Source organism: Citrobacter sp. Igbk 17, from assembly GCF_028069775.1.
Taxonomy (GTDB): domain Bacteria; phylum Pseudomonadota; class Gammaproteobacteria; order Enterobacterales; family Enterobacteriaceae; genus Citrobacter.
On record NZ_JANEWI010000035.1, the window covers coordinates 1 to 56130 of the forward strand.

Annotated in this window: 51 protein-coding genes and 2 pseudogenes; 28 read left to right on the top strand and 25 right to left on the bottom strand. The window is 49.9% G+C overall.

Translation table 11 applies throughout. The annotated features are described in order from the left end of the window. Nucleotides 1-253: 253 nt before the first annotated feature. Entirely contained in the window at nucleotides 254-760 is a 507-nt protein-coding gene (tpx, locus tag NNO08_RS18245) for a thiol peroxidase (RefSeq protein ID WP_271457262.1), read from the bottom strand. 115 nt (nucleotides 761-875) lie between these two features. On the opposite strand from tpx, the gene ycjG reads away from it, so the two are divergent. Continuing rightward, the gene (ycjG, locus tag NNO08_RS18250) at nucleotides 876-1862 is read left to right on the top strand and encodes an L-Ala-D/L-Glu epimerase (protein WP_271455338.1); all 987 of its coding nucleotides are present in this window, start codon (nucleotides 876-878) and stop codon (nucleotides 1860-1862) included. Here the strand turns inward: ycjG and mpaA are convergent. Next, the gene (mpaA, locus tag NNO08_RS18255; RefSeq protein ID WP_271441962.1) at nucleotides 1837-2544 is read right to left on the bottom strand and encodes a murein tripeptide amidase MpaA; all 708 of its coding nucleotides are present in this window, start codon (nucleotides 2542-2544) and stop codon (nucleotides 1837-1839) included. The genes ycjG and mpaA overlap by 26 nt on opposite strands. Before the next feature lie 184 nt (nucleotides 2545-2728). On the opposite strand from mpaA, the gene mppA reads away from it, so the two are divergent. Continuing rightward, a complete protein-coding gene (gene mppA, locus NNO08_RS18260) occupies nucleotides 2729-4342 on the top strand; it encodes a murein tripeptide ABC transporter substrate-binding protein MppA (protein WP_271450189.1) in 1614 nt (537 codons plus the stop codon). Between the two features lie 196 nt (nucleotides 4343-4538). Here mppA and NNO08_RS18265 read toward each other — a convergent pair whose 3' ends face one another. Next, nucleotides 4539-5102 (bottom strand): MarR family winged helix-turn-helix transcriptional regulator, encoded by a 564-nt coding sequence (locus NNO08_RS18265; protein WP_271457263.1) that lies wholly within the window; start codon nucleotides 5100-5102, stop codon nucleotides 4539-4541. 115 nt (nucleotides 5103-5217) lie between these two features. Here NNO08_RS18265 and NNO08_RS18270 point away from each other — a divergent pair, with 115 nt between their 5' ends. Both NNO08_RS18270 and NNO08_RS18275 read left to right on the top strand, forming a co-directional pair. Then, on the top strand, nucleotides 5218-5448 hold the full coding sequence (locus NNO08_RS18270; RefSeq protein ID WP_271441966.1) for a glutaredoxin family protein: 231 nt from the start codon (nucleotides 5218-5220) through the stop codon (nucleotides 5446-5448). Between the two features lie 68 nt (nucleotides 5449-5516). Further along, complete coding sequence (locus NNO08_RS18275; protein ID WP_271457264.1) at nucleotides 5517-5786, top strand: Rho-binding antiterminator; 270 nt, start codon at nucleotides 5517-5519, stop codon at nucleotides 5784-5786. A gap of 28 nt (nucleotides 5787-5814) precedes the next feature. Here NNO08_RS18275 and NNO08_RS18280 read toward each other — a convergent pair whose 3' ends face one another. Continuing rightward, a complete protein-coding gene (locus NNO08_RS18280; RefSeq protein WP_271441968.1) occupies nucleotides 5815-6585 on the bottom strand; it encodes a DeoR/GlpR family DNA-binding transcription regulator in 771 nt (256 codons plus the stop codon). Between the two features lie 119 nt (nucleotides 6586-6704). Between NNO08_RS18280 and NNO08_RS18285 the strand changes: the two genes are divergently transcribed. Further along, nucleotides 6705-7088: a VOC family protein gene (locus NNO08_RS18285; RefSeq protein ID WP_271457265.1), complete on the top strand. Its 384-nt coding sequence runs from the start codon at nucleotides 6705-6707 to the stop codon at nucleotides 7086-7088. Nucleotides 7089-7096: 8 nt separating this feature from the next. On the opposite strand, the gene NNO08_RS18290 is transcribed toward NNO08_RS18285, so the two are convergent. Next, nucleotides 7097-8008 carry a LysR family transcriptional regulator gene (locus NNO08_RS18290; RefSeq protein ID WP_271457266.1) on the bottom strand — a complete coding sequence of 304 codons (912 nt, stop codon included), beginning with the start codon at nucleotides 8006-8008 and terminating at the stop codon, nucleotides 7097-7099. Between the two features lie 175 nt (nucleotides 8009-8183). Between NNO08_RS18290 and NNO08_RS18295 the strand changes: the two genes are divergently transcribed. From NNO08_RS18295 to NNO08_RS18310, 4 genes and pseudogenes are all read left to right on the top strand, one after another. Continuing rightward, entirely contained in the window at nucleotides 8184-9026 is an 843-nt protein-coding gene (locus NNO08_RS18295) for an SDR family oxidoreductase (RefSeq protein ID WP_271457267.1), read from the top strand. Between the two features lie 142 nt (nucleotides 9027-9168). Continuing rightward, nucleotides 9169-9792 (top strand): annotated as a pseudogene (locus tag NNO08_RS18300) (carboxymuconolactone decarboxylase family protein); the annotation flags it as partial. A gap of 39 nt (nucleotides 9793-9831) precedes the next feature. Further along, on the top strand, nucleotides 9832-10239 hold the full coding sequence (locus NNO08_RS18305; RefSeq protein WP_249357525.1) for a cupin domain-containing protein: 408 nt from the start codon (nucleotides 9832-9834) through the stop codon (nucleotides 10237-10239). 42 nt (nucleotides 10240-10281) lie between these two features. Beyond that, on the top strand, nucleotides 10282-11334 hold the full coding sequence (locus NNO08_RS18310; protein WP_137381758.1) for an NAD(P)-dependent alcohol dehydrogenase: 1053 nt from the start codon (nucleotides 10282-10284) through the stop codon (nucleotides 11332-11334). Between the two features lie 38 nt (nucleotides 11335-11372). On the opposite strand, the gene NNO08_RS18315 is transcribed toward NNO08_RS18310, so the two are convergent. Beyond that, nucleotides 11373-12404 (bottom strand): mechanosensitive ion channel family protein, encoded by a 1032-nt coding sequence (locus NNO08_RS18315; protein WP_202038549.1) that lies wholly within the window; start codon nucleotides 12402-12404, stop codon nucleotides 11373-11375. A gap of 245 nt (nucleotides 12405-12649) precedes the next feature. Between NNO08_RS18315 and NNO08_RS18320 the strand changes: the two genes are divergently transcribed. Next, nucleotides 12650-12910, top strand: coding sequence for a DUF2534 family protein (locus NNO08_RS18320; RefSeq protein ID WP_048211538.1), 261 nt, complete (start codon nucleotides 12650-12652; stop codon nucleotides 12908-12910). Between the two features lie 48 nt (nucleotides 12911-12958). Here the strand turns inward: NNO08_RS18320 and uspE are convergent, their stop codons facing one another. Then, nucleotides 12959-13909, bottom strand: a complete 951-nt coding sequence (gene uspE / locus NNO08_RS18325; RefSeq protein ID WP_271441974.1) for a universal stress protein UspE — start codon at nucleotides 13907-13909, stop codon at nucleotides 12959-12961. A gap of 312 nt (nucleotides 13910-14221) precedes the next feature. Between uspE and NNO08_RS18330 the strand changes: the two genes are divergently transcribed. Beyond that, nucleotides 14222-15034: a class I SAM-dependent methyltransferase gene (locus NNO08_RS18330; protein ID WP_271457268.1), complete on the top strand. Its 813-nt coding sequence runs from the start codon at nucleotides 14222-14224 to the stop codon at nucleotides 15032-15034. A 136-nt stretch (nucleotides 15035-15170) separates the two neighbouring features. Here NNO08_RS18330 and fnr read toward each other — a convergent pair whose 3' ends face one another. Both fnr and ogt read right to left on the bottom strand, forming a co-directional pair. Continuing rightward, a complete protein-coding gene (gene fnr / locus NNO08_RS18335; protein WP_003020397.1) occupies nucleotides 15171-15923 on the bottom strand; it encodes a fumarate/nitrate reduction transcriptional regulator Fnr in 753 nt (250 codons plus the stop codon). Nucleotides 15924-16117: 194 nt separating this feature from the next. After that, nucleotides 16118-16633, bottom strand: a complete 516-nt coding sequence (gene ogt, locus NNO08_RS18340) for a methylated-DNA--[protein]-cysteine S-methyltransferase (RefSeq protein ID WP_121584698.1) — start codon at nucleotides 16631-16633, stop codon at nucleotides 16118-16120. A gap of 197 nt (nucleotides 16634-16830) precedes the next feature. Here ogt and smrA point away from each other — a divergent pair, with 197 nt between their 5' ends. Beyond that, the gene (gene smrA / locus NNO08_RS18345) at nucleotides 16831-17394 is read left to right on the top strand and encodes a DNA endonuclease SmrA (RefSeq protein WP_271457269.1); all 564 of its coding nucleotides are present in this window, start codon (nucleotides 16831-16833) and stop codon (nucleotides 17392-17394) included. Nucleotides 17395-17406: 12 nt separating this feature from the next. On the opposite strand, the gene NNO08_RS18350 is transcribed toward smrA, so the two are convergent. Beyond that, complete coding sequence (locus tag NNO08_RS18350) at nucleotides 17407-18639, bottom strand: GGDEF domain-containing protein (RefSeq protein ID WP_271455568.1); 1233 nt, start codon at nucleotides 18637-18639, stop codon at nucleotides 17407-17409. A 67-nt stretch (nucleotides 18640-18706) separates the two neighbouring features. Continuing rightward, the gene (locus NNO08_RS18355) at nucleotides 18707-20821 is read right to left on the bottom strand and encodes a putative bifunctional diguanylate cyclase/phosphodiesterase (protein ID WP_271457270.1); all 2115 of its coding nucleotides are present in this window, start codon (nucleotides 20819-20821) and stop codon (nucleotides 18707-18709) included. 411 nt (nucleotides 20822-21232) lie between these two features. Between NNO08_RS18355 and NNO08_RS18360 the strand changes: the two genes are divergently transcribed. The 4 genes from NNO08_RS18360 to dbpA all read left to right on the top strand — a co-directional run bounded on the left by NNO08_RS18360 (nucleotide 21233) and on the right by dbpA (nucleotide 25400). Further along, nucleotides 21233-22399, top strand: a complete 1167-nt coding sequence (locus NNO08_RS18360) for a methyl-accepting chemotaxis protein (protein WP_271457284.1) — start codon at nucleotides 21233-21235, stop codon at nucleotides 22397-22399. 157 nt (nucleotides 22400-22556) lie between these two features. Then, on the top strand, nucleotides 22557-23540 hold the full coding sequence (gene zntB / locus NNO08_RS18365) for a zinc transporter ZntB (protein WP_005126644.1): 984 nt from the start codon (nucleotides 22557-22559) through the stop codon (nucleotides 23538-23540). A gap of 275 nt (nucleotides 23541-23815) precedes the next feature. Beyond that, nucleotides 23816-23998: a proline-rich small protein YnaL gene (ynaL, locus tag NNO08_RS23230; RefSeq protein ID WP_071887346.1), complete on the top strand. Its 183-nt coding sequence runs from the start codon at nucleotides 23816-23818 to the stop codon at nucleotides 23996-23998. A 28-nt stretch (nucleotides 23999-24026) separates the two neighbouring features. Next, entirely contained in the window at nucleotides 24027-25400 is a 1374-nt protein-coding gene (gene dbpA / locus NNO08_RS18370) for an ATP-dependent RNA helicase DbpA (RefSeq protein WP_271457271.1), read from the top strand. 77 nt (nucleotides 25401-25477) lie between these two features. On the opposite strand, the gene ttcA is transcribed toward dbpA, so the two are convergent. Both ttcA and NNO08_RS18380 read right to left on the bottom strand, forming a co-directional pair. Continuing rightward, nucleotides 25478-26413, bottom strand: a complete 936-nt coding sequence (gene ttcA / locus NNO08_RS18375; protein ID WP_061067980.1) for a tRNA 2-thiocytidine(32) synthetase TtcA — start codon at nucleotides 26411-26413, stop codon at nucleotides 25478-25480. 49 nt (nucleotides 26414-26462) lie between these two features. Then, nucleotides 26463-26729 (bottom strand): annotated as a pseudogene (locus NNO08_RS18380) (tyrosine-type recombinase/integrase); the annotation flags it as partial. Between the two features lie 758 nt (nucleotides 26730-27487). On the opposite strand from NNO08_RS18380, the gene NNO08_RS18385 reads away from it, so the two are divergent. Continuing rightward, nucleotides 27488-27850, top strand: a complete 363-nt coding sequence (locus NNO08_RS18385) for a hypothetical protein (protein ID WP_271441980.1) — start codon at nucleotides 27488-27490, stop codon at nucleotides 27848-27850. Nucleotides 27851-28031: 181 nt separating this feature from the next. Here the strand turns inward: NNO08_RS18385 and uspF are convergent, their stop codons facing one another. The 4 genes from uspF to nifJ all read right to left on the bottom strand — a co-directional run bounded on the left by uspF (nucleotide 28032) and on the right by nifJ (nucleotide 33953). Further along, nucleotides 28032-28466, bottom strand: coding sequence for a universal stress protein UspF (gene uspF / locus NNO08_RS18390; protein ID WP_003833207.1), 435 nt, complete (start codon nucleotides 28464-28466; stop codon nucleotides 28032-28034). 81 nt (nucleotides 28467-28547) lie between these two features. After that, nucleotides 28548-28760, bottom strand: coding sequence for a KTSC domain-containing protein (locus NNO08_RS18395; RefSeq protein ID WP_271441981.1), 213 nt, complete (start codon nucleotides 28758-28760; stop codon nucleotides 28548-28550). 152 nt (nucleotides 28761-28912) lie between these two features. Continuing rightward, nucleotides 28913-30058, bottom strand: coding sequence for a porin OmpC (gene ompC / locus NNO08_RS18400; protein ID WP_271457272.1), 1146 nt, complete (start codon nucleotides 30056-30058; stop codon nucleotides 28913-28915). Nucleotides 30059-30428: 370 nt separating this feature from the next. Then, a complete protein-coding gene (gene nifJ, locus NNO08_RS18405; protein ID WP_271457273.1) occupies nucleotides 30429-33953 on the bottom strand; it encodes a pyruvate:ferredoxin (flavodoxin) oxidoreductase in 3525 nt (1174 codons plus the stop codon). 274 nt (nucleotides 33954-34227) lie between these two features. Here nifJ and NNO08_RS18410 point away from each other — a divergent pair, with 274 nt between their 5' ends. Next, complete coding sequence (locus NNO08_RS18410) at nucleotides 34228-34494, top strand: putative hemolysin (protein ID WP_003020360.1); 267 nt, start codon at nucleotides 34228-34230, stop codon at nucleotides 34492-34494. A gap of 13 nt (nucleotides 34495-34507) precedes the next feature. Here the strand turns inward: NNO08_RS18410 and hslJ are convergent, their stop codons facing one another. The 3 genes from hslJ to NNO08_RS18425 form a co-directional block, all read right to left on the bottom strand. Beyond that, nucleotides 34508-34927 (bottom strand): heat shock protein HslJ, encoded by a 420-nt coding sequence (hslJ, locus tag NNO08_RS18415; RefSeq protein ID WP_048211553.1) that lies wholly within the window; start codon nucleotides 34925-34927, stop codon nucleotides 34508-34510. 112 nt (nucleotides 34928-35039) lie between these two features. Beyond that, complete coding sequence (locus tag NNO08_RS18420; protein ID WP_137381769.1) at nucleotides 35040-36029, bottom strand: 2-hydroxyacid dehydrogenase; 990 nt, start codon at nucleotides 36027-36029, stop codon at nucleotides 35040-35042. Nucleotides 36030-36283: 254 nt separating this feature from the next. Next, nucleotides 36284-37099 (bottom strand): APH(3')-I family aminoglycoside O-phosphotransferase, encoded by an 816-nt coding sequence (locus NNO08_RS18425; RefSeq protein WP_271448780.1) that lies wholly within the window; start codon nucleotides 37097-37099, stop codon nucleotides 36284-36286. A gap of 298 nt (nucleotides 37100-37397) precedes the next feature. On the opposite strand from NNO08_RS18425, the gene NNO08_RS18430 reads away from it, so the two are divergent. From NNO08_RS18430 to NNO08_RS18445, 4 genes are all read left to right on the top strand, one after another. Continuing rightward, the gene (locus NNO08_RS18430) at nucleotides 37398-40037 is read left to right on the top strand and encodes a YdbH family protein (protein WP_271448781.1); all 2640 of its coding nucleotides are present in this window, start codon (nucleotides 37398-37400) and stop codon (nucleotides 40035-40037) included. Beyond that, a complete protein-coding gene (locus NNO08_RS18435) occupies nucleotides 40034-40225 on the top strand; it encodes a YnbE family lipoprotein (RefSeq protein WP_271442536.1) in 192 nt (63 codons plus the stop codon). Before NNO08_RS18430 ends, NNO08_RS18435 begins: the two co-directional genes overlap by 4 nt. A 7-nt stretch (nucleotides 40226-40232) precedes the next feature. Next, entirely contained in the window at nucleotides 40233-40559 is a 327-nt protein-coding gene (locus NNO08_RS18440; RefSeq protein ID WP_271457274.1) for a YdbL family protein, read from the top strand. Nucleotides 40560-40688: 129 nt separating this feature from the next. After that, complete coding sequence (locus NNO08_RS18445; protein ID WP_121584690.1) at nucleotides 40689-40868, top strand: hypothetical protein; 180 nt, start codon at nucleotides 40689-40691, stop codon at nucleotides 40866-40868. A gap of 34 nt (nucleotides 40869-40902) precedes the next feature. On the opposite strand, the gene azoR is transcribed toward NNO08_RS18445, so the two are convergent. Next, complete coding sequence (azoR, locus tag NNO08_RS18450) at nucleotides 40903-41508, bottom strand: FMN-dependent NADH-azoreductase (RefSeq protein WP_202038565.1); 606 nt, start codon at nucleotides 41506-41508, stop codon at nucleotides 40903-40905. Nucleotides 41509-41709: 201 nt separating this feature from the next. Here azoR and hrpA point away from each other — a divergent pair, with 201 nt between their 5' ends. The 3 genes from hrpA to aldA all read left to right on the top strand — a co-directional run bounded on the left by hrpA (nucleotide 41710) and on the right by aldA (nucleotide 48169). Next, nucleotides 41710-45612 carry an ATP-dependent RNA helicase HrpA gene (gene hrpA, locus NNO08_RS18455; protein ID WP_271457275.1) on the top strand — a complete coding sequence of 1301 codons (3903 nt, stop codon included), beginning with the start codon at nucleotides 41710-41712 and terminating at the stop codon, nucleotides 45610-45612. Between the two features lie 126 nt (nucleotides 45613-45738). Beyond that, nucleotides 45739-46530: a YdcF family protein gene (locus tag NNO08_RS18460; RefSeq protein WP_271457276.1), complete on the top strand. Its 792-nt coding sequence runs from the start codon at nucleotides 45739-45741 to the stop codon at nucleotides 46528-46530. A 199-nt stretch (nucleotides 46531-46729) separates the two neighbouring features. Then, a complete protein-coding gene (aldA, locus tag NNO08_RS18465; protein WP_271457277.1) occupies nucleotides 46730-48169 on the top strand; it encodes an aldehyde dehydrogenase in 1440 nt (479 codons plus the stop codon). A 54-nt stretch (nucleotides 48170-48223) separates the two neighbouring features. Here aldA and NNO08_RS18470 read toward each other — a convergent pair whose 3' ends face one another. Both NNO08_RS18470 and gap read right to left on the bottom strand, forming a co-directional pair. Further along, on the bottom strand, nucleotides 48224-49150 hold the full coding sequence (locus NNO08_RS18470; RefSeq protein WP_271457278.1) for an alpha/beta hydrolase: 927 nt from the start codon (nucleotides 49148-49150) through the stop codon (nucleotides 48224-48226). 126 nt (nucleotides 49151-49276) lie between these two features. Beyond that, nucleotides 49277-50278: a type I glyceraldehyde-3-phosphate dehydrogenase gene (gene gap / locus NNO08_RS18475; RefSeq protein WP_271442531.1), complete on the bottom strand. Its 1002-nt coding sequence runs from the start codon at nucleotides 50276-50278 to the stop codon at nucleotides 49277-49279. Nucleotides 50279-50467: 189 nt separating this feature from the next. On the opposite strand from gap, the gene cybB reads away from it, so the two are divergent. Continuing rightward, nucleotides 50468-50998 (top strand): cytochrome b561, encoded by a 531-nt coding sequence (gene cybB, locus NNO08_RS18480; RefSeq protein ID WP_271457279.1) that lies wholly within the window; start codon nucleotides 50468-50470, stop codon nucleotides 50996-50998. Between the two features lie 42 nt (nucleotides 50999-51040). On the opposite strand, the gene NNO08_RS18485 is transcribed toward cybB, so the two are convergent. Beyond that, entirely contained in the window at nucleotides 51041-51967 is a 927-nt protein-coding gene (locus NNO08_RS18485) for a DMT family transporter (RefSeq protein WP_271457280.1), read from the bottom strand. Nucleotides 51968-52147: 180 nt separating this feature from the next. Here NNO08_RS18485 and NNO08_RS18490 point away from each other — a divergent pair, with 180 nt between their 5' ends. Together NNO08_RS18490 and NNO08_RS18495 are read left to right on the top strand one after the other, a co-directional pair. Beyond that, the gene (locus tag NNO08_RS18490) at nucleotides 52148-52567 is read left to right on the top strand and encodes a translesion error-prone DNA polymerase V autoproteolytic subunit (protein ID WP_271457281.1); all 420 of its coding nucleotides are present in this window, start codon (nucleotides 52148-52150) and stop codon (nucleotides 52565-52567) included. Continuing rightward, nucleotides 52567-53877 (top strand): Y-family DNA polymerase, encoded by a 1311-nt coding sequence (locus NNO08_RS18495; protein ID WP_271457282.1) that lies wholly within the window; start codon nucleotides 52567-52569, stop codon nucleotides 53875-53877. The genes NNO08_RS18490 and NNO08_RS18495 overlap by 1 nt, the downstream gene beginning before the upstream one ends. 146 nt (nucleotides 53878-54023) lie before the next feature. Here NNO08_RS18495 and NNO08_RS18500 read toward each other — a convergent pair whose 3' ends face one another. Further along, entirely contained in the window at nucleotides 54024-55115 is a 1092-nt protein-coding gene (locus tag NNO08_RS18500; protein ID WP_271457283.1) for a YadA C-terminal domain-containing protein, read from the bottom strand. Nucleotides 55116-56130 lie beyond the last annotated feature (1015 nt).

Genomic DNA, 56130 nt, shown 5'->3' on the forward strand with positions numbered 1-56130 from the left:
TATTGATATGGTTTTTTATTTTTAATTTAAAACTGTAATGGCAGAATGCACTATCTGGCTTGAAAGTAAAATAAAAAATTTACTTTCGGGAATAGGTTAAAATATTTTATATGATAATGAAGATAAGCAAGTCAAAGAATGGGTGATATATTGAGGTGAAGCATGAGAAAACCAGCCAAAAGGGAAAGCTGGCTGGTTTTCTGATATACGTCATAACATGAAGGAGTATATCGTAAAGGCTATTGGCCGTTGATTACGCTTTCAGCACGGCCAACGCTGCATTATAGTCAGGCTCGTTGGTAATTTCATTTACCAGTTGGCTGAACACGATGTTGTCATTTTCGTCAATAACGACAACGGCACGAGCAGCCAGACCTTTCAGCGGACCTTCGGCAATTTCAACACCGTAGTTTTTCAGGAATTCTGCGTTACGCAGGGTGGACAGCGTGATAACGTTGCTCAGACCTTCCGCGCCGCAAAAACGAGAGTGGGCGAATGGCAGGTCGGCTGAAATGCACAGTACGACGGTGTTGTCGATTTCTGTCGCCAGTTGGTTAAACTTACGTACTGATGCCGCGCACACGCCGGTATCGATGCTTGGGAAAATATTCAGCACTTTGCGCTTGCCTGCGAACTGGCCCAGCGTAACGTCAGACAGGTCTTTAGCCACAAGGGTAAAAGCCTGAGCTTTGCTTCCAGCCTGAGGAATGGAGCCGGCGACTGCAACCGGGTTGCCCTGGAAATGAACGGTTTGTGACATGGTTATCTTCCTGTTTACATATAGTTAACGTCAAGGCTAGTTTATGCCATCAGCAGTTAACACGGCAAACGCTATTTGCGGATATCCGCTTCAGGGACTGCATTAAGGAAAACAAATGAGATCAGTTAAGGTGTTTGAGGAAGCCTGGCCGTTACACACTCCCTTTGTGATTGCCCGCGGGAGCAGGACCGAAGCGCATGTGGTGGTGGTTGAACTGGAAGAGAATGGTGTAAAAGGTATTGGAGAATGTACGCCTTATCCTCGCTATGGCGAAAGCGATGCGTCGGTACTGGCTCAAATTATGAGTGTTGTGCCACAACTGGAACACGGTTTGACGCGTGAAGCGCTGCAGGCATTACTGCCTGCGGGGGCGGCGCGTAATGCCGTTGACTGTGCACTTTGGGATCTCAATGCACGTCAGCAACAACAGTCTCTGGCCGACTACGTTGGTACTGAACTGGATGCAACAGTAACGACCGCGCAAACCGTCGTGATTGGCTCGCCGGAGCAGATGGCGGCGAGCGCGACCGCGCTCTGGGATAACGGTGCCAGATTGCTGAAAGTCAAACTGGATGCACACTTAATCAGCGAAAGGATGGTTGCGATCCGGGCGGCTGTGCCTGAGGCGACAATCATTGTCGATGCTAATGAGTCCTGGCGTGCTGAAGGGCTGGCCGCACGCTGCCAGTTAATGGCGGATTTAGGCGTTGCGATGCTGGAGCAGCCTCTGCCGGCTAATGATGATGCCGCGCTGGAGAATTTCGTGCATCCGCTGCCTGTCTGTGCTGATGAAAGCTGCCATACCCGCAGCAGTCTGAAAGCGCTGCATGGCCGCTATGAAATGGTGAATATTAAACTGGATAAGACAGGCGGACTGACGGAGGCGCTGGCGCTGGCGGCCGAAGCTCGCGAGCAGGGATTTGCGTTGATGCTCGGCTGTATGTTGTGTACATCCAGGGCGATCGGCGCTGCATTGCCGCTTACACCACAGGTCAGCTTTGCCGATCTGGATGGCCCAACCTGGCTGGCCCGAGACGCCGAGCCTGCCTTGCATTTTACAACCGGACAGCTTCATCTCAAGGATGCCAGCGCAAAAGATTAGACATTGCCAGCAGGTATTTTTCGCTCGCTTCATCCGATGAAATGGGCGGAAATTCTGCAGTAATGCAATGTAGGTTTAGATCGGCGCACCAGCTACCAAAAGAACCTGGCGTTTCATAACCGACGCTGGTTACCAGCGGCAATTCGAACGACCGCGCCAGCCACGCGCCTAATTCGCTGTGTCTGGGATCTTCAATACAGGCCAGCGGATCGTGGAAAGAAACTACCCATGCAGGATGAATGTGGTGAATAAGTTGGCATAGTGCCTGGGTCTCAGGCTCTGATCCCGGATGATCGCCGGTTAATAACACCACATCACGCTCTTCTGCGCTGCTGTTCCAACGATATACCGTTTCACCGGATTTCCAGTTTGCCGCCGGAAAGTTACGGTTAAGATCTACGCCGTTTGCATTTGCACGCAGACCCAATTGGCAACCGTCAGGGTTAACGGCCAGCACGACATGATGACGACGCAGGGAAGGGTTCAGCGTACGTAAGGCACAGGACAGGGTGACGACTGATGAGTTTTCATCACCGTGAGTACCAGCCAGTATCAAACCGCTTTCACGATCGGCTGCCGGTGCCGGGAACCAGATTAGCGGTGCGCCCAATAGTGAACGTCCGTAATGTTCAGTTCCTGGCGGAAATGCGCCACGCTCGGCACGGGGACGGGTAACGGTCATAATCATCTCTGAATGCATGTATTGTTACTCGCAGTGTTGTGCAAAATTTATGGATAATCAAATCGTTTTCACACACTTATCTTTTCAGGTGTAATATCACTTTCCTGTCGGAAGTTAATTGCATTTCCTGCTGGCGATACAAATAATTACTCATTCACTTAGTGGCCAGATTTGAGGGTATTTTATGAGGCATTCTGTTTCAGTAACCTGTTGTGCGCTGTTGGTTAGCAGCATTTCTTTATCCTATGCTGCGGATGTTCCCAGCGGGACGGTACTGGCAGAAAAGCAAGAATTGGTGCGTCATATAAAAGATGAGCCAGCGTCACTCGATCCGGCAAAAGCCGTTGGGCTTCCAGAAATTCAGGTTATTCGCGATTTATTCGAAGGGCTGGTAAACCAGAATGACAAGGGTGAGATTATTCCCGGTGTTGCCACTCAGTGGAAGAGTAATGATAACCGCATCTGGACGTTTACGTTGCGCGATAATGCACAATGGGCCGATGGTACGCCGGTAACAGCACAGGATTTTGTCTACAGTTGGCAGCGTCTGGTGGACCCGAAAACACTATCGCCGTTTGCCTGGTTTGCCGCGCTTGCGGGGATCAACAATGCCCAAGCGATCATCGATGGCAAAGCCACGCCCGATAAGTTGGGTGTCAGCGCGGTGGATGCGCATACCTTCAAAGTGCAGTTGGACAAACCACTACCCTGGTTTGCCAACCTGACAGCGAGCTTTGCGTTTTATCCCGTCCAAAAAGCCAATGTCGAAAGCGGTAAAGAGTGGACGAAACCAGGCAACCTTATCGGTAATGGTGCCTATGTGCTGAAAGACCGTGTGGTTAATGAGAAACTGGAAGTTGTGCCAAACACACATTATTGGGACAACGCCAAAACAGTGCTGCAAAAAGTGACTTTCCTGCCGATTAACCAGGAGTCTGCTGCGACCAAACGCTATCTTGCTGGCGATATTGATATCACTGAGTCCTTCCCGAAAAACATGTATCAGAAGCTATTGAAGGATATTCCTGGGCAGGTTTATACGCCACCGCAGCTTGGTACTTATTACTATGCGTTTAACACGCAAAAAGGGCCGACTGCCGATTCACGCGTGCGTCTGGCGCTTAGTATGACTATCGATCGCCGTCTTATGGCGGAGAAAGTATTAGGGACTGGAGAAAAACCCGCATGGCATTTTACGCCGGATGTGACGGCAGGGTTTATCCCGGAACCTTCTCCGTTTGAACAAATGAGTCAGGAAGAGCTTAACGCTCAGGCGAAAACGCTGCTGCGTGCGGCCGGTTATGGTCCGCAGAAACCACTGAAATTGACGCTGTTGTATAACACCTCTGAAAATCATCAGAAGATTGCTATTGCTGTGGCTTCCATGTGGAAGAAAAATCTTGGTGTGGATGTGAAATTACAGAATCAGGAATGGAAAACGTACATTGATAGCCGTAATACCGGTAATTTTGATGTGATCCGCGCATCCTGGGTGGGAGATTACAACGAGCCATCCACATTCCTGTCGTTATTAACCTCGACCCATACGGGCAATATTTCCCGCTTTAACAATCCGGCATACGATAAAGTGTTGACTCAGGCCACGCTGGAAAATACAGAGAAAGCACGCAACGCCGATTATAACGCAGCAGAAAAAATCCTGATGGAACAGGCACCTATTGCGCCGATTTATCAGTACACCAACGGGCGTTTAATTAAACCGTGGCTGAAAGGGTATCCGATTACCAACCCGGAAGATGTGGCATACAGTCGTACTATGTATATTGTTAAACACTAGTTGCGTACGTTCTCCTGTTAACCTTCGTTAACCTCATTAAACCCAGAACTGGCGCTGACTTCAGCGCCAGCATCTCCAGATAACCAGTATTAACCTCATTAGAAATGACGGTAAACGACGCGCCAAATACCTGGAGCGAGAGGCTACCCTGGAAAGTGGCAATCCGACCACACTGAAGACACTAAACCAGAGAAGATCATACGTCCGGGGGCTGATGCTCCCGACAAATTAACGTCGAATCATCCTCACTCAACGGTTCTTTCGTTAAATTACAAAAACCTCGACCGTTTACTTTTTGGTGAAACCGGCAGCTCTGGCACAGACCAAATCCCGGCACATTACTGGTGCGCTGAATGCCTCTCAGCAGTTCGAAAAGTAGCTCCTTGAGTAAACCCGCGCGTTCACCCATCGCAGATTCACCCGTAACCAAAAATGAGGGGGGAAGCAGGGCATCCAGCAGATTTTTGGCCGACTCGGTGAGCAGCAGATGAACGCTACGCTTATCCCTGGCATCCTGCGTGCGTACCACCAGTCCTTTTGATTCCAACAACTTTAGCGATTGTGACACCGTTCCTTTGGTGAGGCCGAGGTAGTCCGTCACGGCGAGAGGCGTATTGGAATAGCGATTACAGCGTGCGAGATACATCAACGCACTGAGCTGTACTGGCTGAAGATCCGCCAGTAAAGGATGCTGGCGAAACCACATCCGCGTCAGACCAGACAGCCGGTCCAGTACGTCAAAAAGCGACATGTCATGCATAACAAAATCCTCCTCGACATATAGTATCGACTAAAAACTATATTGACAAAGTATAAAACTGGCGTAGCATAAATTATAGTATCGAATCGATACTATAATTTAAAGGAGAGGTATCATGACCAAAGCCCGTTTTTATCATGCTGGTTGCCCGGTTTGCGTTTCCGCAGAAGAAACACTGCTGCAGCATCTGTCCCCCGATGTGGAAATCGACGTTATTCATTTGGGAGAACAACCTGATCGAGTTGCAGAGGCGGAGCGAATCGGAGTGAAGTCTGTTCCTGCACTGGTGATCGACGGCAATGTGCTGCATATCAACTTTGGCGCACCGATTGAAGCGTTGAAATAGCGTCGCATGTTCGGGAAGTTGCGAGAGCAATTTCCCGAACCAGCGTGGACATGGGGAAGGGGGCATTTATGTGTGCTGCAGAAAAGTACCATCCTGTCGATTGCGATCTGCATGACTATCTGGAGATCGCCTGTCTTTATCACTATTTGCTGCACATTGAACTGACCACTGGGGAACACTTTGATGGCAGGGCCATGACGACATGTACCACAGCAGACAAAGAGGAATTCTTGCTTGTGGAGTGCCATGAACACCATCATAGAATTCGCCTGGATTATCTGTCAGCCATTACCCCATTGACGGCTGGCGCCACTTTTAGCACCGTGATATTCCGTTGAATCTGTACGTAAAAAGACTGCGCCACTGTTATACGGTGTAAATGCGGATGTCATGCGCCTGAAAAGCGGTGCCGTACTGTTTGCTGATGTTTTCCTCCACGACAATGACATCAATGTTACCGCTGGCGGTGACAACATAACGTGCGACGGCAGGGATCTTATCTGCCGTCAGTGCGACGATAGTTTCGTTACACTGCTTAATTACCGCTTTTTTAAACTCACAATCGGCGTAATCAAACCCGGTTAATCCGGACTCCGGTGCCATCGCACAACCACCAATAAAACCTTGATCAAATAAAATATCCTGTACCTGGGCAATGGCTGTCGGACCTACGCACCCTCCGGACGATCGCTGCACTGGCCCACCTAACATGATGACCTCGAATAGCGGTTTTTTCAGCAGTACGGCGGCAATATCAGGTGAATTTGTCACGACGGTTAATGCCAACTCAGCGGGAAGGGCTTCAGCCATTGCCAGATTGGTCGTTCCTGTGTCGATAAAAATACAGCTACCGGACTTCACTAGCCGGGCGCATCTTTGCGCGATGCTGCTCTTTTTCGCTGTATTAATATTCTTGCGTACTGCGATGTCAGCTGACTCTGGTAGTGAAATTACAGCCCCGCCGTAGACTTTCTTGCAAACACCTTCTTTGCACAACTCATGTAAATCACGGCGAATCGTATGTTCTGACACTCCCAAACGGGTGGCCAGTTCAGTACAGATCACTCTGCCGTTTTCCTGCAGGATCTGATAGATAAGCGCCTGGCGTTGATCCGGGAATGCAGCGTAATCGAGCATGATAACTCCATAAAAATAAACATCGAGCAATAACGTGCATGATCGTGCATTATATTGCAGGATGTCAATATCCCTTAGCGGGGGCGTACCGTTCAGAATAAAACGATAAGAGGATCGCGATGAAAATTGCACATATGGCTTTATGGACCCGGGATCTTGAGCGACAAGCCCGGTTCTGGGTGTCATTTTTTGATGGTGTGATAAACGAAAAATACTGCAGCAAAACCAATCCTGGGTTTGAATCTTATTTCGTCAGGATGGGTGAGGACATTGCGATTGAGCTAATGACAAAACCGGGACTGACCCACCCGGTACCTGACAATAACACTTCAGGGTGGGTGCATCTTGCTCTCTCTGTTGGTGGCGCGGGGCATGTTGATGCACTGGCGATACGCGCAAAAGAACAGGGCATCCTGGTCTCCGGACCACGAACCACCGGTGACGGATATTACGAGGCCGTCATTCAGGACCCCGACGGTAATTTAATCGAGATTGTAGCGTAATACATAAATCAGGCCGGATGACAAAATTGCCCGCGCAGGATCTGTGTTAGAAGTTCAAATACCAGCCTTACTCTGGCCGGTAGCAGCGGAAGATGTGGCCGAAAAATATAGAGTTGCCAGGGCTGATAGTTAAGTTCTGGCAGCAGGTTTACCAGTTCACCGTTTTGCAAATAAGGCCGAACAGAGATATCTGCCAGTTGCCCAACCGTTCTTCCCGCCAGAGCGGCGGCCAGTTCGCTCTCAATATCGGAAGCGATAAACACCGGGTTTGCCGGAAAGAAACTGTTGCCATCGGCAAACTGCCATGGCCAGACGCGCCCTGAATTACTGTTGGTCAGGGCACTGAGCGGGTAGTTATGTTGCAAATCCTGGCGGTTTTTTGGCTTGCCCATTTTTTCAACTAAGTAAGGAGACGCAACGATATTGACACCTACCGGGCAGATTGTTTTAACGATATAACGGTTATCCGGGACGGTGCCAATACGAATACCCATGTCGATCTGCTCGTCAATAATATTCAGATGTCTGCCGGTATTGTGCCACTCGATGCTGATTTCTGGATAACCGGCAAGGCCGTGCAGCAACTGGCGAATAATCTCACGGTTTTCGAATAGCGGGGGTAGTGTAATGCGTACTTTGCCTGCTATTTCCTGCGGGTTGTGACGTTTACCTTCTGAGAATAGCGCTTCGCTTTCAGCCAGCAGACGCTCTGCTTTTGGCCAGAACAGCTGACCGAAAGGCGTCAACTTCATCTGCCGTGTATTGCGCAGAAACAACATTTCGCCAAGGCTTTGTTCCAGTTCAGCAATACCTCGGGTGATTTGTTGGGGGGCCAGACCGAGTGTTGCGGCAGCCTCTCTGAACTTCAGCGTTTCGGCTGCCGTACAAAATATCTTTAATGCGTCGAGTTTATCCAGCATACCGGGTGCACTTTTACGGGAAGATTATTTCTTCATTATATCAATATCTGGAATTCTGAAAGCATAAACGATTCATATACGAGTGATAATTATGACGTAATAATCATGCTCATTGAGATTCGGGTGACGTAATACCCCGGATGCGTAACACTTAAAACAATGAACAGGAGGGAGTATGGTGCAACGTACATGGCTAATCACCGGTGTCAGCAGTGGGTTCGGTCGCGAAATGGCGCAGCAACTTCTTGAACGCGGTGAACGCGTGGTGGGGACCGTACGCGATCGCGCTAAAGTTAGCGATCTCCTGAGTCGATGGCCCGTGACATTTGATGCACCGCAAGTAGATGTGACGGATAGCGCTGCACTGCGTCATACAGTGGATAGTGCCTGGCAGCGCTATGGGCGAGTTGATGTGGTCACCAGTAATGCGGGATACGGCCTGTTTGGTGCTGCGGAAGAGTTGAGTGACGATCAGGTCCGCCAGATGCTTGAGACAAATTTGTTGGGGTCCATTCAGTTAATCCGCTGCGCGTTGCCGCATATGCGAAAACAAGGTGGTGGACGTATCATCCAGATCTCCTCTTATGGCGGACAGGTCGCATTTGCCGGAAACTCCCTGTATCACGCGACTAAATGGGGTATTGAAGGATTTGTCGAGTCGGTTGCCCAGGAAGTTGCTGCATTTGATATCGGAATGACGATTGTTGAACCCGGCGGTGCACGGACTGAATTCCGTTATGGTAGCGCCCAGGTAGCCACACTGATGCCGGAATATGACGCGACACCTGCGCACAGTTTTCTGAAAATGCTTGATCCTGTCAATGGGCTTGCGCCTGGCGATCCGGCGCGTATGGCCGCGCAAATCATTGCCAGCGCCGACCTTGTTCCTGCGCCATTGCGTATGGTTCTGGGTTCGCAGGCGCTGCAAAGTACGCTTTCGGTGCTGCGCCAACGTGTCGCTGACTTCGAGACCCAGCATGCGCTTGCGGCATCAACAGATTTCCCTGCCGGTGAGTAGCACCTGCCACAGCGCTATTCATGACTTGTCTTCATAAGTTTGTCCTGATTTAACCCTCTAATCGTCGATACGCTGAGCCTCTATAATTTTGTCGTTTTCAGCATTCGGCGGCAGAGACTGTCGCCTGCCCGGAGAATCGAACATGTCAAATCATTTGAATGCCAGACAGCTGGCAGTCGTCCCCATTGCAGCATTCACTGCCACAGGACAGCCAGATAAGCTGGAGGCAGCGCTTAATGCAGGGTTAGATGCAGGGCTAACCCTGAATGAAGTGAAAGAGATTTTACAGCAGCTTTACGCATACTGTGGTTTTCCCCGCAGTCTGAATGGCCTGTCGTGCCTGATGTCGGTAGTGAAAGACCGCAAAGAAAAAGGGATTGTGGACCCAGAAGGGAAATCCGCTTCGCCGCAACCTGCTGACTGGAACAGCCTGCTGGCGGGAAGCCAAACGCAAACCCAACTGGTTGGACAGCCGGTTAGCGGCCCGCTGTTTGATTTTGCCCCTGCCATTGATACCTGGCTTAAAGCACATCTGTTTGGCGATATTTTTCAGCGCGATGTGCTGGACTGGCCGACCCGGGAACTGGCAACCGTCTCTGCGTTAGCCGTACTGGGCGGCGTGAACGGCCAACTGAAAAGTCACTTTGCGATCAGCCTGAATGTTGGGCTTCGCCCTGAGCAACTTATCGCGTTTACTGCGCTTCTTAAGCAGCACTGTGGTGCTGAGATTGCGGAAAATGCCCGTGCAGTTCTTGATGAATGTATGTCAGGAATACCGTCAGCTACTACCCCTACGGGAGTCATGATGAACGAACAATTTGATGGTAACAGCGTCTTTCCCCGGGGAGAGAAAAATGAAGCCTATGCGAAGTACTTCACCGGGACCAGCTATCTGACCATGCTTTCAATGGAAGGTGTGGTGATTGGTAACGTGGCATTTGAACCTGGCTGCCGTAATTTTTGGCACATTCATCATCAGGGCGGTCAAATTCTGCTGGTGACTGGCGGCAGAGGCTGGTACCAGGCCTGGAATCAACCCGCGCGAGAACTGAAAACGGGTGATGTGGTTCACATTCCGGCGGGAATGAAACACTGGCACGGTGCTGCGCGTGATAGCTGGTTTGCCCATATTGCGGTGGAAATCCCGGCAGCAGGCGCATCGAATGAATGGCTGGAGCCGGTCGCTGACGCCGAGTACAACCTGTTGCCCTGAGCTATGCTGGTTGAGGTGCACTTTATCCCTGAGGAGATCTAAATGGTCATGAATGTGAAGGGTTATGCCGCGTTGGCGGTAAAAGAAGATCTGGTCCCGCACAGTTTTGTTCGTCGGGATCCGCGTGAAGATGATGTCGTTATTGAGATATTATTCAGTGGGGTGTGTCACTCTGACATCCACAGTGCCTACAATGACTGGGGCGGCGCTACGTATCCGATGGTTCCCGGCCACGAAATAATAGGCCGCGTAGTGCATGTTGGGAAATCGGTAACAAAATTTGCGGTCGGCGATCTTGCCGGCGTGGGGTGTATGGTTGATTCATGCCAGCACTGTAGCGCCTGCGAACAGGGGCTTGAGCAATATTGCGAAGAGGGGAACACCCTTACGTATAACGATACAGACCGTCATGACGGCCTGCCTACTTTCGGCGGCTATTCTGACAAGATTGTCGTGACCGAGAAGTTCGTCGTGAAGGTGCCGGAAGGAATCGACTTACGTGGTGCTGCACCGTTGTTGTGCGCCGGTATCACCACATGGTCGCCGTTGCGTCACTGGCAGGTTGGGCAGGGGAGTAAAGTCGCTGTTGTTGGGTTGGGTGGCCTGGGACACATGGCGATCAAGCTTGCTAAAGCATTGGGGGCTGATGTTACGTTGTTCACGCGGTCGCCAGGCAAAGAAGCTGATGCCAGACGCCTGGGAGCCAGTCATGTTGTGCTTTCAACAGACAGCGAACAGATGAAAGCCGCGGCGAATCAGTTTGACCTGATTATTGATACCGTTCCATACGTGCATGATCTGAACCCGTATATTCCAACGCTGGCGCTTAGCGGAACGTTGGTGCTGGTGGGATATCTGGGGCCGTTGGATCCGTTCCTGAATACGGTTCCGCTGATCCTCGGTAGAAGAGCCGTTGCGGGTTCGGTGATTGGGGGGATTGCGGAAACTCAGGAGATGATGGATTTCTGCGGTCAGCATGGCATTACGGCCGATGTTGAGGTTATCAATATTCAGGATATTAATACCGCGTGGCAACGGATGTTGAAAAGCGACGTGAAATACCGCTTTGTCATTGATATCGCGTCACTGAAATAAAGGCAAAAAAGACGCGGATATCCGCGTCTTGGTTTTGGTTAGTGGGCAGAAGGTTGTGCCTCGGCGTTATCCATATACAACGTCTGACTGGGGAACGCAAAGTCAGCTCCGTTTTCCTGAACTATTGTAATAATTTTCAAGTACACATCTTGTTGTACAGCAAGCCATTCCTGCCACACGGTGGTTTTCGTGAAGCAATACACCATGATATTCAGTGATGAATCGGCAAACTCATTAAAATAGACCAGCAGGGTTTGTTTTTGATCTATTCCGGGATGACTTTGCAGCATTTTTCTGACTGACTCGACAACTGCTCCAATTTTATCTGCATCTTCATAACGTAACCCGATCACCGTTTTGATTCGTCGATTACTCATCCGCCCCGGGTTTTCTACACTGATGGAAGAGAAAATTGAGTTCGGCACATATAACGGACGGTGGTCGAAGGTGTTTATTTTGGTCATTCTCCAGCCAATTTCCGTCACCGTACCTTCGATATTTCGGTCCGGAGAGCGGATCCAGTCACCGATGCTAAACGGTCTGTCGAAGTAGAGCATAATGCCAGAGAAAAAATTACTCAGGATATCTTTACCTGCCATACCGACAGCGATACCGCCGATGCCGCCGAACGTTAACAGCCCTGACAGGCTCATGCCGAAATGCTCGCCGTACAGCAAGATGATGGCGACGACGATGGTAATCTTAATGATGCGCGACATGATCCGCGCACTGGTGATATCTCTGCCCTTGTTAATCTGCGTTTTTTCAAACTGGTTGATGACCAGAAAGAGTTTTATCGTCAGGATCAACGCAATCAACGAGGTACAGATAAAGTCGACCACGCTTGGGGAAATGAATTTCAGCTTATAGCTATCGATGACGTTATTGGCAATAGTGCCAAACGTACCAATGATAATGGCATAAACAAAAAACTGTGCTGCATGGAATATGAATCCTTTGCAGTGTTTTTCACTACGATGAAACCAGACGCTCATCAGGACTAACGCTGCACAGCTGCAGAGAATTACCGTTAAATTAAACGCATTATTTATAAACAGTTCAGCGATCATGATTCTCCCAGGTCACTCCGTGTTAGCTAAATATCATCTGACATCCTTCATCAGCGGATATTTTACCCAGTTCAGGCTGTCAGATCATTCATCAAAAGGAGAGAGAAATAATACAATCAGCGTTATTTTCAGGCGAATAGTGCGCATGTCAAGTCTGAGTGTGGTGTATGTAGCAGACAGTGAGTTGATGTCATGGTATTGTTGCTGCAAAGTAACACGGTTTTCATCTGCAAAAGGACGATATTATGATCATGGCTAAGCTGAAGACAGCGAAGGGACGGAAGTTTCTGTTATGTCTGCTTGGGGTATTTATTATTGCGGCATCGGTTGTGACGCGCGCGACGATTGGTGGCGTCATTGAACAGTATGACATTCCGCTTTCCGACTGGACAGCCTCGATGTACGCCATTCAATCCGCAATGATTTGCGTCTACAGTATGGTTTTTACTATTTTGCTGGCTATTCCGCTCGGTATCTATTTCCTCGGAGGCGAGGAGAAGCACTAGGTACATGTCATGCCGGATGACATCGCCATCCGGCATTGTGCTGCAGGATTAATCGTCTTCGTCGTCGTCCAGTTCAACCGGGGTCTGGTACTGATCCGGTTTGATAACCAGCAGGTCGCAACGCAGATGGTCGATAACCTGTTCTGCGGTATTCCCCAGAAACGCAGCTGATATGCCGGTGCGCCCAACGGTGCCGAGTACCACGATACCCGCCTGTAAATGCTCAGCTAAATCCGGGATGACCTCTTCAGGCAATCCTTTTTCAACGTGTGTAACTTTTTCATCAATACTGAATTTTTGGCGTAATGCCTTCATGGCCAGCAGATGCTGTCCACGGATGGCGTCGTTGTACACGCTGGGATCAAATTCAGGTAGCTCAATCGCAATGTTGATAGGCGTTACAGGATAGGCACCCACCAGGTGTACTTCGGTATGGTTAACCTGTTCTGCAAGCTGCAACGTCTCTTTGACCAGTTTTTCGTTGAGTGCATTGTGATACGCCTCTTCACTGGCGAGATTCACCGCCACCAGCGCTTTACCCCCTTCCGGCCACGGCTGGTCTTTGACCATCCACACCGGGCTTGGACATTTACGCAATAAATGCCAGTCGGTTGGTGTGAAAATCACGGCTTCAAGGCGGTCGTGTTGGTGTGCCATTTTGAGCACCAGGTCATGCTTAGCGCTGATCACTTCCTGGATGATGGCTTCGAAGGGACGGTTGTGCCAGACCACTTTAATATCAAGCGGGATCCCTGCTTCGATATAGTATTTCGCTTGTTCACGTATCCATGCTGTTCGCTGGCTGATGACCCCCTGACGCATTGCCGTACGCTCGTCCGGCGACAGCAGGGTGGTCATTTCGTAGGAAAAGTCATAGATCGGCAAAAAGGCTTTAATTTTGCCACCAATCCGTTGATGCAAATAAACTGCTCGCCGTAATGCTGGTTGATCGTCCTGGTTTGGATCGATGACTACCAGCATGTTTTGATACATAGCCATACAGGGTCTCCTTACAACTGTCACCGCAGTTCGTATTTAAAAGAGTAACCCAATAATGTGGATTGAAACAGGGGAGAACCTTCTGTCAGATCAATAAATGGAGGGAATCTGTGGTTTCAGCCCACATCCAACTCAATGTAAATCGCTTTTCTCAGGATATGACTCTCGCCGGGAGCAACATTGCTTTCAGCACATCATTTGTTTCTCCTGGTAGCCGTTATTTACACAGGTGAAGAGTAGGGTTATCCCTGATTTAGCAACAGGCTGTGAATAATGAAGACTGGAATGGTTAGATATTTATAAGGAACAAAAATGCAAAATCCTATTCCCCTTGAAGAAGGGCGCACCTTGTTTGGCCGGAACACTGAGATCTACCAGGAGGGCAGGCCTGATTATCCTGAACGGGTATATGATTTATTGAAAAAACATTGCGGTTCTGAAAACCATTTTCAGGCTTTTGAGATTGGGCCAGGAACGGCGCAGGCAACGGAAAAACTGCTGCATATGGGCTATCAGGTTACTGCAATTGAACCCGACCCGAATTTGGCGATGAAGTTAAACAAACGGCTGGAAGGTTATCCGCAGAATTCATTTACGCTAGTCCATTCCACCTTTGAAGATGCTAAATTGCCAACGAGTTACTTTGATTTAGGTATTGCCGCAACGTCTTTTCACTGGGTTGATCCTGCAAAGGGACTCGAAAAGGTTTTCCAACTTTTACGGTCTGGAGGATGGTTTGCTATGTGGTGGACTGTTTTTGGTGATCCATCCAACATGGACGCTTTTATGCAGAAAACTAATCACTTATTTGCCCCCCTGAGCACCAGCCCTTCGCACAAGGCCGGCTACCGTCACCCCTATCCATTACAAAAAGACGAAAGAATTAACGATCTGAAAAAATCCGGATTTACCGAGATCCTCAGCGAGGAGATCAGATGGGCGTCTCAAATGGATGTCAGACGAACAATCCAACTCGTATCAACATTCTCTCCGGTGGCTCGCCTGAATGAAACGGAGCGTTCAACATTTCTCTGTGAGATAGAGAGAATCATCAATAACGATTTCGGTGGCACGGTTAAGCGCAATTTCGTTACTGCTATTTATCTTGCCAGGAAGCCGGAGTAAAAAACGAGACGTTTATGCGCTCAGGAAAATAGGCTGGTGGGCATGTGACTTTGCTGGAAGAGGAGGAAAGCGGAACCTCCTGCCAGATCGTTAAATCGGAAAATTTAGAGATTTGACAGAAGGTTAGCTGAGAAGGTTACGCAACGTTACGCGTGTGTCCAGCCAGGACGGCCAGCGCATCGCTATTCTCAATCGTGATATATTTACCTTTCACCGCCAGCATACCGCTTTTCTGGAAGCGACCCAGCAGGCGGCTGATGGTTTCAACCGTCAGGCCGAGGTAATTCCCGATATCGCCACGGGTCATCGTCAGACGGAATTCGCGCGGAGAAAAGCCTCGCTGGGCAAAACGGCGGGACAAATTGTAGATAAAGGCCGCCAGGCGCTCTTCAGCATTCTTCTTCGACAACAGCAGGATCATGTCCTGGTCGCCTTTGATTTCGCCACTCATCAGACGCATCATCTGCTGACGCAGGTTCGGCATTTTACCGGACAGGTCATCCAGGGTTTCGAAAGGAATTTCGCATACCATTGACGTTTCCAGCGCCTGGGCAAAGCTTGGGTGATGACCGCTGCCAATTGCGTCAAAACCAACCAGGTCACCCGCTAAGTGGAAACCGGTGATTTGCTCATCGCCTTGTTCGGTAATGGTATAGCTTTTTATCGTTCCGGAACGGATAGCATAGAGTGACTTAAGCTCGTCACCTGCTTTAAAGAGCGTTTGCCCCTTTTGGATAGGCTTTTTGCGCTCGATGATGTTATCGAGCTGGTCAAGCTCATGCTCGTTAAGTGTGAACGGGATGCAAAGCTGGCTGATGCTGCAATCCTGGCAATGGATAGCACAACCGCCAGACTGAATGCGCCGTATAATTCGCTTTTCCGGGATCATAGGTCTGCTCAAGCCGTAATTGATATTTGTCAATTTTAACATCTTTTTGGTGAGCACGTAAGCCTGAGCTACTCCCAATAGAGAATAATTCAGGCATAAGCGAGTTGAATGTTTGTATCTATATGATTAACCGTACTTTATTTGTGGGTGTATTGTGTGGAAGTGTGATGAATAAGGCATTAATTGCCTGGATTCTAGAGTAGTAGATAGCCTTCATGGCGCAATAACCACTCTTTTCGCTGCACGCCACCCGCATATCCAGTCATTGTGCCATTCCGTCCAATCACGCGGTGGCATGGGACGACGATGCTGACAGGATTGGAACCATTAGCCGCGCCAACGGCTCTGGCGGCACCGGGGCGCCCCAGCTGTTCAGCCAGTTGTCCATAATGCATGACCTGCCCGCAGGGGATAGTACGCAACGCTTTCCAGACCTCGCGTTGGAAAGGGGTTCCCGCGGTTGCGGTTTCAAGCGTGTCTATAATGCTGAGATTTCCCGCAAAATACTCTGCCAGCTTATCGCTTAGCCCTCCGGGGTTTTTGGCAGCAATACGCTGATAACCCTCAGAACGATAATGAATATCCAGCAATTGCTCCATACGATCGCGATGTTGATCCCATTCAACCGCACGCAGGCGAAATTGCTCATCACAAATTACCCACAACGGGCCAAGGGGCGTTGCAATGGTGTCTTCAAGTAAGTTCAGCATCCGTTTCTCTCATTACAGGCGGGGTTACACATTATCATGTCAGTGATAGTCGCATCTATACCCCCAAAAACGGATCTTAACTTGTGGGGGTAAGGGAATGTCGCATGGTGCGTTATTGGAAATAACCGTAAACCGTTGTCGGTATAATAGTGCGCGGTTATGATAATGACCGTCGCATAATCGCTGGAGGATGAAACATGAACCTTGATGATGCATCGCTGTTTCTTGACGCCATGGGGGATGTTCAACCACTGAAGGGATGCGCCGATGTTCACTGGCAGCCAACGCGTAATCTTCGCGCTCCGGCACGTATTGATACGCTGCAGCTGGATAACTTTCTCTCGACAGGTTTTCTGGATATCGTCCCGCTGAGCGTTCCACTGGCGTTTCGTCGCGAAGGGGTGCAGCATGGCGTGGCTGACAAGCTGCGAACCGGGAAATATCCGCAACAAGCAAGCCTTAATCTTGTGCGGCAGCCCGTTGAAACCTGCCGCCAGATGCTATTTAGCTTTATTTTACAGGCGCAGCAGGATGGGCTGCGCAATGTCCTGGTGATTCACGGCAAGGGGCGTGATGATAACTCCCATGCCAATATCGTTCGTAGCTACGTCGCGCGTTGGTTAACGGAGTTTGATGATGTGCAGGCTTTCTGCACCGCACTGCCGCATCATGGCGGCAGCGGGGCATGTTATGTGGCGTTACGTAAAACGGCGCAGGCGAAACAGGAGAACTGGGAACGCCACGCTAAACGTAGTCGCTAACCACGGCAGTCATCAGGCAGCCAGCACTCTGTTTCTGCCTTCATTTTTGGCTTTATACAATGCGTCGTCCACGCGCTTAAATAACTCATCAATACTTTCATTGGCTTCGTGTCGCGCCACACCAATACTGACAGTAAAGCGGGGAAGGCCTGGGAGACTCACCTTGGCTACCGTCGCGCGTATGACTTCAGCGAGATTAAGGGCTGCATCTAAAGACGTTCGTGGCAAAAGCAGTACAAACTCTTCTCCCCCCCAACGAAAAACCAGATCGTCTTTTCTTGCACAGGATTCCAGGGTGCGTGCCAGCGCGCAAAGTACATCATCCCCTTTTAAATGCCCGAAAAGGTCGTTAATGCTTTTAAACCGATCGGTGTCGATTAGCAGCAAACTGTAATCCTGCGTTAACGATGTTGTGTGTGTCTGCTCTGGCTCAGTTATCTGATAAAAATGTCGCCGGTTGAGTAACCCGGTTAACGCGTCATGTAAGGCGGCGCGTTCCAGTTCCAGTTCCAGACGTTTTTGCTCGGTAATATCGTGAACAATACACAGCATCAGCTTATTGCCGTAGATTTCGATAGGACCGGCATAGGTTTGTACGTGACGGGTACTTCCATCGGCAAGTCTGTGGACAAAATGTAAGGGCTTATGGCCGCCAGGCAGATGCGCAATCTTATGCATTACCGGCAATATATGGCGCCCCAGCATATTGATTTCCCAGGTATGCTTCTGACACATTACGTCATGATCATAGCCATAGAAATGCAAGGCACTGAGGTTTGCATCCACAATCAATCCGTCGCGTGACGGATCGATAAGCAACATTGGTGCTGAGTTAGTCTGGAAAAAACGGGCATAGAATCCTTGTTTTTTCCGCTGATAGGTGGCAGAGCGGCTGGCTTTCAGACCTTGCGCTGTCGGTGTTTCAATGCCTTCATAGAGGATAACATCACCTATATCCTGAAGCGTCCTGATGGACAAACGACAGGCCAGCGCGATTTCCTCGCTTTCGCGGTAAACCGTGAGGATCTCCACAATGTCATGATGATTGCGCAAATCACTGAGATACATAGGTAAATCATTTTGTGCGTGCGTGGAGAATGTGCCTTTTCTGAGAGGGGGGAAACACGGGGCCTGCATCAGTTCCCGTGCAACGGTATTGGCGAACACCAGTTCTTCGGTATGTGGCGAAACGATCCAGACCGGAATGGTTAATAAATCCAGTGAATGCAGCTCGTTTATGCTCATCGATAATCCCGTTATCTTCATATGCTGTGTTGCCGGTTTATTGGCGAATTTTTTTAATTATGCAATCTCACAATGTTATTGATTGTCGGTGAGACAAGGGTTGTACCGTTGGTTTTACTTTTGTGGCGTTTTCAGTTTGTATCAATTCATAGATTTTATGTGCTGGCAGCGGTTTCGCATACAGGAAGCCTTGCAGCACACCGCAGCCCATCTGGGTTAACAGCGCTTCCTGCTCCTGGGTCTCTATACCCTCCGCCACAACGCACATATTCATAGAGTGCGCTATGTCAATAATAGTAGACACGATTTTTGTATTTTTGCTGTTCTCACTAATATCTTTGACAAATATTCTGTCTATTTTTAATTCTCGCGCCGGAAGTGATTTCAGCATCAATATATTTGAATAACCAGTGCCAAAATCATCAATAGAAACGGTGATCCCCAAATCGGCAAATGCGTTCAGGACTTCCACGCTGCGTTTTAAATTTTTAAGTGCCGTACTTTCAGTCAGTTCCAGCGTGAGATGTGCTGGTGAAAGCTGATATTGCGCCAGGGCGTTGCAGACTATATCGACAATATCAGGTTGTTCAAACTGGGCGGGTGACAGATTAACGGCAAGGGTCCACTCCGTGTGGCCTTGTGACTTCCATTGATATAACTGGCGGCATGCCTGCTGGAGAACCCAGGTGCCGACAGGAATAATCAACCCCGTTTCTTCAAGTGCGGGCAGGAATTCAGCCGGCAGCAGAACGCCGCGTTCAGGATGATGCCAGCGTAACAACGCCTCAAAACCCGTCAGAGAGTGATCCCCGGCGGTGTATTTAGGTTGATACCATAATTCGAATTGATTCAGCTCAAGCGCTTGCGACAGTTCCTGCAAGAACGTTGGCGGCGTATCGGCGATAGCCTCCATCTCTGGGGAGTAAATCGCCCAGCCGTTTCTGCCCGCCTGTTTGACATGATACATCGCAGTATCGGCTTTTACTTTTAGCTCATGTAACGTTGAGCCGTGTTCGGGATAAAGACTGCTTCCCGCGCTTAACGAAACACGAATGGTATGTCCAAACAGTGTAAACGGTTCTTTGACGGCGCTGGCAATGCGGGTCATCAGTACCGAAATGGCTTCCCGGTTGCTGTTTGGCACCAGCAGGATAAATTCATCGCCGCCCAGCCTCGCCAGCGTCATGGTGTCATCAAGGCAGCTGTATATGCGTTGTGTGCTGGAGATAAGCAACTGATCGCCAATGTGATGGCCCCAGGTGTCGTTTACGATTTTGAATCGGTCAAGGTCGATAAAGACCAGGGCGAAGTGTTGTTGATGCAGTTTGGAATGACGCAGGCAGGTCTGTAAGCAGGCGTCTATTTGCGTTCGATTGGCAAGGCCGGTCAGCGCGTCGAAGTGGACCTGGTGCTCAAGCTGGCAGTTCAGTTGATGCAGGTTATCGGCCAGTCTTGAGGTACGTAGCTGAGAATCCACCATCGAAATGACCAGCATAAGACCCAGAATCACCAGCGTGACGGCGCAGACCCAGATAGAGAGCTCCAGTGTGCTCAGCCCATCATGTGCGGTGTGTCCGAAATGAGTGAAGGTGGCCGCCCCCATCCCGGTGTAATGCATTGAGGCAATCGCCAGTGCCATTACCAGAGCGGCAATAAGTCGGTTTATTAATGCGCGTCGGGTATTTTGCCGCAGATGAAAAGCTAACCACAGGCCGATCCCAGACGCGATAATGGCAATGACCACGGAAAGTAAAATGAGTGAGAATTGCCAGCGGATAGCAACATATTCAACGATAGCGACCATGCCAACGTAGTGCATGGCCACAACACCAGTGCTTAATAGGCTTGTTGCAACAATAAGCCGCCTGGTCGAAAGCGTTTGACCTGATATTGCAATATTGATGGCAAGCGTCGCGGAAATGAGAGCGATCAAAAAAGAAAATGCCGTGAGCGAAAAGTGATAATTAATCGGCATGCTCATTTTCATGGCCAGCATGCCAATAAAATGCATCGACCAGATCCCCATCCCCAGCGTTGCACCGCCAGATAAACGCCAGAAAGTCGATTCCCGACGACTGGAGATCGCCACTTTCCCTGCGCTATCGAGGGCAATAAACGAAGCAATGAATGCGACAACAAAGGAAATCCCAATCAGTACAGGGTCCCATGACACGTGCAACATCTTACTACCCATCGATAAAAAACCGTGATGATAAATCTAGCAGATTCTGTCCAGTTAACCTGGTAAAACCCGGCGCGTTCTTATTTTCCTGTCAGCAGTATTAGTCTGAGCCGCTATAACGGTGGAATATGTGATGTTCGCTTATGAAAACATTCACCATATTTATGGTTTGGTGTATTTTTGTTCGTATTGTGCACTGGGTGACAATAGTCTGGCAACTGGCGTGAATGCCAGCTTATGCGGGATAAACAACCAGACTAATGTAAACTGGTAGTGTGATAGTGCGCTTTAAGTGAAAAGGCGACATGCTCTCATTGAAAATGGAACTTTCGGTATCGCGGAATGGCAATCTGCATTGCAGGTGCTATAAAAAATAATACTCCGCGTTATTCTTTGGCAGGCAGGATTAAAATGTTAAATAATATAAGCGTCAGGACGTTTATTATTTTATTTCTGGTATGTACCGTAGTTGCCCTCAATATCGTTGAGGTAATATTATCTGCAGGGTTTGATGTCATTATTGGCACTGATGTGGTTTGTACTATCTCACTATTATATTTATGGTGGTATATGACAAAATATCTCGTCGTGCCGATTAATACGGTAAAAGAAAGCATTGAAGAGGTGACCGCAGGGAATCTGGCGATGAGTATTCCTGAGTTCGGTAATAACTGTGCAGGCAGACTTATTCCGGGAATTAACAGTCTGGCGAGTAATATTTCTACGTTAGTCAGTGAGATCAGAACCTCTTCGCGGACCGTGATGACGCTTTCCGAACAGCTCGCAGAGCGTAGCGCCGAATTGTCCGTAAAAACAGAACAGCAGTCTGGCGCGTTAATGCAAACAGCTGCAAATATGGATGAGATAGCGGTTAGTACGCGCAATAATGCAGATAATACGCAAATGGCGAGCGCCCAGGCAAATATTGCGACACAATCTGCTCGCCAGGGGGGCGATTTAATGGTGCAGGTCGCCACCAATATGCGCTCGATCACCGACTGCGCTCAGCAGATGACTGAAATTATCGCGTTAATCGATGGTATTGCATTCCAGACGAATATTCTGGCATTGAATGCGGCGGTTGAGGCGGCGAGAGCCGGCGAACATGGCAAAGGTTTTTCTGTCGTTGCAGGTGAAGTGAGAATATTGGCACATCGTAGCGCAGAAGCGGCAAAGAGTATTAAACGGCTTATCGATGAAACGCATTACAATGTCCAGCAGGGTGCGGCGGTTGTACGTGAAGCCGAAAAGAACATGCAGGATATTGTGGGTGGTGCTGGGCAGCTAAATCAGCTGATGGCGGAGATATTAACAACCACACGGGAACAGGAAAACGGGATCACCAGAATTACCCAGGCTCTGACCGAACTGGAAAACGTGACGCAAAGTAATGTCAGCATGGTCGATGAATTATCTGATTCGTCCGGCATCCTGAAAAGTCAGGTGAATGATCTTCTGTCACGTACACATAAATTTCGCTTAAGTAAAAATATGTCTGTCGAAACAACCACGATCTTGCATCGAGATCCCCCTGTTTCCGGACTACGTCAACGGGTTAAATACGGTTCTTCATTTTAAGATTCAACATCTGCTCGCCACAGCGCCGAACCCGTCGGCGCTTTTTATTTTCTTGAACACTTTTATGAATCATTTCAGCATAATGGGACAATGCGATATTGCTTAACATATACTGAAGACTAGACTAACGAAAAGTTTGAATGTTTATGGAGGCGCTGTGGAAGCCATTAAGGGAACCGAAGTTAATGTGCCGGATGCCGTGTTTGCCTGGCTGCTGGATGGTCGCGGTGGCGTGAAACCGCTGGAAGACAACGATGTTATCGACAGTGCGCATCCGTGCTGGCTGCATCTTAATTACACCCATTCTGATAGCGCGCAATGGCTGGCGACAACGCCTCTGCTTCCTAATAATGTGCGTGATGCACTGGCGGGAGAAAGTACTCGCCCGCGCGTAAGCCGGGTCGGGGAAGGGACGCTGATTACGTTACGCTGTATTAATGGCAGCACCGACGAACGCCCTGACCAGCTTGTCGCCATGCGCTTATATATGGACGAACGCCTGATTGTCTCAACGCGTCAGCGTAAAGTGCTGGCACTGGATGATGTGGTGAGTGACTTGCAGGAAGGGACGGGACCGTCTGACTGTGGTAGCTGGCTTGTGGATGTTTGTGATGCCTTAACCGATCATGCCAGTGAGTTTATCGAACAATTGCATGACAAAATTATCGATCTGGAAGACAACCTGCTGGACCAGCAGATCCCGCCTCGCGGCTTTCTGGCATTGCTGCGTAAACAACTGATAGTCATGCGGCGTTATATGGCCCCTCAGCGCGATGCTTATGCGCGCCTGGCGAGTGAACGTTTACCGTGGATGACTGACGATCACCGACGTCGGATGCAGGATATCGCCGACAGGTTGGGAAGAGGGCTGGATGAGATTGACGCGTGCATCGCCCGGACGGGCATTATGGCGGATGAAATTGCTCAGGTTATGCAGGAGTCTCTGGCGCGAAGAACCTATACCATGTCGTTGATGGCAATGGTTTTTCTGCCCAGCACATTTTTAACCGGCCTGTTTGGCGTCAATCTCGGGGGGATTCCCGGTGGCGGCTGGCAGTTTGGTTTTTCACTATTCTGTATTCTGTTAGTTGTCCTGATTGGTGGTGTTACTTTATGGTTGCATCGTAGTAAATGGTTGTAACAACTACATTTTTTAGCGACTTTCGTGAGTGAAAACGGCTAAGTTTTTGAGCGAGGTCAATAAACCATCTACCTATTCGGGGCAATATCTCTCTCGCAGGTGAATGCAACGTCAAGCGATGGGCGTTGCGCTCCATATTGTCTTACTTCCTTTTTTGAATTACTGCATAGCACAATTGATTCGTACGACGCCGACTTAGATTAGTCGGCTTTTTTTTGCCTGCAGGAAACCAGCGTCTACCCTAAAAGGGTCAGTCTGACTCACTGGAGGGTAATATGACCTGCTTATTCGCCCCGTTGCAGTTGCAACGCCCCCATTCCGATACTGTCCCCACCGACCCGGTTCCGATTCCCGACTCGATACCTCGTCCGCAACCTATGCCGGACCCGTCACCGGATGAAGAGCCGATTAAATTGTCGCATCACGGGCGCAGATCTGCGAGGATACGCGCCTGCTGAATGTGAGTTTTTACCGCGAGATTAAATTGTGACCGCTTTTTCAACCCTGAATGTTTTGCCTGCCGCCCAACTCGAGAATCTTAATGAGCTGGGTTATCTTGAAATGACGCCTGTTCAGGCTGCCGCGTTGCCGACAATCCTGGCAGGAAAAGATGTTCGCGTGCAGGCAAAAACCGGCAGTGGCAAAACGGCCGCGTTTGGTCTTGGCCTGTTACAGCATATTGATGCTGCGCTGTTTCAGACTCAGTCGCTGGTACTGTGCCCAACACGCGAACTGGCTGACCAGGTCGCCGGTGAATTGCGTCGATTGGCGCGTTTTCTGCCAAATACCAAAATTTTAACGCTGTGCGGTGGTCAGCCCTTTGGCGCTCAGCGTGATTCTCTGCAACATGCCCCACACATTATTGTTGCCACGCCGGGGCGTTTGCTCGACCACCTGCAAAAAGGCACCGTCTCCCTTGATGCGTTGAATACGCTGGTGATGGATGAAGCCGACCGGATGCTGGATATGGGATTTAGTGATGCGATTGATGATGTGATCCGCTTTGCGCCAGCGTCACGTCAGACACTGCTGTTTTCCGCAACCTGGCCGGAAGCGATTGCCGCGATCAGTGGTCGCGTACAGAACAACCCGTTAACGATTGAGATTGATACAGTCGATGCGTTGCCAGCGATTGAACAACAATTCTTTGAAATCTCCTCACACGGCAAAATTCCGCTGTTGCAAAAATTGCTTAGCCAGCATCAGCCGGCATCATGTGTGGTTTTCTGTAATACCAAAAAAGATTGTCAGGCTGTTTGTGATGCACTGAACGCAGCAGGGCAAAGCGCATTATCGCTTCATGGCGATCTTGAGCAACGCGATCGGGACCAGACGCTGGTACGTTTTGCCAACGGCAGTGCTCGTGTGCTGGTTGCCACTGATGTGGCGGCGCGTGGCCTGGATATTAAATCGCTCGAGCTGGTGATTAACTTTGAACTGGCATGGGATCCGGAAGTTCATGTACACCGTATTGGACGTACTGCCCGTGCGGGTAACAGTGGTCTGGCGATTAGCTTCTGTGCGCCGGAAGAAGCGCAACGTGCCAATATTCTGTCCGAGATGCTGCAACTGAAGCTGAACTGGCTACCCGCACCGGGTAATGGCTCAATTCTGCCGCTGGAGGCTGAGATGGCGACGCTGTGCATCGATGGCGGTAAAAAAGCGAAAATGCGGCCTGGTGATGTATTAGGGGCATTGACCGGAGATATTGGTCTGGACGGGGCAGATATCGGCAAGATTGCCGTGCATCCGGCGCATGTCTACGTGGCCGTTCGCCAGTCTGTGGCACATAAAGCGTGGAAGCAACTGCAGAACGGTAAGATCAAAGGCAAGACCTGCCGGGTTCGTTTATTAAAATAAATGCCCGTAGGCGTGCCTGATGGCGCTCCGCTTATCAGGCCTACAGCGCTTGTGCACGTTGTAGGCCTGACAGAGGTTTACTTCACTTCCACCACGTTCAGACGCAACTCATCTAACTGGTTTTCATCTTCTTCCGGCTGCCAGCCTGCTGGTTGCAGTGGGATCTCTTCACGATCGAATGCCAGATCACCGCCATCTACCACTTCTGAACCGTGCTTGATGCCTTTAAAATCGAACAGATTAATATCGCTCAGGTGAGAAGGCACCACATTCTGCATCGCACTGAACATCGTTTCAATACGACCTGGATAGCGCTTGTCCCAGTCACGCAGCATATCAGCGATCACCTGACGCTGCAGGTTAGGCTGTGAACCACACAGGTTGCACGGAATAATCGGGAAGCCTTTCGCTTCAGAGAAACGCTCAATATCTTTTTCGCGGCAATAGGCCAGCGGACGGATCACAATATGCTTACCATCATCGCTCATCAGCTTCGGCGGCATACCTTTCATTTTTCCGCCGTAGAACATGTTTAAAAACAGTGTTTGCAGGATGTCGTCGCGATGGTGTCCCAACGCAATTTTTGTGGCACCTAATTCAGTTGCCGTGCGGTACAAAATGCCGCGGCGCAGACGGGAACACAGAGAGCAGGTCGTTTTGCCTTCAGGGATTTTATCTTTGACGATCCCGTAGGTGTTTTCTTCGACAATTTTATACTCAACACCCAGTTGTTCCAGATACTCCGGCAGGATGTGCTCCGGGAAGCCCGGTTGTTTTTGATCCAAATTTACTGCGACCAAAGAGAAACTGATCGGGGCACTTTGCTGCAAATTCCGCAGGATTTCCAGCATGGTATAGCTATCTTTCCCACCGGAAAGACACACCATAATGCGATCGCCGTCTTCGATCATATTGAAATCGGCAATAGCTTCACCCACGTTACGACGCAGGCGTTTCTGTAATTTGTTCAGGTTGTATTGTTCTTTCTTTGTAACTTGTTGATTATCTTGCATTATTACCGTTCTCAAAAACCAAAAGGGGCATGTAAGGGGCAAACTTCCATCACAGGGCGAGTTTGTTATTCAACATGGCAACCTGATCGCCATTCATTACTTCAATCCATGTACTGTAGACTTCGTACACCATTTGCGCGTTTTCATGCCCCATCTGATTAGCTATAAATGATGGATTCGCTCCAGCCGATAACAGCCAGCAGGCAAAAGCATGCCGCGTATGGTACGGATTACGGCGACGAATACCAGCACGTTTTACAGCTGCGATTTATTTGATTCCGATACTACTCACAGAGTAGTAAGGTTTCTGCTCGCCTACACCCAGGCATTGGGCCACAATTTGACAACGTTGAGCTCGTCCTTGCAAGCCATCGGCACCGCAGGTTTTTTATGCCATCGCCATGGGTAGACCTATAGCAATGGCTAAAAGATCACTTCTTACAAAGGATGCGCAACTCTTTGCGGTTGAAACCACCTTCTTTCGATAAATCTTGATAACCGTTGGGGCAAACTTCATTAGCTTTTGAATAGCAAATATTCCATCCGGTAGCCGCCCCACATTGGATATCGTACTCACTTGAACCATCTGGGCGTTTAATTTCCTGGGATGTGGAACATGCAGCAAGAAGGCATACTCCCATGAACACTATTAGTAATTTCACTTATCGTCTCTCTTCATTGCCTGTCGGCATTTCCAAAGGTAAATTAATGGCACTCGACGCAAAGCAAGACACGTTTTCCGCGAGTATCTCATCAATTAAAGCGCCACACAGGTGGCCATCAAAAGTTGACATCCGGAACAGGATTGTCGAGCTCAAGAATAATTGAAGTTAGGTATTGGGTATTGATGCTGATTATGTATTGCGTTACTTACTGCAAATCTAACAGATGGACAGAGGGACAGCTTTGTGTATCCAGTGTTCGAAGTGGTATCAATAATGCGAGAACGGCAATGTTTGATGGCAGTTCGTCAATGTAATCATATCTGTAGGGTATCAGATACGCGGGGTTTATTGATTTATCAACTGCACCATATATCATCTGTTCGAAAAAATTCGATGATAAAGGCTGGCAATGAAAAAGTTGATGATGATTGTTTTACTCCTTTCTTCTGCTGCAACGGAAGCTAATGTTCAAAGAATTGCATGTAGTTTTGATGTAAATGGCTCTGGGCGTGAGTTAGTCGCAGAACGAAGTGAAGCGCAGGGAGAGCGGGTGCTGACTGTTAGAGGAGATGGTTTTACGCCTTCTGATACGGGGCAATGGATAAGAGATAGCCAAAAAGGAAGGGTTTATCTTGAAAACTGGAAAGACGCTAAGGGTAACACAGCGCAACTGTACTCGAACTCAAACGATCAACTTGATAGCGGACTGGTTGTATACCATAAAGATGGCAGCGAAAGTCTTTACTCTTATCTGTGTTCATTTGTGGATTAATCATCTCGGTACTACTCAATCAGAGCACTGATTTTTTACCTTCCGCACGGTATGCGTTATAGCAACCAGATAGCTTAATCTGCCGACATGGAACCATCAGCTATTTTTCCCTCCAGGTCAGGAATCGCGGGGTAAACGAGGGAGAAACAAAAAGCCCGCAACGGTGTGCGGGCCAGACAGCTTAGCGGACTACCAGTACCGAACACTCTGCATGACGCACCACGGCTGCGGCGTTAGAGCCCAGCAGATAAGTGGTGATGTCCGGCCGGTGTGAGGCAATAATGACCATATCGGCCGGTAATTTTTTAGCGATCTCCAGGATTTTATCTTTCGGCGCACCTTCAGCAACGTGAACATGCACTCTGTCCGTTGGGATATTGAACTTCTTGATAATCTCTTCCAGTTGAGATTTCGCTTCGGCTTTCAGATCGTCCATGGCCGGTAACTCCGCCGAGTAGGCCAGTCCCAGGGAAGCGTAATAGGGCAGTGACGGAATAACGGTCAGAAAATGCACCTGCGCATCGTCAATTTTTGCCTCTGCTTCAACATGGGCAATAACGCGTTGAGTTAATTCTGAGTCTGAAATATCGATGGGTACAAGAATCGTTCTGTTCATAAAACCTCCTGTTTAAGTATCCACGTAAAGCTTACCGCGTAATGGCACTTTATGTACAATGACAAAGATCACATTTTGGCATCACTTTATTTTGATTTCAGGAAATTTCCCTTTTATAACCCCATCATAAAATCGGCCCTTAGAGACCACGCTAAGGAAATCTTGAAAAATACGCGCAGGGACATGTTGATACTGCAATGTAGTTAGTTGATGAAAGCGAATTTCAAGTGTGCGCGAGGATTCGTCATAGCCGACGGATGCAATACGGGATGATTTAACGGGGTGATGATTCATTGCAGGTATCCTCTACTACAGGTATTAATGCAAGATATCATCTATCAAAGGTGTGTTTTAACGCAACAGATATAACGTTTTGATCTGGATAAAACAGAATTGCTATTAATGAAAGGATAGCCCGCTGTTGCCAGCGGGCTGACAGAGACAGATTAGAACTGGTAAACCATACCCAGTGCCACAGTGTCATCGGTAGAGATGTCGTTGCCAGCGTAGAAACTGTCATCTTCGTCCAGCAGGTTGATTTTGTAATCAACGTAGGTGGAGAAGTTTTTGTTGAAGTAGTAAGTTGCACCTACATCAACGTATTTAACCAGATCTTTGTCGCCAGTCGTTCCGTTCGGGTTGCCTGCATTGCCTGCCAAAGAAAGGTCTTTACCTTTAGACATCAGGAAAGAGACTGCCGGGCGCAGACCGAAGTCGAACTGGTACTGTGCAGTCACTTCGAAGTTCTGAGTTTTGTTTGCAACAGTATAATCGCTACCATTTGAGCCGCCATACGGGGTCATATTACGGGTTTCAGAATACATGGTTGCTAAATAGATGTTGTTCGCGTCGTATTTCAGACCGGCAGTCCACGCATCCGCTTTGTCGCCGCCAGCAGTGGATTGATTTACCTGCTCGTTTGTACGATCGGAAGAGGTATATGCTGCACCGAAGCTTACGCCCATACCCAGATCGTAGGTAGAGGAGATACCGAAACCATCACCGTTGGAATGTTTCAAATTACGGCCATCGTTGTTGGTACCTTCCTGGCCATTCTGGTTTTCATTCTTACCCTGATATTGCAGCGCAAAGTTCAGACCATTAACCAGACCGAAGAAGTCGGTATTACGGTAGGTTGCAACACCGTTAGCGCGGCCGGTCATAAAGTTATCTGAGTAAGTGTAGGAGTCACCGCCGAATTCCGGCAGCATATCGGTCCAGCCTTCCACGTCGTACAGTACGCCATAGTTACGACCATAATCGAATGAACCGTAATCGCCGACTTTTAAGCCTGCAAATCCCAGACGAGTCCAGGCGTTTGAACCTTCAGATTCAGTGCTATTAGCCTGAACCTGATATTCCCACTGACCATAGCCGGTGAGCATATCGTTAATCTGAGTTTCGCCTTTGAAGCCACCACGAACATAAGTCTGATCGCCATCGCTGCCTGAATTATCAGAAAAGTAGTGCAGGGCATCTACTTTTCCGTAGAGATCTAACTTATTGCCGTCTTTATTATAAACTTCAGCAGCGTGAGCAGCGCCAGCAGCTAACAGTGCAGGAATTACGAGTGCCAATACTTTTCTGTTCATTGAAATAATCCTTTAGTTTTTTTATTAACCTGTGACTACCCGTGTAGGGAGTAAAAGCATGCTAAAGGAGAAGTTCCGTAAAGAGATAAATATGAATTGTTACGTCTTAAGTAAAACCTTAAATAAATAATTCTGTTGAAATGATGATAATTATCATGAATGTTTTGTTGTGAAAATATATAAAATAAAAATTATACAAGAGGGGGTTATTGCGTTATTCTGCGCAGGTTATATGCCTTTATTGTCACGATTTAATTTATTTTCGTTGGTATGTTGGCAGGAATGCCTACTACCCAGCGAATAAATTGACAAGCCCGAACAATTGTTCGGGCTTTTTTTTGGACTCCAGGTTAATACCTAACTGAGCGTATTAATCAGTACTGCTCTTTTCTGCTTTTCCTGCCAATTGCGCCAGGAAATCGTAGCGTTTTTGCAAGTCAGCCGTTGCGTCTTTCCACAGTTGTTCCGCCACGTCGGGTTGTTGCGCATTCAGACGACGGAATCGCTGCTCGTTAAGCAATGTTTCAGCCAACGCATCTGATGGTGGGCGAGAATCCAATGCCAGCGGCAATTTGCCTTCATCTGCACGGCGCGGGTCAAAGCGATATAATGGCCAGAACCCGGTTGCGGTGAGCTGACGCATCTGATCGTGACTCAGCGCGAGATCGTAGCCATGTTCTTCACAGGGGCTGTACGCAATAATCAGCGATGGGCCCGGATAAGACTCCGCTTCCTGAATTGCTTTCACCGTCTGGTTTAGCTGTGCGCCCAACGAGATCTGCGCCACGTATACATGGCCGTACATCATCATACTGACACCAAGATCTTTGCGGGCCTTGCGTTTACCATGCTCGCCGAATTTAGTCACGGCACCGAGCGGCGTGGCTTTTGACGCTTGTCCGCCAGTGTTGGAGTAACACTGGGTATCCAGTACCAGAATGTTAACGTTCTCGGTCAGGCTTAAAACATGGTCCAGACCACCAAAGCCTATGTCATAGGCCCAGCCATCACCACCAATCAGCCAGATGGATTTCTCCACCAGCGCATCGGCGTCGGTCAGTAACTGCTGTGCGCCTTCTACGCCCTGCAGATGCTGGCGTAACGCTGCAACTTGCTCACGACGGACTTCTGGTGTTGCCTCCGCGTGCAGGGCGTCATTCAGCTCAGCCGGGATTTTATCGGCAAACTGTTCCAGTAAACGCATGACGCGCACACGATGCTGATCTACCGTCAGACGGAAGCCCAAACCAAACTCGGCGTTATCTTCAAACAGTGAGTTCGCCCACGCCGGTCCACGGCCATTAGCATCGGTGGTATACGGCGTTGAGGGCAGGTTACCGCCATAAATTGATGAACAGCCAGTGGCGTTGGCGATCAGCATACGATCGCCGTACAGCTGCGTAAGGAGTTTGATATACGGCGTTTCACCGCAACCGGAACAGGCTCCGGAATATTCAAACAGCGGGGTAATCAGCTGAGACGTTCGGATATCAATGCGTTCCAGCTTGCTGCGATCGATCTCCGGCAGATTGAGGAAGAAGTCATAATTCACTTTTTCTTCTTCAACGTGTTCAAGGCGAGACATCATATTGATGGCCTTGATCTCAGGATTCTGGCGATCTTTCGCAGGGCACACTTCGACGCACAGATTACAGCCGGTGCAATCTTCAGGTGCAACCTGCAGTACGTACTTCTGACCGCGCATATCGCGTGATTTCACATCCAACGAATGCAGGCTGGCAGGGGCGCTTTCCATCGCTTCTGGTGAGACCACTTTGGCACGGATGGCCGAGTGCGGACAGGCGGCAACGCAATGGTTACACTGTGTACACAATTCTTCTTTCCAGATAGGGATTTCTTCGGCGATATTGCGTTTTTCCCAGCGCGTGGTTCCCATCGGCCAGGTACCGTCTGGTGGTAACGCTGAAACGGGCAGGGCATCGCCGAGACCTGCGAGCATCGCTGCTGTCACGGTTTTTACAAAATCAGGTGCGGCATCAGAAACTACCGGTGGACGGTTGGCGCTGTGCGGATCAACCGGTTGCAGTGCCACCTCGGCGACGGATTCACGTGCCAGTGCCAGCGCCTGCCAGTTACGTTCAACCAGATCCTGACCTTTACTGCTATAGCTTTTGGCTATGGCACCCTGCAATTCAGCCAGGGCGCTGTCACCTGGTAAGATTTGCGTCAGATGGAAGAACGCCATTTGCATGACGGTGTTAATACGCGCGGCCAGACCGCACTCACGCGCGATTTTGGCCGCATTAATCACATAGAAACGGGCTTTCTTCTGATTCAGTACCGCCTGAACTTCCTGTGGCAGGCGAGTCCAGACTTCATCCACGCTGTACGGCGTATTGAGCAGGAAAATACCGCCAGGCTTCAGACGTTCGGCCATTTGATATTTATCGATAAACTGCAACTGGTGGCAGCCGACAAAATCAGCCTGCGATACCAGATACGCCGAACGGATAGGGTGCTCGCTGACGCGCAGATGAGAAACGGTCAGACCGCCTGCTTTTTTCGAATCATAGACGAAATAGCCCTGCGCGTACCACGGCGTGGAGTTACCGATAATCTTGATATTGTTTTTGGTGGCCGATACGCTGCCGTCGCTGCCCAGACCATAGAACAGCGCTTCGAGCTTGGCGGTACCGGGCAGGGTATTTTCTGGCAGAGGCAGCGACAAATTGGTGACATCGTCATAAATACCGACCGTAAAACGCGATTTGGGCTTAGCGCTGCTCAGTTCATTAAATACTGCCATCACGCAGTCCGGGCCAAACTCTTTAGAAGAAAGCCCGTAACGCCCGCCAATGACGCGTGGTAATGTTTCCCGTTCGCCGCAGTTAAAGGCTTCTGCCAACGCGGTCATCACATCCAGATACAACGGCTCTGCCTGGGCGCCGGGCTCTTTGGTGCGATCCAGAACGGCAACGCTACGCGCAGTTTCAGGTAATGCCTGTAGTAAGTGTCTGGCGGAGAAGGGGCGGAACAGCCGAACTTTCAGGACGCCCACTTTCTCTCCACGAGCAAGTAACTCTTCGACGACTTCTTCGCAGGTACCAATCGCGGAACCCATCAAAATAATGACACGCTCCGCCTGTGGATGACCGTAATACTCAAATGGCTGGTACTGACGACCTGTCGCCGTGGCGAAATCGTTCATCGCCTGTTCTACGTGATCGTAAACCGCGTTGTACCATGGGTTCGTCGCTTCGCGTGACTGGAAGTAAGTGTCCGGGTTGGCAGACGTCCCGCGAATAACCGGATGCTCTGGATTAAGCGCACGAGCCCGATGTGCATCAATTTCAGCTTGCGGCATCAGGCTGAGGATCGTGTCATCGGCCAGCGGCACAATTTTATTGATTTCATGCGATGTGCGGAAACCATCAAAGAAATGAATAAAAGGGACGCGACTTTTCAGCGTGGCAATTTGTGAAATCAGTGCGAAATCCTGCGCTTCCTGGACGCTGCTGGCGCAGAGCATGGCGCAGCCTGTCTGGCGCACGGCCATTACGTCGGAATGGTCACCGAAGATAGAGAGTGCATGAGTAGCAATGGTACGCGCGGCAACGTGCAGCACAAATGGCGTCAACTGACCGGCCAGTTTGTACAGCGTTGGGATCATCAACAGTAGACCCTGCGATGAGGTAAATGACGTTGAGAGCGCACCGGTCTGCAATGCGCCGTGAACGGTCGCGATTGCGCCGCCTTCTGACTGCATTTCTACGACGCGAGGGGTATCTCCCCAGACGTTTTTAAGCCCGTTCCCGGCCCAGGCGTCTGCCTGTTCTGCCATCGTCGAACTCGGCGTAATCGGGTAGATGGCGATAACCTCGCTGGTACGAAAGGCAACCGAAGCAACCGCACCATTACCGTCAATTGTGATCATACTGACACCCTTACATTGCGCAAAAAGAGGGACACGCAAAACAGTAGCGAGTCCTGTAATTATCCTTTTATTTTAGCAAAAGGCTTTCAGGCACATTTTCGCTTTTGTGTCCCTGGAATAAACAGAATGAATGGTTTGATCAAAGGAGTAGCCAAAAAATTGCCAGAAAATGTAAACAGCACGCATAAATGCGCATTTTGCCTCTCGACGGCAGTGTTTCCGCTGCCTATTATTTATGGCTGTGTCGTTTGGTTAATATTCAGAGGGGAGTAAGATGCGCGCAGCGTTTTGGGTAGGGTGTGCCGCGTTGTTATTATCGGCTTGCAGCAGTGAACCTGTTCAGCAGGCAACGGCCGCGCACGTTGCACCGGGCATGAAGGCCGCAATGTCCAGCTCCGGAGAAGCCAACTGTGCCATGATTGGCGGTTCGCTATCCGTTGCTCGTCAACTGGATGGTTCAGCCATCGGGATGTGTGCATTACCCAACGGCAAACGCTGTAGTGAGCAGTCGCTTGCCGCCGGAAGCTGTGGGAATTATTGAGCCACTGCTTTTATTACATTAAATCCGCCAGTTTAAACGTCAACGTTTGTTCTGCCGTAGCCAGTGTTAACTGGTCAGCAGTCAGATCGACCTGTGCGCCTTGCTTAAACATCTCGCTGACGATGCCGTCGAGCGCGTTAAGCTGTGGATCGGCGCACATCATGCGTGTCATTGCCATGTCTTTCACTTTCAATTCTCCGTCGGACAGCTTGCCCTGACCGTGGAACTGATTACACATTTTTCCCGATACCGTCATATTTTCGCCGAAACTTAATTCGGGTGGGTTATTGGCGACGGTTACCGGCTTGCCATTGACGCTCTGTAGAACAAAACGGTGGTGCTGTAACTGTTCGCGATTGACGGAAATTTTTCCATTGCTCACACAGCCAGCCATAAGCATGCTGAGCGCAATCAGCGTGACAATTTTCTTCATTAACTTTCTCTACGTTCGTGACGGGATTATATTCATGATGATAATGATATCGCCAGATTTATCATCGGGGGTTATCTGAAAATGCTCCCCTGGAAGCAGGGGAGCGGTATGATTAGAAGAGGGCGTTCGGACAGGTTTCGCCTTTGGCGATTTGAGCCAGATTCTGCAAGGTTGTTTCAGAAATGCTGGTCAACGCTTCGGCAGTCAGGAATGCCTGATGCCCGGTGAACAGGACGTTATGGCAGGCTGACAAACGACGGAACACGTCATCCTGAATCACGTCATTGGACTTATCTTCAAAGAACAGGTCGCGTTCATTTTCATACACGTCCATACCCAGTGAACCGATTTTCTGGTTTTTCAGCGCGTCGATTGCTGCCTGAGAATCAATCAGCGCACCACGGCTGGTGTTGATGACCATCACGCCATTTTTCATTTGCTCAAAGGCTTCGTGATTGAGCAGATGATAATTTTCCGGTGTTAACGGGCAGTGCAGGGAAATAACATCAGACTCTGCAAACAGTGTTTTAAGATCGACATATTCAACCCCTAACTCAAGGGCGGCGGCGCTGGGATACGGATCAAACGCCAGCAGGCGCATACCAAACCCTTTCAGGATCCGCAGTGCAGCAATACCGATTTTACCTGTACCAATCACCCCGGCAGTTTTGCCGTACATGGTGAAACCCGTCAGACCTTCAAGTGAGAAGTTTGCGTCACGAGTACGCTGATAAGCACGATGGATACGGCGGTTCAGCGTCATCATCATACCGATTGCATGTTCGGCGACGGCTTCAGGTGAATAGGCAGGAACACGTACAACCTGCAAGCCCAACTCTTTCGCGGCGTCCAGATCGACGTTATTGAACCCGGCGCAGCGCAGCGCGATGTATTTCACACCGTGCTTTTTCAGCTCTTCCAGAACAGGGCGGCTGCCATCGTCATTCACGAAGATACACACGGCTTCGCAACCGTGGGCTGTTTTGGCTGTCTTTTCCGTCAACAAAAAGTCAAAAAATTCAAGTTCAAAACCAAAAGCCTCGTTAACCTGCTGCAGATACTTCTTGTCGTACTGTTTTGTACTATAGATGGCGAGTTTCATAAGACTTTCTCCAGTGATTTTGACGTCACATTAATCCAATTCAAATTATTTTACAAAATATAAAAAATTATTGATAGTCAAAGACGTAATGAAAAATTCCAGCGCATCTGTTGTTAGTGTGGGCAGGTTCTTCAATTTCAACAACTGATTTCACTCATGCCAGACTGCATGCGGTTTTTGGTTGTTTTTTTTGGCCCATTTAGGCGGAGTCAGGTATGGATCAACGGTACGTCTTCACATTGCAGACGTACCGTTTAAAAAAACTCATCGAGCATCAAATGAAACTGCACTTTGTTACTGTCTGGGTGGGAAATACCATATGTTTGAAAAAGTCGTTGCTGTAAAGACAGTGAAAATTCCCCGAGACAACTCCAGAGGATCGCAAGGTCCTGGTAACGATCGGCAATACCTACTCGACCAACGTCAATACAACCCATCACGCGGCCATCAGCAAAAATAATGTTATCAAGCGAGAAGTCGCCATGCGTCACAACGGGATCGGGAGGAAATGGCAAACGGTCATGCATTGCATCCCAGACTTGTTCAGCAGACCAGTCATGACGTTCATCATCAAAATCATCGGTATCTACCAGACCGTTGACCATTCGTGTATGGGCTAATGAGAGACGAAACGGGTAGTCGCTGTTAAAAGGGCAGTGGCTGACTGGAATGGCATGTAATCGACGCAGGAATACTGCCAGCGCATCAACAATATCGCCACGGTCATCAGGATAGTCTTCCAGCATCTGAAAAGCGGTTTTTCCACTGATTGCTGTTGTCAGAAGCCACGCTTCATCAGCCGTACGGCTAAAATGATTGATGGTGGGCAGAGGCATATAGGCCTGCAGCCAGTTGAGTCTGACCATTTCATCGGTGATATCATTTGCAACGGTGCCTTTGCCATGCTTTAGAAATAACTCTGGCGCATCAGCCTTGCCATATAAGTGATAAATTGCCGCCCCGGACAGACCGACATTATTCCGCGCCCATTGATAACCTGCCAGTTCAGCGTCCAGCAGTGGGTTTAACGGCAGACTGGCGCATAGCGTTTCTCTTTGCGAATGATTCATACAACCCCTTTGTTTGGCAACAGAAGCACAGCAGAGCATTCTAATCTCACTCACTGTAAATCCATCATTTTGCAATGTAAGGTATTGATTGAAGCATCACTGTCATAGCAGTCCTGAACAGATGTAACTAATCTCCATCTTATTGATTTATCAGTTTCTTTGTGACTGATCTGCGTTCTATAAAAACGACATATCTTTCGGGAGCATCTATTCTTAATGTGGGCATGTTTAGTTAAACATGCCACAATACAAGCCTAAACCGGCTTAAATTTTCGCTAAATCAGGATATTAACTACCCATGAAGGGTAAATATAAAGCCGTTCTGGCACTCCTCTTATTATTGATTCTCATGCCGCTGACGCTGCTGATGACACTCGGTTTGTGGGTGCCTACGCTGGTGGGTGTTTGGCTACCGGTAGGTACGCGTATCGCGCTGGATGAGAGTCCACGGCTGACCCGACACGGACTGTATATCCCGGAACTTCGTTATCTGGTCGATGATTGCCCGTTAGCACGTATTACTCAGGCCGAACTGTCGCATCCGAGTCGTTGGTTGTTGAACGTCAAGACCATTGAACTGGATTCTGCTTGCCTGGCCAAACTGCCGCAGGCGCAACCCTCACCCGTCGCACCTAAAACATTGGCGGAATGGCAATCGATGCTGCCCAATACCTGGATTAACATCGATAACGTTGTTCTCTCCCCATGGCAGGAGTGGCAGGGCAAACTGTCACTTTCGTTAACATCGTCTATTCAGCAGCTTCGCTACCAGGGGGAAAAGGTTAAATTCCAGGGGCGCTTGCATGGACAAAATCTGACGGTAAATGAACTGGACGTTGCGGCGTTTGAAGGGCAACCGCCGGTAAAACTGGTTGGGGAATTTACGATGCCGCTGGTTCCTGACGGACTGCCAGTGAGCGGGCATACGGTCGCAACGCTCAGTTTACCGCAGGAGCCAACGCTTGTGGATGCGGAGCTGGAATGGCAAGAAAATAGCGGGCAACTGATCGTGATGGCACGGGATGCGGCCGATCCGCTTCTCGATCTGCCGTGGGAAATCACGCGTCAGCAACTGACTATCAGTGACGGTCGCTGGAACTGGCCTTATCAGGGGTTCCCGTTAAGTGGGCGTCTGGGGGTGAAAGTCGAAAACTGGCAGGCCGGTCTGGAAAATGCCGTGGTGAGTGGGCGTCTGAATATTCTGACGCAAGGTGAAGCCGGCAAAGGGAATGCGGTGTTAACCCTGGGGCCCGGCAAGCTCAACATGGATAACAGCGAAATGCCGCTGCAGTTGACCGGTGAAGCCAAACAAGGCGATCTGATTTTCTACGCCATGTTACCAGCAAGGCTCACCGGCAGCTTGAACGATCCGCAACTGGCGTTTGAACCTGGGGCATTGTTGCGCTCCCGTGGTCGAGTTATCGACTCACTTGATATTGACGAAATTCGCTGGCCATTGGCTGGCGTTAAAGTGACACAGCGCGGTGTGGATGGGCGTCTGCAGGCCATTTTACGAGCGCATGAAAACCAGATGGGGGGCTTTGAGTTACACCTTGATGGTCTGGCAAATGATTTTCTTCCTGATGCAGGCCGTTGGCAGTGGCGGTATTGGGGCAAAGGCAGTTTTACACCGATGCATGCGCTTTGGGATGTCGCTGGCAAAGGGGAGTGGCACGACAACACCTTGAGACTTTTCGACCTCTCGACCGGATTTGACCATCTGCAATACGGCACCATGACGGTGGAAAAACCGCGTCTGGTGATGGATGCGCCGATCGTGTGGGTCCGTGATGCCGAAAAACCGACGTTTAGCGGTGCGCTTTCGCTCGATGCCGGAAATACGCTCTTTAGCGGGGGCAGCGTCTTGCCCCCTTCAACGCTGAAGTTCAGCGTCGAAGGGACTGATCCGACGATTTTCCAGTTCAAAGGTCAACTTCATGCCGGAGCAATAGGTCCTGTACAGTTGAATGGGCGCTGGGATGGGATCCGCCTGCGTGGTCAGGCCTGGTGGCCAAAACAATCACTCACCGTTTTCCAGCCATTGGTACCCCCAGACTGGAAAATGAATCTGCGCGAAGGTGAACTGTATGCGCAGGTGGCATTCTCTGCCGCGCCGGAGCAGGGATTTGAGGCGGGAGGACACGGCGTACTGAAAGGTGGCAGTGCCTGGATGCCTGATAACCAAATTAACGGTGTCGATTTTGTGCTGCCGTTTCGTTTTAGTGAAGGCGCATGGCAACTTGGTACGCGGGGGCCGGTGTCATTACGTATTGCGGAAGTTGTGAATCAGGTTGCTGCGACAAACATCACCGCCGATCTGCAGGGCGGATATCCCTGGAGTGAAGACAATCCGTTACTGTTAAGCGATGTCAGCGCCGAACTGCTGGGTGGCAAAGTGGTTATGCAACAACTGCGTATGCCGCAGCACGATCCGGCATTGTTACGGGTGCAGAATATCTCCTCCAGCGAACTCATCAGTGCGGTAAATCCGAAGCAGTTTGCTATGTCAGGTCCGGTCAGCGGTGCGTTACCGTTATGGCTGAATAACGAAAAGTGGATTATCAAAGACGGATGGTTGACCAACCCAGGACCAATGACGTTACGTATTGATAAAGACACTGCGGATGCCGTTGTCAAAGATAACATGGCAGCCGGCGCGGCGATTAACTGGTTACGTTATATGGAAATAACGCATTCCTGGACGAAAATAAATCTGGATAACCTGGGTGTGTTAACTATGCAGTCAAGCGTCACGGGGAATAGCCGGGTGGATGGCAAAGTGGGTACCGTTAATTTGAATTACACCCATGAGGAAAACGTATTTACGTTATGGCGCAGTTTGCGTTTTGGTGACAATTTACAGGCATGGCTTGAGCAAAATGCGGCGCTGCCAGAAACCCATTGCCCGGAAGGCAAGGAATGTGAGGAACAACAATGAAAATGAGAGCTGCCATGCTGGGCCTGCTTGCGTCATCTCTGCTGGTGGGGTGTACCCCCAGAATCGAAGTGGCTGCGCCTAAAGAGCCCATCACTATCAACATGAACGTCAAAATCGAGCACGAGATCCATATCAAAGTGGATAAAGACGTCGAGAGTTTACTGAAATCGCGAAGCGATCTGTTCTGAGGTCACGATGAAAAAACAGCTTGTAGCGATCCTGATGGCGTTAAGTTTTTTGAGCGGCAACGTGTGGGCATTGACGCTGAATGAAGCCAGAACGCAGGGACGGGTAGGTGAAACACTTAACGGCTATCTTGTCGCGCTGAAAACGGATGCTGAAACGCAGGCGCTGGTGAATGAGATTAATAAAGCGCGCAACGCCAGTTACCAACAACTGGCTGAAAGCAACAATATTCCTCCAGATGAAGTGGCAAAAATGGCCGGGCAAAAACTGGTTGCTCGCGCCAAACCCGGCGAGTATGTACAGGGCATAAATGGCAAATGGTTAAGGAAAGAATAATGCATTTCTGAGCTGGGCTGACAAGTATTGCATTCACTTGAATTATTCATCGACATCGCAATAGTTGCCACACGGCATGATATCGATGTTGATATAGTTCCTCTCCGGTCGCGTCACTGGAGTGAAATCATGTGGCTTTTTAAGTGGTATGTCTGGAATCGTTGGGTATTCAAGCTGTTAAGCCGGGATGTCGCGGAGCCGGAACAATTTTTACTGCATTGCTGGGAAGAGAATCTGGCGAAGTGCAGGGATTATGCAACTATCTGGCGTGATATTAATCGCATTCATGGGAAGCAGGCAAAGAAGTAAGTACCCTCCCACCGGATGGTGAGAGGGTCAATCATCAGGCAGCGACGACGCTGTCGATTGCCGCTTTTGCATCGGACTGTGCTTTAGATGCCACTTCCGGACCGTAAGCAATACCTTCCGCGAAGACGACGTTCACGTCGGTGATACCGATAAAGCCCAGGAACACATTCAGATACGGGGTGATCAGGTCGGTCGGCGTATCTTTATGGATACCACCACGGCTGGTCAGCACGATAGCACGTTTTCCGGTTACCAGACCTTCCGGGCCTTTCTCGGTGTAACGGAAGGTTACGCCAGCACGGGCAATCAGGTCGAAGTAGTTTTTCAGCTGCGTTGGGATGTTGAAGTTATACATCGGCGCGGCGATAACAATCACATCATGCGCTTTCAGCTCAGCGATCAGCTCATCAGACAGCGCCAGTGCTTCTTGTTGACGTGGTGTCAGCGGGGCATCGCTCGGGCGCATCGCACCCACCAGTTCGCCATCCAGTACCGGAACAGGATTTGCAGCCAGGTCACGGACGGTGATTTCGTCAGCAGAGTGCTTTTCACGCCACTGTTCAACAAAATAATCAGACAACTGACCAGACTGAGAGTACCCTGCCAGAATACTGGATTTAAGAACTAATACCTTGCTCATGGGTGTTTCCTTTTATGTGTTTGAAGGGGATGTGCCCCGTTGCTTGTTGACACTTTATTCACAATCCTGCCGCAGTGATAGCGCAATATATCGAATCCTATGTTCGAAATTATTGAACAACACATGAAAAGCGCCGATGTGGTACTCTATACCCATCATCTACAAGAGATTTAACCCGGCAGAGCACTGCCCTCTAACGCTATGACAGAACAACAAAAATTAACCTTCAATATCCTGCAGCAACAGCTGGAATCGCTGATGCTGCGCGACAGACAGCGTTTTTCTCGTCGCCTGCACGGCGTGAAGAAGGTTAAAAATCCTGATGCACAACAGGCCATTTACCAGGAGATGGCAAAAGAGATTGACCAGGCAGCCGGTAAGGTTGTGCTGCGTGAAGCCGCTCGACCGACAATTACCTACCCGGAAAACCTGCCTGTCAGCCAGAAAAAACAGGATATTCTGGAAGCCATTCGCGACCATCAGGTGGTGATAGTTGCCGGGGAAACCGGTTCAGGTAAGACCACACAGCTACCAAAAATTTGTATGGAGCTGGGGCGAGGGGTGAAGGGGCTGATCGGCCATACCCAACCGCGTCGCCTTGCCGCACGTACCGTCGCTAATCGTATTGCTGAAGAGCTACACACTGAGCCGGGTGGCTGTATCGGCTATAAAGTCCGCTTTAGCGATCATGTCAGCGATAACACCATGGTTAAGCTGATGACGGACGGTATTCTGCTGGCGGAAATCCAGCAGGATCGGATGCTGATGCAGTACGACACCATCATCATCGATGAAGCGCACGAACGTAGCCTGAACATTGACTTTCTGCTTGGCTATCTGAAAGAGCTTCTGCCGCGCCGTCCGGATCTGAAAATTATCATCACCTCGGCGACTATCGATCCGGAGCGTTTTTCAAAGCATTTCAATAATGCGCCAATTATCGAAGTCTCCGGTCGAACGTATCCAGTAGAAGTACGCTATCGCCCGATTGTTGAAGATGCGGATGACACCGAACGCGACCAGTTGCAGGCAATTTTCGATGCCGTTGATGAACTGGGACGTGAAAGTCAGGGTGACATTCTGATCTTCATGAGTGGTGAACGTGAAATTCGCGATACCGCTGATGCACTGAACAAACTGGATTTACGTCATACCGAAGTGTTGCCGCTTTACGCCCGTCTTTCCAACAGTGAGCAGAACCGTGTGTTCCAGTCGCACAGCGGACGGCGCATTGTGCTGGCCACTAACGTGGCAGAAACCTCACTGACTGTTCCGGGTATCAAATATGTGATTGACCCGGGAACGGCGCGTATCAGCCGCTACAGCTACCGAACCAAAGTGCAGCGCTTGCCGATCGAACCCGTGTCGCAGGCCTCTGCGAACCAGCGTAAAGGCCGCTGTGGTCGTGTATCGGAAGGGATCTGTATTCGTCTCTATTCAGAAGATGATTTCCTGTCACGTCCGGAGTTTACCGACCCGGAAATTCTGCGTACCAATCTGGCGTCCGTTATTCTGCAAATGACGGCGCTGGGTCTGGGGGATATTGCCGCATTCCCGTTTGTTGAAGCCCCGGATAAACGCAATATTCAGGATGGTGTGCGCCTGCTCGAAGAGCTGGGTGCGATTACCACCGACGAGCAGCAAACCGCTTATAAACTGACGCCGTTGGGCCGTCAGTTGTCGCAATTGCCAGTGGACCCACGCCTGGCGCGTATGGTGCTGGAAGCGCAGAAACATGGCTGCGTACGTGAGGCGATGATCATTACCTCGGCGCTGTCCATTCAGGACCCGCGTGAACGCCCTATGGATAAGCAACAGGCTTCCGACGAGAAACACCGCCGCTTCCACGACAAAGAGTCTGATTTCCTTGCATTTGTAAATTTGTGGAATTACCTCGGCGAGCAACAAAAGGCGCTGTCGTCGAACCAGTTCCGTCGTCAGTGTAAGGTTGATTTCCTTAACTATCTGCGCGTGCGCGAATGGCAGGATATCTACACGCAACTGCGTCAGGTCGTGAAAGAGTTAGGTATTCCGGTCAATAGCGAACCTGCTGAGTATCGGGAAATCCACGTTGCGCTGCTGACCGGATTACTGTCGCATATCGGGATGAAAGATGCGGATAAACAGGAATTTACCGGCGCGCGTAATGCCCGTTTCTCGATCTTCCCAGGTTCCGGTTTATTCAAAAAACCGCCGAAGTGGACAATGGTTGCAGAGTTGGTGGAAACCAGCCGTTTGTGGGGACGCATTGCCGCGCGAATCGATCCCGAGTGGGTGGAGCCAGTTGCCCAGCATCTGATAAAACGTTCGTACAGTGAACCGCACTGGGAGCGTGCCCAGGGGGCGGTGATGGCGACAGAAAAAGTCACTGTTTACGGCTTACCGATTGTTGCCGCCCGTAAGGTGAACTACAGCCAGATCGATCCTGCACTATCGCGTGAACTGTTTATTCGCCATGCATTGGTGGAAGGTGACTGGCAGACGCGACATGCGTTTTTCCGTGACAACCTCAAGCTGCGTGCGGAAGTGGAAGAGCTGGAACATAAATCGCGTCGTCGCGATATTCTGGTCGATGATGAGACGCTGTTTGAGTTTTACGACCAGCGTATCAGCCATGATGTGGTTTCCGCCCGACACTTTGATAGCTGGTGGAAGAAGGTCAGCCGCGAGACACCGGATCTGCTCAACTTTGAAAAGAGTATGCTTATCAAAGAGGGCGCGGAGAAAATCAGCAAGCTGGATTACCCGAACTTCTGGCATCAGGGCAATCTCAAATTGCGGTTAAGCTACCAGTTTGAACCCGGCGCTGATGCGGATGGCGTGACCGTGCATATTCCGCTGCCGTTACTAAACCAGGTTGAAGAGAGCGGTTTTGAATGGCAAATCCCGGGGCTGCGTCGTGAACTGGTGATTGCGCTGATTAAATCACTGCCAAAACCGGTACGACGTAACTTCGTGCCGGCACCGAACTATGCAGAAGCGTTTTTAGGTCGTGTGACACCGCTGGAACTGCCGCTGCTGGATTCGCTGGAGCGTGAACTGCGCCGGATGACCGGCGTCACCGTTGACCGTGAAGACTGGCACTGGGATCAGGTGCCCGATCATCTGAAAATAACGTTCCGGGTGGTCGACGATAAGAACAAAAAGCTGCAGGAAGGACGCTCACTGCAGGCTCTGAAAGATGCGTTGAAGGGTAAAGTCCAGGAAACGCTGTCTGCGGTGGCAGATGATGGTATCGAACAGAACGGCCTGCACATCTGGAGCTTTGGTCAACTGCCGGAAAGTTACGAGCAAAAACGCGGCAACTATAAAGTGAAAGCATGGCCAGCGCTGGTGGATGAACGAGACAGCGTTGCCATCAAACTGTTTGATAATCCGCTGGAGCAACAGCAAGCGATGTGGTGCGGCTTACGCCGTCTGTTACTGCTGAATATCCCATCACCTATCAAATATTTACACGAGAAACTGCCCAACAAAGCGAAGCTGGGGCTGTATTTTAACCCGTATGGCAAAGTGCTGGATTTGATTGACGACTGTATTTCCTGCGGTGTGGATAGACTTATCGACGCTAACGGCGGCCCGGTGTGGACGGAAGAGGGCTTTGCGGCGTTGCACGAAAAAGTGCGGGCTGAGCTGAATGACACGGTGGTCGATATTGCGAAGCAGGTCGAACAGATCCTGACGGCGGTATTTAACATCAACAAACGTCTGAAAGGGCGTGTAGATATGACCATGGCGCTGGGGCTTTCGGATATCAAATCGCAAATGGGCGGGCTGGTGTACCGTGGATTTGTCACTGGCAACGGTTTCAAACGTTTGGGCGATACTTTGCGTTATTTGCAGGCCATTGAAAAACGGCTGGAGAAACTGGCGATTGATCCGCACCGCGATCGGGCGCAGATGCTGAAAGTGGATAGCGTGCAGCAGGCCTGGCAGCAGTGGTTCAATAAACTGCCGCCTTCGCGGCGTGAAGATGATGATGTCAAAGAGATCCGCTGGATGGTAGAAGAGCTGCGTGTCAGCTACTTTGCCCAGCAGCTCGGCACGCCATATCCCATCTCGGATAAACGTATTCTGCAGGCGATGGAGCAGATTTCAGGCTAACGCGTGGTGGTGCCGTAGACCGGATAAGGCGACGCCGCCATCCGGCGAGATAAGGCGCGGTGCCTGCTGGTGCTGCGCTTTTCAGGCCTACACCGGTCTACAGAACAAAGACCAGGAGTCACGAACATGAGACAGTTTCCAACACTTTCCGCGCCTACCCTTGCGGCGATAAATACCGTAGGACAATGGTTAGCGCAGAGCGATTTTGTGGACCACGCCGCTATTCAGGCAGACTGTGTGGTTCTGGCGGGGAATGCGGTGATCCCGACTATCGATGCGGCCTGCCAGATAGCGAAAGAACATCAGATCCCCTTGCTGATTAGCGGGGGAATAGGCCATTCCACAACGTTTCTGTATAGCGCGATTGCTCAACATCCGCGCTATAACATCATCCGCACCAGCGGACGAGCAGAGGCGGCGATCCTGGCTGATATTGCGCACCAGTTCTGGCAAATTCCGGGTGAGACGATTTGGGTGGAAGACCAGTCAACAAACTGCGGTGAGAATGCACGCTTTAGCTGTGCCTTACTGAACCAGGCGACAGAAAATATTCGCACGGTCATTGTGGTGCAGGACCCTACAATGCAACGCCGCACGATGGCGACATTCCAGCGTGTAACCCGTGATGATCTGCAGGCGCCGCGCTGGTTGAGTTTTCCCGGTTTTATCCCTGAGTTGACCCTACAGAACGGCGGTGTGGATTTCGCGTCGACTGCGGAGGGGCTGTGGTCTGTGGATCGCTATCTTTCGCTGATTACCGGCGAATTGCCGAGACTACGCGATGATGCAACCGGCTATGGCCCTCGCGGTCGTGATTTTATCGCCCATGTTGATATCCCGCAGACAGTTGAGGATGCGTGGCTGCATCTGCAAAACGATACGGCGCTGACTGACCTGTTGGCGAGCCGATCGCTGTAATCTCTGCCGCCCGTTTGTGCATGTTTTGTCGCAAACGGGCATAAATCCTGCCTGTTTTTTCCCTTCACCATGACATTACCAGACGCTTTTATGAAGCGGCTCACAGAACGACAATTCCAGCAGTAATGCGTCATGCATGATTGGTATTAATTAACAATAGTTTTACTTGTTAAAAACAAATCAATCACAGGAGAAGCGCATGTCAGTACCCGTACAACATCCTATGTATATTGATGGGCAGTTTGTGACCTGGCACGACGATGCCTGGATTGATGTCGTCAATCCAGCGACCGAAGAGCTGATCTCGCGTATTCCCGATGGCCGCGCTGAAGATGCACGTAAAGCGATTGATGCTGCGGAGCGGGCCCAGCCGGCATGGGAGGCGCTACCCGCGATTGAACGTGCAAACTGGCTACGCAAAATTTCTGCTGGCATACGTCAACGCGCCACTGAAATCAGTGCGCTGATTGTGGCAGAGGGCGGGAAGATCCAACAGCTGGCCGAGGTCGAAGTCTCGTTTACCGCCGACTACATCGATTATATGGCGGAGTGGGCACGGCGTTACGAAGGTGAGATCCTGCAAAGCGATCGTCCGGGTGAGAATATCCTGCTGTTTAAGCGTGCGTTAGGTGTAACAACCGGCATTCTGCCGTGGAACTTTCCGTTTTTCCTGATTGCCCGCAAACTGGCGCCAGCTTTGCTGACGGGTAATACCATTGTGATTAAACCCAGCGAATTCACGCCGAATAATGCGATCGCCTTTGCCAAGATTGTTGATGATATTGGTCTGCCGCGCGGGGTGTTTAACCTGGTGCTTGGACGCGGTGAAACGGTCGGTCAGGAACTTGCCGGGAACCCCAAAGTAGCGATGGTGAGCATGACCGGCAGCGTTGTGGCGGGCGAGAAAATCATGGCTGCGGCAGCGAAAAATATCACTAAGGTATGTCTGGAGTTGGGTGGCAAAGCGCCGGCAATCGTCATGGATGACGCCGATCTTGAGCTGGCTGTGAAGGCAATTGTTGACTCGCGGGTGATTAACACCGGTCAGGTGTGCAACTGTGCCGAACGCGTATATGTCCAAAAAGGCATCTATGACCAGTTTGTGAATCGTCTGGGAGAGGCAATGAAAGCCGTCCAGTTTGGCAACCCGGCCGAGCGTAATGACATCGCGATGGGGCCGCTCATTAATGCGGCTGCGCTGGCACGTGTGGAACAGAAAGTGGCGCGCGCAGTGCAGGAGGGCGCCAGGGTGGTGCTGGGCGGTAAAGCCATAGAGGGGAAAGGCTATTATTACCCGCCGACGTTGCTGCTAGACGTGCGCCAGGAGATGGCGATTATGCACGAGGAGACGTTTGGTCCGGTGCTGCCGGTGGTAGCGTTTGATACGCTGGAAGAGGCGCTGACGATGGCAAACGACAGCGACTATGGGCTGACTTCGTCGATTTACACGCAAAACCTGAACACGGCGATGAAGGCGATTAAAGGACTGAAGTTTGGCGAAACCTATATTAATCGCGAAAACTTCGAGGCGATGCAGGGGTTCCATGCGGGGTGGCGTAAGTCAGGGATTGGTGGTGCAGACGGTAAGCATGGCTTGCATGAATATCTGCAAACGCAGGTGGTTTATCTGCAGTCCTGATACTGATACACCAAGTATAAGCCGGGTGTTCCTGTGAGCCACCCGGCACAATCATCACACTTTTGTGGCTATCCAGTTCATCATCATTTCCGGCCACACGGCCAGCGGTAACCCTTGAGTATCCCGAATACCGAAGCCGTGTTTGCCGCGTTCAAACAGATGCATTTCAACAGGAACCCCCTGTGCGCGAAGCGCATTAAAAAATGCCAGACTGTTTTCGACTTTTACCGCCGGATCGTCAATGGCATGCAGCAGGAATGTTGGTGGCGTCGTGTTCTCAACCCGTTCTTCAAGTGAATAGCGGTGCAGATCCTGCTCTTCGGGGGTCGTGCCAACTAATTCAAGGCGAGAGCCAGGATGAGCAATATTCTCACGCAGGCTAATCACCGGATAGACCAGCGCCATGAACGCGGGGCGGGCGGGTTGTTCGTCTACGCAATCGATGGGCGTATAAACTGATTCAGCAAAACGTGTTCCCAGGCTGGCGGCCACATGACCGCCGGAGGAAAAGCCGAGGACACCGATACGATCAGGGTCGATTCGCCACTCCTGTGCGTGAGCCCGAATGTAGCGCATCGCACGTTGGGCATCGGCCAACGGGGCGTTTGACGCTTCCTCATGACCATCCCCCGGCATGCGATAGGTCATGACAAACAGGGTATAACCGCGGGCATTAAAAAAGGGCGCCAGCGCGCTGCCTTCTTTGTCCAGCACGACGCGGCGATAAGAGCCGCCGGGGGTGACAAGTATTCCCACACCATTCGGTTTTGCGGGGGCGTAGACGGTGATTTCTGGGGCACGAATACCGGTTACCGCACGATCGTAATGAGAGGTTCCCGTGTGTCTGGGTTCGGGGGTAAATACCGCATCGCTGTTTTTTGCTCCGGGGGCTTCACCCATTGGCCAGACTGAGACGGTGGCGGCGTGGGCAACGGCTTGCGCTATCATAGTTTCTAACGTTTCACGACTCAGTGCTTCCATTACTGTACTCCCTTTGTGGCAAAGGTTAGCTATAGCACACTTAATGGGGTGAAAACGGGGAGAGACTCACAACGTATTGAATTAGCGGGAAATGAAACGAGGCGGAGGCGATCCTCCGCCATAACACTAAAGCGTGATAAATTTATCCAACGTACGGATCAGTTGGGTGACAAAACCGTACTCGTTATCGTACCAGGCCACGGTTTTTACCAGTTGCAGATCGCCCACTTCGGTGATCTCGGTTTGTGTCGCATCAAATACTGAACCGAAATGTGAGCCAATGACATCTGACGAGACAATTTCTTCGTCGGTATAGCCGAATGATGCATTGTTCAGCGTTGCCTTTTTCAGCGCGTTGTTAACCTCTTCCGCAGTGACTTTTTTACCCAGAATCGACACCAGTTCTGTGACAGAGCCTGTTTTTACCGGAACACGCTGGGCGTGGCCTTTTAATTTCCCGCTCAGGGCCGGGATCACCAGACCAATCGCCTTCGCTGCACCGGTGGTATGAGGAATGATATTTTCTGCTGCCGCGCGTGAAGCTCGCAGATCCTTACCACGTGGCCCATCAACCAGTGATTGTGTCCCGGTGTAGGCATGGATGGTAGTCATGGTACCAAGCTGAATACCGAAGTTGTCATGCAGCGCTTTTGCCATCGGTGCCAGGCAGTTAGTGGTGCACGATGCGACAGAAATAATCCGATCGCTTGCATCCATCGTGTCGTCATTCACGTTAAAGACGATCGTCTTCATCTCTCCTGCTGGGGCGGATATCAGGACTTTTTGGGCGCCTGCATCCAGGTGGGCCTGCGATTTTTCTGTTGAGGTATAAAAGCCAGTGCACTCGATGATAATTTCCGCACCTGTGCTTTTCCACGGAATATTTTTGGCCTCTTTTTCGGCGTAAACAGCAATTTTTTTGCCATCGACAATCAGTGCGTCCTCGGTAAAGTCGACGCTCCAGGGGAATGGTCCGTAGTTTGAATCGTGTTTTAACAGATAGGCGAGGATTTTCGGTGAGGTAAGGTCATTGATAGCGACGACCTCCACGCTGCTTTTGACTTCCAGTAGCCGACGCAATACCAGACGACCGATACGACCAAAACCGTTAATGCCAATTTTACTCATGGTTTTCTCCTGTCAGGATGAGACGGTACGACATATTTTCCCTACCAGGCATAGTCCAGTCAGGCATCCGCGGCAATAGCTGTTTTTGCGGTTAAACGTAACTGACTGAAAATGAGTGAACAAAACTTAATGAATTTTTAACAAAAGCCCGTTATGTTGACGCATTATTGTTTTTATTCGAGAAGTGTTATGGGGAAGAAGTATTCTGGCCTGCAAATTGGCATTCACTGGCTGGTCTTTTTGTTGGTCATTGTGGCCTACAGTGCCATGGAGTTTCGCGGATTTTTCCCGCGCAGCTATCGTCCCGGGTTCAACATGGTACATGTTTCCTGTGGTATCACGATTTTAGCGTTGATGGTGGCGCGTCTGCTGGTCAGACTTAAGTATCCGGCCCCCCCGATTGAACCAAAACCGAAACCGATGATGACTGGTATGGCGCATCTGGGGCATCTGGTTATCTATTTGCTGTTTATTGCGCTGCCGATTATTGGCCTGGTGATGATGTATAACCGGGGAAATCCGTGGGTTGCATTCGGCATTGTTATGCCACATGCAGCAGAAACCAATTTTGAACTGGCCGATATGCTGAAATCATGGCACGAAACGCTGGCAAACCTGGGTTATTTTGTCATTGGCCTGCATGCCGCTGCGGCTCTGTTACATCACTATTTCTGGAAGGATAATACGCTCCTGCGCATGATGCCGCGTAAGCGTTCCTGATAAAACACCCCGCGTAATGCGGGGTGTTTTATTTCTCCGTGATTATTTTTCGCAGGAAATCTCTTTTTCAACGCGCTGTACCTGCGTGGCGCGTTTCTTCAGGCTGATGATGGCCAGCGCCAGAACAATCAGCACAATCCCGCTACCTTCGATAATGCCAGGTTCTTCGCCGAGCAACCACCAGGAAAAGAGTACCCCACAAACCGGCACCGCCAGCGTGCTTAAGCTGGCGATACTGGCGGGCAGGTTACGCAACACAAACAGCCATAAGCTCCAGGCCAGCGCTGTTGCCAGTACGGCGCTATACCCTAATGCCCAGAATACGACAGGCTGCCAGTCAGGCGTTCGCTGTGGGACCAGCCAGGCGACCAGGCTCATCACCAGCGCGGCATACAGCATCTGCCACGAGGTGAGTGCTAACAGGTCGATATTGGGATGACGAGCGTACATCCGTTTGGCGACAACCGCACTGGCTCCCCAACTGATACCTGAGAGGATTGCCAGCAGCGCACTCTTCATTGACGAAAAGTCCAGTTGCCACGGCTGCAATACCAGTATCAATCCAAACGCCGCCACCGCAATAGCGACGTACTGCAAACGACGCATGCGTTCACCGAGAAAAAGGGCGGCCATAATAACCACCCAGAAGGGCATGGTATAACTCAGAATAGCGACTTTTCCCGCACCGCCGCTGACCAGCGCCCACTGTGATAATCCCACCATGCCGCACGTTTGTAACAAGGCTATCGCCAACGTATACCTGAACGGGGTCGGGCGCATTCCGCGTCCACGTAGCATCAGGACAATAAATAATAGCAATGCCCCAAAAGAACAACGTAGTGCGGTGAAATCGAATGAACCAATGTAGTGCGTGACCTGTTTCATAGCAATCCAGCTATAGCTCCAGATGAGCGTTAGCGCGATCAGGCCGCCAATGGCCAGCGGATTGCTTTTCCCTGCGGTAGTCATAGTGTGTCCGTTTTGATGATGTTATGGCGCTACTATACCCGGTTTCATGTCACGATACTTTTGTGCAGACACGAGTCGTTATAATTCAGGCGAATAGCCATAGCGCCACAAAAAGCTGCTTGAACAACTGCTCAGATAAAACTACTGTATATAAATACAGTTAATATTGGATGAGTCATTATGTTGTTTCTCAAGCCAGCGGATCTCCGCGAAATCAATACAGCTCCCTTGTTTAGTGACCTTGTTCAGTGCGGGTTTCCCAGCCCGGCTGCGGATTATGTCGAGCGGGGCATCGATTTGAATGAATTGCTAATTCAGCATCCCAGTGCCACGTACTTCGTGAAAGCCGCGGGGGATTCAATGATTGAGGGGGGGATCGATGATGGCGATTTGCTGGTTGTTGACAGTTCGCTGACGGCGGTACATGGCGATATTATTATCGCTGCCGTTGATGGCGAGTTCACGGTTAAGCGGCTGCAGCTTCATCCAACGGTACAGCTCGTTCCAATGAACAGCGCTTATGCACCGATCGTTATCAGTCGTGAAGAATCACTGAATGTATTCGGTGTCGTTACCTATGCCGTGAAGGCTCTCCGCTGATGTTTGCGCTCTGTGATGTCAATTCGTTTTACGCCAGCTGTGAGACCGTTTTCCGGCCTGATCTCTGTGATAAACCGGTTGTGGTTCTCTCAAATAACGATGGCTGTGTTATTGCCTGCAGCGCGGAGGCCAAAAAACTGGGTATCCAAATGGGGGCGCCGTACTTCAAACAAAAAGATCTGTTTCGCCGTTACGGCGTGACGTGCTTTAGTTCAAATTACGAGCTGTATGCGGATATGAGCAGCAGAGTCATGTCCATCCTGGAGGAACTCTCTCCGCGCGTGGAAAGATATAGTATTGATGAAGCGTTCTGTGACTTGACGGGGGTGAGGAACTGCAGAGATCTTACTGATTTTGGTCGCGAGATGAGGGACACTATTTTGCAGAAAACGCATCTTAAAGTGGGTGTCGGTATTGCCCAGACCAAAACACTGGCTAAGTTGGCAAACTATGCGGCTAAAAAGTGGCAGGACCAGACTGGCAGCGTGGTCGACTTATCGAATAGCGAGCGCCAACGTAAACTGATGGCCGCCGTTCCGGTAGATGAAGTCTGGGGCATTGGCCGCCGTATCGGTAAGAAACTGGATGCAATGGGCATTAAAACGGTTTGTGACCTGGCTGAAACCGATATTCGCTTTATCCGCAAACATTTCAGCGTTGTGCTGGAAAGAACCGTGCGGGAATTGCGCGGCGAATCGTGCCTGGCGCTGGAGGAGTTTGCGCCGGTTAAGCAGGAAATCATCTGCTCAAGATCGTTTGGTGAACGGCTCACGGACTACCATGCCATGCGGGAGGCGATCTGCACCTATGCTTCACGTGCAGCGGAGAAGTTGCGCGGAGAGCATCAGTTCTGCTGCTTCATTTCTACGTTTATTAAAACCAGTCCATTTGCCCATAACGAACCTTATTATGGTAACAACGCGTCGGTAAAACTACTGACACCAACCCAGGACAGCCGGGATATTATTGGTGCGGCGACGCGTTGCCTTGACGCCATCTGGCGAGAGGGGCGGCATTATCAAAAAGCAGGCGTGATGTTAGGGGATTTTTTCAGTTCCGGTGTGGCACAGCTCAATCTTTTTGATGAAAACGTCCCGCGGCATAATAGCGACAAACTTATGGCGGTTCTGGATACTCTTAATGCTAAAAATGGTAAAGGGACGCTCTGGTTTGCCGGACAAGGGATACAGCAACCATGGGCAATGAAACGAGACATGCTCTCACCTCGTTATACGACGAGATACAGTGATTTACTGCGGGTGGGGGATCTCCAGCGGTGTAATGCCACATCTACGATTGCGTGTCTCTGACATTTCGGTAGCATGAAAAAGCAAGATACATATCCTGCCTTTTTCATGCTATTACCCGTTATTTACCTGATAATTCCTGCAAATACTGTGGTGGTTGATACCAACAGTGGCCGCCATAAGTTCGCGTTCAGACCACGGCTTATTCCTTACCAGCCATAAGACATGCCACCGCCAACCACAAAGTTATGCTGTGTGTCGTTGGAAACGGACGCTTTAACGACAACGTGCTCTGATGCCCGGGCAGAGAAACCGACAGCCAAAGCTGTTTCGCCATCCGTCGTACCGACACCCGCGCCGACGTTGACGCTCTGAGACTCAATAACCTGGGGGATATTCGCCATTGCTGCGACACCTGCGATGCCAGCGGACGCGCGTTTACGGTTCTGATCCACTTCATTTTTCAGCTTACCGAAGTTAGCGTTGGTGTTCTGCTCCAGTGTTTCGATGCGTTGCTCATGATTGGCCAGTTCGTCGGTATGTTTCGCAACCGTCGCGTTGGTCGCTGCACGTTCAGCAGCGGCGTCAGCCAGATACTTATTGACAGATGCCGTGCGTTGAGCGAACGACGAGGCTGCAACTTTTTGGGACAGGCCCGCAGTCAGCGTCTGGTAATGCGTTGCTTCTGTCTTCACTTCATCGGTGATGGCCTGTTTGTTAGTGGCAACCTGGGCTGCGTCAGCTTTGGTGCCGATTGCCGTTCTGAGCTGGCTATCCGCATCTGTACGATCGGTGATTTCTTTCTGTAATTCACCATCCTGACGCTGCTGATCGGTACTAAAGGCAGTGGTATCAACCTTGTTTTTGAGCGCGTTAGTGTTGTTGTCTGCCGTTTTCTGTGCATTTCCTGCACTCTGCATGGCTTGTGCGATATCGTTACCCTGTTGTAGGTCAACTGCTGCCTGAGTGGTTTTATCCGTATTATAAGTTGGCTTATCGACAAAATTACCTTGTGACTGCTGGAGTTGAGTGATGGCCTGTTGGTTGGTATTTGCTATGGCAGCAATGCTGTTTGCCTGAGTAACATCGGCTTTATTTGCTGAAAGATCCGCAATAGCACCGTGGATATTTTCCAAATCGTAAGTTGAGCCATCAATGCCCACAATAGTAATGGTGCCGACAGGATTAGGTGTTTTGGTGAAGGTAGTGACACCATTTGTTGTCGTGCCGATAGCCGCTTCGGCAATTCCAGACAATAGCAGAGAAGAAAGAATAAAAGCAGTAATTAAGTTGGTTTTCATACATGTCATCATTAATATATAAGTGTTTAAGATTGCGTTGAGCGCTGTTTGAACTTCAACGTAAATAAAATTAGATAGAATACTATCTGGCGTTTTTTGATGTTCTCTTGTCCTGTGAGTGAAGCGGCATTTTCAACAGATGCCATATGCAGTGTTTTTATTATTAAAGCTGATGCGCTGAAATAGACCGCTGCGTAGTGAAAACGGTTTTATCATCTCGACTTTGCAGTTTACTTTTCTTTCACATCAGCTGGTTATGATTCCTTTGACGTGAGGTGACCAAGGGCGGTGGATACCTTGACACCTGGCAGGCCATTGATAGTTATTCGATGGTTAAATGTTTCACTGGTTATTATTGTTATGCGATACATAGGGTTGCTTATTAGTTAGTATTTTATTGAGTGAAAATTACCACTGCACCAGATAGAATCAATATTGGAAAGTGTCCAAAATTCTACTTATTTAGAAAATTAAGAATAGTCCCAGAGTTAGTGATTGGGTAATTAAATTATTGGTGCATCGGTCCCCGACCTATCGTAAATACAGGCGTGCCGTACGGGGTTGTTCCTGGTAAAGCATCAACAATCGCTGCTGCTCGATCGCAATAGTCCTGGCTTTATTGATGAGTGTGACTTCGCGCATACGAGACCGCTTCGTGTTTATTCCATGACATAAATCTCCCTCAATAATAGAATGAATGGCAAGGGAGCGTTATGCCAGCAATTCATTGAAAATTGTATTTTACAGTGAGTTTTAATTAACCAAAATAAGTTCTATTAATATTGATTTCGAATGGGTAATTAAGATGTATGGCAATATATTTAATTATTCATTCTCGTAAATCCCATAGCTAACCGCATTCACTTCGTACTTGTTGTTAGGTCCAGTCTCTGGGATTAGCTGATCACACGTAAACGGTGCCGGAGTGGTCGCTGGAGGCTCTCGCGCTGCAATGTGCTGTTGATGGTGGAATGGCAAGCGATGAGCAACTTAATCTAAACGACTGATATTAAAT

Coding starts and splice junctions, on each gene's coding strand:
- NNO08_RS18470 (WP_271457278.1), bottom strand. CDS start 49,150: ATGGAAGCACTGAGTCGTGAAACGTTAGAAACTATGATAGCGCAAGCC.
- aldA (WP_271457277.1), top strand. CDS start 46,730: ATGTCAGTACCCGTACAACATCCTATGTATATTGATGGGCAGTTTGTG.
- NNO08_RS18360 (WP_271457284.1), top strand. CDS start 21,233: ATGTTAAATAATATAAGCGTCAGGACGTTTATTATTTTATTTCTGGTA.
- ompC (WP_271457272.1), bottom strand. CDS start 30,058: ATGAACAGAAAAGTATTGGCACTCGTAATTCCTGCACTGTTAGCTGCT.
- tpx (WP_271457262.1), bottom strand. CDS start 760: ATGTCACAAACCGTTCATTTCCAGGGCAACCCGGTTGCAGTCGCCGGC.
- smrA (WP_271457269.1), top strand. CDS start 16,831: ATGAACCTTGATGATGCATCGCTGTTTCTTGACGCCATGGGGGATGTT.
- NNO08_RS18500 (WP_271457283.1), bottom strand. CDS start 55,115: ATGAAAACCAACTTAATTACTGCTTTTATTCTTTCTTCTCTGCTATTG.
- NNO08_RS18420 (WP_137381769.1), bottom strand. CDS start 36,029: ATGAAACTCGCCATCTATAGTACAAAACAGTACGACAAGAAGTATCTG.
- NNO08_RS18490 (WP_271457281.1), top strand. CDS start 52,148: ATGTTGTTTCTCAAGCCAGCGGATCTCCGCGAAATCAATACAGCTCCC.
- hrpA (WP_271457275.1), top strand. CDS start 41,710: ATGACAGAACAACAAAAATTAACCTTCAATATCCTGCAGCAACAGCTG.
- mppA (WP_271450189.1), top strand. CDS start 2,729: ATGAGGCATTCTGTTTCAGTAACCTGTTGTGCGCTGTTGGTTAGCAGC.
- NNO08_RS18410 (WP_003020360.1), top strand. CDS start 34,228: ATGCGCGCAGCGTTTTGGGTAGGGTGTGCCGCGTTGTTATTATCGGCT.
- NNO08_RS18295 (WP_271457267.1), top strand. CDS start 8,184: ATGGTGCAACGTACATGGCTAATCACCGGTGTCAGCAGTGGGTTCGGT.
- NNO08_RS18275 (WP_271457264.1), top strand. CDS start 5,517: ATGTGTGCTGCAGAAAAGTACCATCCTGTCGATTGCGATCTGCATGAC.
- NNO08_RS18425 (WP_271448780.1), bottom strand. CDS start 37,099: ATGAATCATTCGCAAAGAGAAACGCTATGCGCCAGTCTGCCGTTAAAC.
- NNO08_RS18460 (WP_271457276.1), top strand. CDS start 45,739: ATGAGACAGTTTCCAACACTTTCCGCGCCTACCCTTGCGGCGATAAAT.
- NNO08_RS18445 (WP_121584690.1), top strand. CDS start 40,689: ATGTGGCTTTTTAAGTGGTATGTCTGGAATCGTTGGGTATTCAAGCTG.
- hslJ (WP_048211553.1), bottom strand. CDS start 34,927: ATGAAGAAAATTGTCACGCTGATTGCGCTCAGCATGCTTATGGCTGGC.
- fnr (WP_003020397.1), bottom strand. CDS start 15,923: ATGATCCCGGAAAAGCGAATTATACGGCGCATTCAGTCTGGCGGTTGT.
- NNO08_RS18485 (WP_271457280.1), bottom strand. CDS start 51,967: ATGACTACCGCAGGGAAAAGCAATCCGCTGGCCATTGGCGGCCTGATC.
- NNO08_RS18385 (WP_271441980.1), top strand. CDS start 27,488: ATGAAAAAGTTGATGATGATTGTTTTACTCCTTTCTTCTGCTGCAACG.
- NNO08_RS18430 (WP_271448781.1), top strand. CDS start 37,398: ATGAAGGGTAAATATAAAGCCGTTCTGGCACTCCTCTTATTATTGATT.
- NNO08_RS18305 (WP_249357525.1), top strand. CDS start 9,832: ATGAACGAACAATTTGATGGTAACAGCGTCTTTCCCCGGGGAGAGAAA.
- uspE (WP_271441974.1), bottom strand. CDS start 13,909: ATGGCTATGTATCAAAACATGCTGGTAGTCATCGATCCAAACCAGGAC.
- NNO08_RS18395 (WP_271441981.1), bottom strand. CDS start 28,760: ATGAATCATCACCCCGTTAAATCATCCCGTATTGCATCCGTCGGCTAT.
- mpaA (WP_271441962.1), bottom strand. CDS start 2,544: ATGACCGTTACCCGTCCCCGTGCCGAGCGTGGCGCATTTCCGCCAGGA.
- ycjG (WP_271455338.1), top strand. CDS start 876: ATGAGATCAGTTAAGGTGTTTGAGGAAGCCTGGCCGTTACACACTCCC.
- NNO08_RS18280 (WP_271441968.1), bottom strand. CDS start 6,585: ATGCTCGATTACGCTGCATTCCCGGATCAACGCCAGGCGCTTATCTAT.
- NNO08_RS18310 (WP_137381758.1), top strand. CDS start 10,282: ATGGTCATGAATGTGAAGGGTTATGCCGCGTTGGCGGTAAAAGAAGAT.
- NNO08_RS18320 (WP_048211538.1), top strand. CDS start 12,650: ATGATCATGGCTAAGCTGAAGACAGCGAAGGGACGGAAGTTTCTGTTA.
- azoR (WP_202038565.1), bottom strand. CDS start 41,508: ATGAGCAAGGTATTAGTTCTTAAATCCAGTATTCTGGCAGGGTACTCT.
- NNO08_RS18435 (WP_271442536.1), top strand. CDS start 40,034: ATGAAAATGAGAGCTGCCATGCTGGGCCTGCTTGCGTCATCTCTGCTG.
- cybB (WP_271457279.1), top strand. CDS start 50,468: ATGGGGAAGAAGTATTCTGGCCTGCAAATTGGCATTCACTGGCTGGTC.
- ttcA (WP_061067980.1), bottom strand. CDS start 26,413: ATGCAAGATAATCAACAAGTTACAAAGAAAGAACAATACAACCTGAAC.
- NNO08_RS18440 (WP_271457274.1), top strand. CDS start 40,233: ATGAAAAAACAGCTTGTAGCGATCCTGATGGCGTTAAGTTTTTTGAGC.
- NNO08_RS18315 (WP_202038549.1), bottom strand. CDS start 12,404: ATGATCGCTGAACTGTTTATAAATAATGCGTTTAATTTAACGGTAATT.
- nifJ (WP_271457273.1), bottom strand. CDS start 33,953: ATGATCACAATTGACGGTAATGGTGCGGTTGCTTCGGTTGCCTTTCGT.
- NNO08_RS18290 (WP_271457266.1), bottom strand. CDS start 8,008: ATGCTGGATAAACTCGACGCATTAAAGATATTTTGTACGGCAGCCGAA.
- NNO08_RS18350 (WP_271455568.1), bottom strand. CDS start 18,639: ATGAGCATAAACGAGCTGCATTCACTGGATTTATTAACCATTCCGGTC.
- gap (WP_271442531.1), bottom strand. CDS start 50,278: ATGAGTAAAATTGGCATTAACGGTTTTGGTCGTATCGGTCGTCTGGTA.
- ynaL (WP_071887346.1), top strand. CDS start 23,816: ATGACCTGCTTATTCGCCCCGTTGCAGTTGCAACGCCCCCATTCCGAT.
- ogt (WP_121584698.1), bottom strand. CDS start 16,633: ATGCTGAACTTACTTGAAGACACCATTGCAACGCCCCTTGGCCCGTTG.
- NNO08_RS18270 (WP_271441966.1), top strand. CDS start 5,218: ATGACCAAAGCCCGTTTTTATCATGCTGGTTGCCCGGTTTGCGTTTCC.
- NNO08_RS18285 (WP_271457265.1), top strand. CDS start 6,705: ATGAAAATTGCACATATGGCTTTATGGACCCGGGATCTTGAGCGACAA.
- NNO08_RS18330 (WP_271457268.1), top strand. CDS start 14,222: ATGCAAAATCCTATTCCCCTTGAAGAAGGGCGCACCTTGTTTGGCCGG.
- uspF (WP_003833207.1), bottom strand. CDS start 28,466: ATGAACAGAACGATTCTTGTACCCATCGATATTTCAGACTCAGAATTA.
- NNO08_RS18355 (WP_271457270.1), bottom strand. CDS start 20,821: ATGTTGCACGTGTCATGGGACCCTGTACTGATTGGGATTTCCTTTGTT.
- NNO08_RS18495 (WP_271457282.1), top strand. CDS start 52,567: ATGTTTGCGCTCTGTGATGTCAATTCGTTTTACGCCAGCTGTGAGACC.
- NNO08_RS18265 (WP_271457263.1), bottom strand. CDS start 5,102: ATGCATGACATGTCGCTTTTTGACGTACTGGACCGGCTGTCTGGTCTG.